The organism is Acidovorax bellezanensis (assembly GCF_025421555.1).
GTDB lineage: Bacteria > Pseudomonadota > Gammaproteobacteria > Burkholderiales > Burkholderiaceae_C > Comamonas > Comamonas bellezanensis.
The window spans coordinates 1-56,335 of sequence record NZ_JAODYH010000008.1 but is presented as its reverse complement, the minus strand read 5'-3'; the positions used below and the strand labels follow the sequence as shown (position 1 = coordinate 56,335).

Sequence of the window (56,335 nt, the reverse complement as noted above, 5' to 3'; positions counted from 1 at the left end):
TTTGGCCTCTTCTGCCGTCGCGGGTTGTGCTGCTGCTTTGTTCAGCCACTGCAGGCCTTGTGCAGAGTCCGTCGGATATCCCAAGCCGGCAGCATGCATGGTGCCTAAATCCATTTGAGCTTTGGCGTGTCCCTGTTGTGCAGCCTGGGTAAACAGAGTGCCAGCCTGGCGAAAGTCCCGGGGGACGTCGACGCCTTGGGCATAGATGCTTCCCAGGTTGTATTGGGCTGATGCATATCCGTGCGCCGCAGCTTTCTCGTACCAGGAAATGCCTTGCGTAATATTTTTTGGGAAATCCTCTCGACCCGTCGCATAAATGCTTCCGAGATTGAAGGCGGCAACAACGTCACCTGCGGCGGCCACACTCTCCAGCAAGGCAACCGCCTGCGTTGTGTCACGCGCTACACCCCGGCCTTCTTCGTAGAAAGTGGATAAATTGAACTTGGCGGCAGGAATATCTTGTTTTGCGGCTCTTGCATACCATTTTGCGGCCAACGCATCATTTCTCCTGCCCCCACGGCCCTCTGCGTACAGCCCCGCTAGATTGTTTTGCGCCTTCGCATTACCCATTACAGCCGCGACTAGATACCATCGCCGCGCAGAGTCGTAGTTGCCCTCGGCAAAAGCGTTGCGTCCAAAACTGTAGGAGTTGAGCAATCCTAGGCAAAGGAGCACGATCAGTAGTACTGCCAGCAAAAGGTGTCGGGAATTTGGCTTCGTCATGCTCTGTGGCACCTCAGATTCAGAAACCCCTCTCAGGGCCGGTGGTTGTGAACTCAGTCATGGCGGTGACCGCCAGCATCATGTTTACCATTTGTAACTGCATTTGGGTAGATCAGTCACGCGCGCCTCACCCCCGTCCTGCTCCGGATCGCCTGCAGATGAGGTCATCGTCTTCTTCGAGTTACCAAGCGATTGTTTGAAGAGGCTCCGCAGCTCACTGCTTCAGAGAGGTTTTATGACCCAGAACAGCGGCGAAACAGTGCAGGAAGCAGCCCTGCAGGCCCCGGTGACGCGAAAATGCCGGCTTTTGAATAATCGAGGCACATGTGAACCCATTGGACGCACATAGCGAACTGCTCGCGAGCTACCGCAAGGTAGCGCGCGTGATTTCGTGCTGTGCTTGCCAGCCCTTCGACAGGCTCGGGGCGAGCGGTGGGGAGGCCACGCCCAGGGCGCGCGGCAGATGGCGAAGGCACGCGCCGCGTCGCGCCCGATAAGGAAAATGTCGCCTATGCCGCGTGCGCGCGCAGCCAGGCAAGGATATCGGCAGTCACCTCATCGCGGTTGGTTTCATTCAGGATTTCGTGGCGCGCTGCCGGGTACAGCTTGACCGTCACATCGCTGATGCCGGCATCGCGGTAGCGCTTGCCCAGCAGCTGAATCAGCGCGCCACCACCGGCAAGCGGGTCGGCGTCGCCAGAAGCGATCAGGATGGGCAGGTCGCGGCGAATGCCCGCCAGCCGCGCCGGATCGGCCAGCCGGGGCGCGGGCGCGAACAGCGAAGCAATCACTTCCTCCGGCACATCCCAGCCGCACCAGGGATTGGCGACATAGGCGTCCACCTCGGTGTTGTCGCGCGAAAGCCATTCGTATCCCGTGCGGTGTTCAAAGCCCGCGTTGAAGGCTTCCAACCCTTTCGGTGCGTCCGCCGGTGCGTTGGCCATGGCGGCGACAAGCATGTCGAGCGCGGTCGACCCGGAAAGCACCACGCCCGACCATGTCGCTGCGTGATCGATGATCGCCGCCTGCGCTGCAAACGAGCCCATCGAATGCGCGAAAAGAAACAGCGGAAGGCGGCCATGCTGCGCACGCAAAACGGCACCGAACTGGGCCATATCGGCAATCAGGCCGTCAAAACCTGCCGTGCCGAAGTCACCCAGTCGCCCGTCGGCGGTGCGCCCGTGGCCGCGATGGTCGACCGCATGGACCACGAACCCGGCGGCATTGAGCGCCTTCGCAAACCGGTCATAGCGCTCCCCATGCTCGGCGAGCCCGTGCGCGATTTGCACCACGCCAACAGGTGTGCCCGCGACGTCGGCCCAGGTGTAGGTCGCGACCCGGGTGTCGTCCGCGTTGGAGAGAAAGGAGGAGGTTGAGGTGCTCATGATTTGATTCTGGCACGCTGGCGGCGCAGGCTTATCTGGGGTTGATGCCAGGGTGTGCGACTCGGACCCTGCGCTAGGCAGGAGGCGCGTTGCACAAAGCAGGCTCGGAGCCGCTGGAGCAGTTGCGCGTGCGGCCAACGGCGGTCATTGCCAAATCCGGTAGGGCCAAAACCCTTCGTCGTGCGCGATCCGATCCCAAAGCTCGGCAGGGGTGCAGCCGGTGATGCGTCGCGACGCCCTGCACAAATGCGACTGATCTGAAGTTCGAGGGAATTCCGGCTGGCAGCGAGTCGGTTTGGTTCCATCGGCCGACGGCCACGCTCATCGTCACTGACCTTGTTCAATGGATGCAAGGAGAGCTTCCATGGTCGACCAAGACCTATGCTGCTCTGACGGGCGTTCGCCGCGGGTTGGCAGTCCCGCGGACCGTGCGGGCGTTGGTGCGCGATCGCGCAGCAGCTGCGCGGAGTGCCGAGCGCGTGCTGCGCTGGCCATTCTCAAGAGTGGTGGTCGCGCATAACGCAATCATTGACGCCGATGCGCATGCCCAGATGGCCAGCGCCCTGCGAGTGTTTTGACGGTCAGCTTCGGGGCGGAGCGAAGGACTGCTGTGGGCCCGATCCCGTCGCTCACACTTCTCGCTTGAATGTCGGCTTGCCGACCCTACATGCCGTCGTCTTGAATGACCCGCTTTCCGGCACAGGCTCCCGGCCAGGAGCGGGCAGTGCTCGGGTTGCTCCGGCGTGACATGCGGGGTCAAGGCGTCTAAGCTGATGGCGCCGCCACAGGGCGCAGATCCTCCTGTCAGGAAGGCCATGTCGATTGGGCTTGCCGTCGGAGCTGTCCTCAGGCGGGTGCCCGACCGGTCAACCTAACAGGAGTGAAGACATGTCATACATCGATGGTTTCGTGATCGCGGTCCCCACCGCCAACAAGCAGAAGTTCATTGAGCACGCGCGCCAGCTCGACACGATCTTCATCGAGCTGGGCGCAATTCGTGTCATCGAAGCCTGGGGCGACGACGTCCCCGATGGCAAAGTCACCGATTTCCGCCGCGCAGTGCAGGCCAAGGCAGAGGAGACGGTGGTCTTTTCGTGGGTTGAATGGCCGGACAAGGCCACGCGCGACGCCGGCATGAAGAAGATGATGGAAGACCCGCGCATGGATCCGACCGCACCCGGCAACCCACCCATGCCTTTCGACGGCAAACGCATGATCTTCGGCGGCTTCGAACAGGTGGTCGAAGTGAAGGCTTGAGCGGCGGGGGCGATGCCGCCACTGGGCGCCCGCTCCGAGGATCAGCAAGCGCAGGGCGCCTCCCGGATCCTGCATGACTTCACACTCGCGGCCAGGAGCGGTCGTCTGGAAGGCTCGGTGCAATGAGTGCTCCAGGCTGGGTGCCGTCATCCAAGGTCGGCTGCCCATCGACCGCTGCTGCGATTACCAGTCGTTGGACGGATTCGCCGCCGAATGCCTGCTGCGCCTCCGGCACCGGCCCTTCAGAATTGGTCTTGCGTCCGCCGACCAAGGGCTGGGTGCCCTCGGGTGCAATGGCAGATCTCGCGGTTGGTCAATTGGCGGTGCTGACCTGTTGCTGTCGTTCACCTTTGACATGCCGGCGTCGGCTTTGCAGCGATTGCCGTCATTGATACAGCCAAGTCCACCGACCACCTCATGACACTCCTCGGCCGCTCGAGCCTGTGAGCATGATCTCTGCGGGGGGGGGGGCGCGCTCATACCTTGGCGAGGAAGGCCGCCGCATCACCCGCTTCACACTTCCAGTCTGCGAAGACCCCAACCAGATTGCATTCCACGCAGCGGCAAGCGATGTAGTACCAGCGCACGTCATGTGTGCCCTCGTACACGCAGACGCCGGACATCAGCTCGAACGCCTCGTTCTCGCACACGCACTCGTGCGCCTCGGGGGCGGCCTTTTCAACGTAGTCCGCGCTGTCGCCCATCAGGTGTTCCTGCCCGCAGTCGGTGCAGGTGCGGATTGCCACGCCGGCTTCTTCATCTGTCTGCAGCGCAAAAGTCCGGCACCCGCAATCGCATTTGGACGAGGCAAACCGGACGGCCTCATGGCGATTCGCAACGCTGTAGCTGCGCAGCTCGGCTTGGGTGTCGCCGGACGTCGTCCCGTACCAGAACTCGCCCTTCTTCGTCAGTGCCATTGATACTGTTCCATTCTTCAAGGTAGGCTTCCCGGCAGACCTGACGCCAGGCTTGCCCCGATCATCTGGATTTTGCCTGAAGGCACGGTGAATCGTCGTCAAGGGGCCGGGTCGGGGTGGTCGCCGCCAAGGGCTGCAGGAATCCTTGAATGCCGATTCTTGGAGATTGCAGCCAGAGACCATCAAGTTCAGCTGTTGATCGCCGCCGACATTCGATGTTGAAGCTCCTACGTCAGCTCTCAGCCTGAAACGGTCAACCGACTGGTATGTGCAACCTTCAGCTTCTGGCCGAGAACGCCAGTTCACCGCGGCGCCAGGAAGCCAACACCCGGCAAGCGCGCCATGTCTACCAAAGGTCAGTTTCCGTAGGAAACGCCGAAATCACACAATCGGTCAGAACCGGACGGATGCGTTGCAAGCCAAGAGCAGCTAGCCATGTCACGTGGATCTCTCTGGTTAGCAGGCTATAGCGATGCAGCTAACCAACGAGCAAGTGGCATTCGTTGCTGCCAAAACTAAGTTCCATGGCAAAGTCTGACCGTCACTTTTTTGGCCTTTCGTCGCTTTGATAGCCCTGATTGGGTATGCGATCGTAGGGTGGTGATTTACCTAACTCTTTAGCGCTCATTTATGCACCGACTGCGTAGCTTCATTAACTCCAGACCGTTCCTCGCGCCAGTTCTTTCGGTCCTTCTAGGGAAGGCGCTATCGTTCCTTCATGATGCTACGCAACTGGCACTGCTTCCAGTGGGTGAGTGGGCTCGTGTCAACTTTATGGAGCAATCAAACTCCCCCTTGCTGGCGGAGAATGCGGTCAATTTCTCGTTCCATGCCATCTCGTTTGGCGCGGCTTCACTACCAGTCCTGTTGGTGATGCGCGCGCTCCTGGATGTCAGAACTCTGCGCTACCCGGTCATCTCCTTTTTCACTTATTTGGCACTGACTCTATGGTGGTTCCCGCTCGGATTGGTCATCGGGTTCAAACCGGAACTACTGCCGGTCCTGCACCTCATTCCAGTTGGCGTTCTTGCGTCCGCGCTGGTCTTCTTTTCCGGCGCGTATCTGCTCGCGAGAACGCCGACCGCTGATTGAGGTTTGACTTAAACGGACCGCCGTAGGCAGATCCGGCATTACAGCGTGCGCCATAGCGACACTGTGCCGTATGCATGGACCAAGCCAATGAGGCCGCAAATACCCGAAGAGACAAGCCAGAAGGTGTTTGAGTTCTCAGGGAAAATCGGTTTGATGAGCGGAAAAGCGACCGCTCTGCCAAGGTAGACAGTGCTGATTGCAACCAAAGCGACTTTGGTAAGTGGCAGCGGCTCCACAACTCCAGCGGCGGAGAGCGCAAAAGCGGCCCAAGCAAGGAGGACACCAGTGACTGCGAGCGTGACAAGGGTCGGCCTCAGTTGCCCGGCATCGACGGCGCGAGCCATGCGCTCGCCTGCGCCCATGAATCGATAGGCTGGCGCGCCAATGACTATGCACGCCAGATGGGCCATGGCGGCCGCTGCGCTGAGAGACGCTCCAACGATCAACGCTAGTGAGCCGGTACTGAATGCGTACATTGGGGAAGCCCTTGTAGTAGGGTATCCAGCAGAACCTGCGGGATAAACTGGACAACGCAGGAGACCCTGGACACGGGTTTCTTCTGGAATTGGCTTGCAGTTGGAATTTGCGGTCGATGCACCGTGCAAATGTCCAGGCACAAAGATTCCGAGAATCCCGGCACGCTTGTTCTGGCGAGACTGCAGCTTGTGACCAATATAGCTCGTACGCGATATATGCAACTCCCGGTCCATTGATTAGTTGAGCAGAGCGCACAACCGACCGCTTCAGGTCTGTCCAGGAGCGGTCCTCAAGGGGTTGGGACGAGTAATTTCCGATCAGTTCAGCGCGGCTCAATGAACCCGCAGCACCTCAAACTGCAGTCGGATTGGCGCGACCTGTATCGATACCTCATCACCCTCGCACTTGCCCAGCATGGCCCTGCCCAAGGGGGCTTCGCTGCTGATGACCTGAACGAGTTCAGCGCCGCTGAGCAACTTCATGCTGCCCCCATCCGGGCCGAGAAAGATCTGTTGCTGCTTGTCGTCGGAGTCGACCAGGCAGACCAGCGCGCCGAGCTGTATACCTTTGCTGGCGTCGTAGGGGCGCGGGTAGAACTGGCGCCAATGGGCGATCGCCTGACGGATGGCGTCGGCGCGACGCGCTTGGCCGGTGGCCAGGTAGGCGGCTTCGAGACCCAATGTGTCGTATTTGTTTTCGGCGATGTTTTCTTCGTGAGTCGCCGCTTCATGGGCCGCCCGCGCTGCCTGCTCGACTTGCAGAAGGTCCTCGGCAAGCCGTTCCAGCACCTGCTGCTGCAGCAACAATTTATCCATAATGAAAGCCAGGCATGTCGAAAAAGTGGGGGGCTTGATTATGAAGGGCTCCACGCTTGCGCTGGCTACAGGTTCGCTTCAGTCTTGGGTCGCTGCAGGCAAGGGGCCGGTCCCGCAGGTGCAGCAGCCAGCCTGAACCAGTCCGCCGTCCCCGCATCGACAGCCCCGCGGCTCAAGCCGCCCTGGCCTGGTGCCGCGCCGCATCCAGGTCCGCGCTGTCCAGCCACTGCGCAAAGCTCTGCGCGCAGCGCACGACCTGGCCTACGACCAGCACGCTGGGGCTGCCCAGGCCTTCCTGGGCGACGACAGTCACCAGCTCGTCGAGGCGCGCGATCGCATGGCGTTGGTGGGGCAGGGAGGCGTTCTGGATCACGGCCACGGGCGTTGCTGGGGGCAGGCCTTGCAGCAGGCCGTTGGCGATGTCGGCTACGCCTTTCATTCCCATGTAGATCACCAGCGTGAGCCGGGCCGCGTGGGCCGTGGCGGCGAGTTGCTGCCAGTCGGTGGCCTGGGCGCCGGGGCGGGTGTGGCCGGTGATGAAGATGACGCCGTGGGCGTGGTCGCGGTGGGTCAAGGGGGCGCCGAGCTGGGTCATGCCGGCCAGGCCGGCGGTAATGCCGTTGACCACCTCCACTTCAATCCCCGCGGCACGCAGGTGCTCGGCTTCTTCGCCGCCACGGCCGAAGATGAAGGGGTCGCCGCCCTTGAGGCGCACCACTTGCTCGCCTTCGAGCACGTTGGTGACGATGAGCTTCTCGATGAAGGCCTGGGGCGTGCTCTGGCAGCCGCCGCGCTTGCCTACGGCAACGAGGCGCGCGCCTGGCGAGGCCAGGGCGACGATGGCCTCGCTGACCAGATCGTCGACCAGCAGCACAGTGGCGGCCTGAATGGCTTTGAGGGCCTTGAGGGTCAGCAGCTCGGGGTCGCCCGGGCCGGCGCCGACCAAGGTGCAGCGGCCCATGGGGGAGGAGGCGGAAAGTGTGGACATGGTGAGGGCCTCAGGCGTGGGTGGTGGCTGGGGTGCCGGCCGTGGCCTGCACATGGCGTTTGAGTTCGGGAATGCAGGAGCCGCACTGCGTGCCGCAGCCCAGGCGCGTTTGCAGCTGGGCCAGGCGTTCGCTGGCGCTGCCGCTGCATTCGCCCAGCGTGCGGGTGATGCTGTCGGCGTTGACGTTCATGCAGCTGCAGACCTGGGGGCTGCGCGCCTGCGCACCCGCGGGGGGCTGGGCGCCCTGGGTCAGCAGCAGGTGGGAGGGTTGGGGCGGCGGCAGCTCTTGCGTGAGCAGTTCGGCCAGCCACGTGCCGGCCGCGGTATCGCCGGTGAGCAGCAGGCCTTCGAGGCGCAGCGCGCCTTGCGCGTTGTACTGCAGGTACAGGGCCCGGCTTTGCTGCAGCTTTTTGTCTTCATAGCGTATGACTTGCTGGCCTTGCAGGCCCAGCAGTTGCTGGATTTGCTGCAGCACTTCTTCCGACGGCGGCGCGGACGCGGCGGCGCGCAGCAGCACGCCGCTGCGCGTTTGCTCGGCCGCGCTCAAGGGCACCTGGTTGCTGAAGGGCACGCAGGTGGCGAACTCAAAATGCGCCATCAGCGCGGACAGGGCGCGCCGCACGCTCAGCACTTCCTCGGCGGGCAGCCAGGCCATGCCCAGCAAGGTCCAGGGCAGCTGGGTTTTTTGCAGCTTGACGGCCGTGTGCTTGAGTTCGGGCTGTTTGGATGTGGGGCAGAAGGCCGGCTGGGTCAGGGCGTTGATGCCCAGCAGGCGCTGGCCGTCCGCGGCGCGGCCGCTGAGGAATTCGCTGCCCCAGTGCATGGCCATGAACAGCCGCGTGGGGCTGAGTTGCGCATCGGCTTGCAGGGGCACCAGCAGGGCGCCGCGCCGGCTGCTGACCTGCACCAGTTCGCCGTCCTGGAAGCCGCGGCGTTCCATGTCCTGAGGGTGCATGTGCAGGCGCGGCTCGGCGACATGGCCGAACAGCCGGCCCAGCGTGCCGGTGCGGCTCATGCCATGCCATTGGTCGCGCAGTCGGCCGGTGGTGAGGCTGAACGGGTAGCGCGCGTCTACGGGTTCGGCCAGCGGTTGGTAAGGCGTGGCGCTGAAGCGGGCCTTGCCGTCCACCGTGGGGAAGAGGCCGTCTGCGTACAGGCGCGCCTGGCCTTGCGTGGCGCCCGTGGGCATGGGCCATTGCTGGGGGCCGGAGGCATCCAGCAGTTCCCACGACAGGCCGGTGATGTCCAGATCGCGCCCGGCCGTGCTGGCGCGGTGCTCTTCCCACAGGGCCTGGGCGCCTGCGCTGGCCGGCTGCAGCGGGTAGGGGAACAGCGTGGGCAGGCCGGGGCGCAGCTGGGGCTCGAGGCGCTGGGCCAGCTGCACGGCGATCTGCCAGTCGTGGCGGGCGGCACCGGGGGCTGGGACGGCCGCGCGCACCCGGGAAATACGGCGTTCGCTGTTGGTCACGGTGCCAATTTTCTCGCCCCAGGTGGTGGCGGGCAGCAGGATGTCGGCATAGGCGCAGGTTTCGGTGTTCGCGAAAGCTTCCTGCACGACGACCAGCTCGGCGCGTTCCAGCGCGCGTTGCACCATGCGCTGGTCGGGCATGCTCTGGGCCGGGTTGGTGCAGGCGATCCACAAGGCCTTGATTTCGCCGTCGGCTGCGGCTTCGAACATTTCCACGGCGGTCTTGCCGGGCTGGGCCGGGATGTCCGCTACGCCCCACAGCGCGGCGACTTCGGCGCGGTGTTCGGCGTTGGCCAGGTCGCGGTGGGCGCTGAGAAGATTGGCCATGCCGCCGACTTCGCGCCCGCCCATGGCATTGGGCTGGCCGGTGAGCGACAGCGGTCCGGCGCCGGGCTTGCCGATCTGGCCCGTGGCCAGGTGCAGTTGAATCAGGGCCGCGTTCTTGGCCGTGCCGCTGCTGCTCTGGTTCAGGCCTTGGCAGTAGAGGCTCAGCGTGGCGGGCGACTGCGCGAACCAGCGGCTGGCCTGTAGCAGGTCCTGCTCGCGGATACCGCATTCCTGGGCCACGCGCTCGGGCGTGGCCGTGCGCACCAAGGCCTTGACGGCGTCGAAGCCCGTGGTGTGGGCGGCGATGTAGGCGGTGTCAATCCAGCCTTCCCACAGCATGATGTGCAGCATGCCGTGGAACATGAGCACATCGGTGCCGGGAGCGACCGGCAGGTAGAGGTCGGCGAGGGAGGCGGTGTCGGTGCGGCGCGGGTCGGCGACGATGATTTTCATCGTCGGGTTCGCGGCCTTGGCGGCTTCCAGTCGCCGGAACAGGATGGGGTGCGCCCAGGCGGCGTTGCTGCCGACCAGGAACACGCATTGCGCGAGTTCGAGGTCTTCATAGCAGGCCGGCGGCGCGTCGGCGCCCAGCGTGGCTTTGTAGCCAGCCACGGCGCTGCTCATGCACAGGCGCGAATTGGTGTCGAGGTTGTTGCTGCCCAGCAGGCCTTTGACCAGCTTGTTGAAGGCGTAATAGTCCTCGGTGAGCAGTTGGCCGCTGAGGTAGAAGCCCAGGGCGTTGGGGCCGTGGTCGGTGAGGATCTGGCGCAGCTGGTTGCTGGCCGTGTCGAGCGCCGCATCCCAGCTGACCGGGACGGGCGCTGCCCCGCGATGCAGGCGCTGCATGGGCTGCAGCAGCCGCGTCTGGCGCGTCACTTCGGCTGCGGCCGTGAGGTGCAGCGTGCTGCCCTTGGTGCACAGCTTGCCGAAATTGGCCGGGTGCAGCGGATCGCCGCGCACGCCCGTGATCTGGCCGGCCTGCGCTTCGATGATCACGCCACAGCCGACGCCGCAGTAAGGGCAGGTGGAACGGGTTTCAGTGACAGGGGAGGCGGGCATGGGCAACTTTCAGCTGGCGGTGCAGGCGGCCCGGTGCGAGGCGGGGCCGGCGATGGGCCGGGTCTGGGTGGTGGCGTGGGTGGCCAGCTCCTGGGCGTCGAGATAGACCTGTCCGTCCTCGACTTTCAGGCGAAAGCTGGGCGTGCAGCCTTCGTCCGGGGCCGCGGCCTGGCCGTCGCAGCCTATGGTCCAGTTGTGCAGCGGACAGGCCACGCGATTGCCCAGCACGATGCCTTGGGACAGCGGCCCGCCCTTGTGCGGGCAGCGGTCGAGCAGGGCAAACAGGCCGTCGGTCTCGTCGCGAAAAATGGCGACGTCCATGCCGCTGGCGCGGGCCACGCGGCGCGCGCCCAGCGGCGGGATGTCGTTGAGTTGGCAGATGTGGATCCAGTCGGACATGGGGGTTCCTCTCAGGCGGGCAGGGCGGTGGTGGCGGCAATCTGGGCGACGGGGCTGAACTGGCGCTCGTCGACGGCGGCTTTCTGCAGCTCGAACCAGGGATCGGGCTCGCCGTCGAGCGCGAACTGCAGGCGCTCCCAGAGCTCGGCCCGGCCCGCGTGGTCTTCGAGAATGCGTTGCTTGACGTAGTCCAGGCCCACGCGGTTGACGTAGTGCACGGTGCGCTCCAGGTACCAGCCTTCCTCGCGGTACAGCTGCATGAAGGCGCCCGTGTACTCCAGCACTTCGGCGGCGGTCTTGACCTTGGTGAAGTAGTGGGCGACTTCGGTCTTGATGCCGCCGTTGCCCGCGATGTGCAGCTCCCAGCCGCTGTCCACGCCGATCACGCCCACGTCCTTGATGCCGCTTTCGGCGCAGTTGCGCGGGCAGCCCGAGACGGCGAACTTGACCTTGTGCGGTGCGTACATGCGCCACATGGCGCGCTCCAGGTCCTTGCCCATTTGCGTGCTGTCCTGCGTGCCCATGCGGCACCATTCCGAGCCCACGCAGGTCTTGACGGTGCGCAAGGCCTTGGCGTACGCATGGCCGCTGGGCATGCCGATGTCGCGCCAGACGTTGACCAGATCTTCCTTCTTCACGCCCAGCAGATCGATGCGCTGGCCGCCCGTGACCTTGACCGTGGGGATCTGGTATTTGTCGACGGCATTGGCGATGCGGCGCAGCTCGTCGGCCGTGGTCTCTCCGCCCCACATGCGCGGGATGACGCTGTAGGTGCCGTCTTTCTGGATGTTGGCGTGGCTGCGCTCGTTGATGAAGCGGCTTTGCGGGTCGTCCTTGGCCTCCTTGGGCCAGGTGCTGATCAGGTAGTAGTTGATGGCCGGGCGGCAGCTGGCGCAGCCGTTGGGCGTGCGCCATTCCATGAAGCGGTAGACCTCGGCGATGCTCAGCAGCTTGTGGCCGCGAATGGTGTCGCGCACGGCCTGGTGGCCGTGGTCGGTGCAGCTGCACATGGCTTTCGTCTTGGGCGTGCTGGAGTAGTCGCCGCCCGCGGTGAACATGATGATCTGCTCCACCAGGCCGGTGCAGGAGCCGCAGCTGGCGCTGGCCTTGGTGTGCTTGCGCACGTCCTCCAGTGTGAACAGGCCTTGCTCCTTGATGGCCTTGCAGATGCGGCCCTTGGTGATGCCGTTGCAGCCGCAGACTTCGTCGCTGTCGGCCATGGCGGCGGCCTTGTTGTGGCCGGCGTGGCCGCTGTCGCCGATGTTGGATTCGCCGAACATCAGCCGGTCGCGTATGCCGGCGATGCTGCTGCCGTCGCGCAGCAGCTTGAAGTACCAGCTGCCGTCGACGGTGTCGCCGTAGAGGCAGGCGCCGACCAGCTTGTCGTTGGCGATCACCAGCTTCTTGTAGACGCCGCCTATGGGGTCGCTGAGCACGATTTCCTCGGTGTCGCCCGTGCCCTGGAAGTTGCCTGCCGAGAACAGGTCTATGCCCGTGACCTTGAGCTTGGTGGAGGTGACCGAGCCCAGGTAGCGGCTGATGCCCAGCTCGGCCAGGTGGTTGGCGAGCACCTTGCCCTGCTCGAACAGCGGTGCGACCAGGCCGTAGGCAATGCCGCGGTGGGCCGCGCACTCGCCCACGGCGTAGATGCGCGGGTCGGTGGTGGTCTGCATGCTGTCGTGCACCACGATGCCGCGATTGATGTACAGGCGCGCGGATTCGGCCAGCGCGGTATTGGGGCGTATGCCCACGGCCATCACCACCAGCTGCGCCGGCACTTCGCTGCCGTCCTTGAAGCGCACGGCGCGCACGCGCCCGGCGTCATCGGCCAGCAGCGCCTGCGTCTGCGCGCCCATGAGGAATTGCATGCCGCGCGCTTGCAGCGATTGGCGCAGCAGCTGGGCCGCGGCTTCGTCGAGCTGGCGTTCCATCAGCCAGTCGCCCACATGCACCACGGTGACCTGCATGCCGCGCTTCATCAGCCCGTTGGCGGCTTCCAGGCCCAGCAGGCCGCCGCCGATGACCACGGCCTGCTCATATTGCGTGGCTGCGTCGATCATGGCCTGGGTGTCGGCGATGTCGCGGTAGCCCAGCACGCCTTGCAGGTCGCTGCCGGGAATGGGCAGGATGAAGGCGTTGGAGCCCGTGGCCATGATCAGCCGGTCGTAAGGCGCGCTCACTTCCTCGCCAGCGGCATTCACGGCGTGCACGGTGCGCGTCTGGCGGTTGATGCTGGTGACCGTATAGCCCGCATGCAGCGTGATGTGGTTGTCGGTGTACCAGTCCCAGTCGTTGAGAACGATCTCTTCCAGCGTCTGCTCACCCGCGAGCACGGGCGACAGCAGGATGCGGTTGTAGTTGGGGTGCGGCTCGCTGCCGAACACCGTGATGTCGTACAGATCGGGCGCCAGCTTGAGCAGCTCTTCCAGAGCGCGCACGCCCGCCATCCCGTTGCCGACCATGACCAGTTTGGATTTCTTCATCTATGTCTTCCGTGGGCAGTTCTGAAAGCAAAAAAGGCGTCTGTCCCGGCGCAGCCAAGCTGCGGGGAAAGACGCCTTCGTCATAGGTTCAGGTCCAACGTTGCACCGAAACCCTGTGACCTTCAATGGCCACGAATGGGGTAGAGCAATTTGCGGGCCAGCTTTGCGCCGGCTCGGCTATGAATGGCTGTGGAGCGTGGGGGAGGGGCGTGCACTGAGATGGTGAGTGCAGTGCCACATTCGGGTGCGAACCGGCGGGAGCCGGGCCGTCACGGTGCGCCGGCCTAGGGCAGGACTGCGTCCCCGGCATCCAGCGCGGGCGGGCGCAGGAAGTCTTCGTCCAGGCGCATGACTTCGCTGGCGCGCTCCACGGCCGTCCAGAGGGGGGCGGGCATCTTCAGAATATCGTCGGGGGTGTCGGCTTGCGCAATCCAGGCGCCGATCTGCTGGTGTTGTTCGGTGGTGAGCAGGTCGAGATGGAGCATCTCGTCAATGGTTTTCATGGGCGGCAGCGGGGGTACTTTGAAGGCGCCCCGTCAGCGTGCGCTGCGGGGCCTGTGCCTGAATATACCGGCCCGGGGCGGGCGCTGTGCTCAAGCGGTTTTTTCCACGTGCGACTGACGGGTGTAGAGGAAGTCCATCACGGCCTTGCGGCAGCGCAGGTATTCCGGGTCTTCGGCCAGGGCCACGCGTTGGCGCGGCCGGGCGATGTCGACGGCCAGCACTTCGCCGATATGGGCCGCGGGGCCGTTGGTCATCATCACGATCTTGTCGGACAGCAGCACGGCTTCGTCCACGTCGTGGGTCACCATCACCACCGTGCTGCGCGTGCGCGCGACGATGTCCAGCAACTCGTCCTGCAGCTTGGCGCGGGTGAGGGCGTCGAGCGCGCCGAAAGGCTCGTCCATGAGCAGCACCTGGGGCTCCATCGACAGGGCGCGGGCGATGCCTACGCGCTGCTTCATGCCGCCCGAGATTTCGCCGGGGCGCTTGTCGCGCGCATGGCCCAGGCCCACCAGCGCCAGGGCCGCGTCCGTGCGCTGTTGCAACTGGGCCTTTTTCTCGGCCTTGGCAAACACCCGCTCCACGGCGAGGTAGACGTTTTCGTAGCAGGTCAGCCAGGGCAGCAGCGAGTGGTTCTGGAAGACGACGGCGCGCTCGGGGGCCGGGCCCTGGATTTCGCGGTTGGCGCACAGCAGCACGCCGCTGGTGGGCGTGGTCAGGCCGGCGATCAGGTTGAGCAGCGTGGACTTGCCGCAGCCCGAATGCCCGATCAAGGCCACGAAATCGCCTTTGGCAATGCGCAGGTCGATGTTGTCCAGCGCCAGGAACAGCCCCTTGGCCGTCTTGAAGCTCTGGGAAATGCCTTGCAGTTCGATGAATCGGTCGTTCATGATTTCACCTCTTCATATGTAAAAGCCTTGGCGACTTGCACCAGCAGCAGCTCCAGCGCCAGGCCCACCACGCCGATCACGCCGATGGCGATGATGATGTTCATGACGTTGAGGTTGTTCCATTCGTCCCAGACCCAGAAGCCTATGCCCACGCCGCCGGTCAGCATCTCGGCCGCGACGATCACCAGCCAGGCCGTGCCCACGGCCAGGCGCACGCCGGTGAGCATGTAGGGCAGCACCGAGGGCAGCAGGATCTTGGTGGCGATCTTCCATTCCGACAGGTTGAGCACGCGGGCCACGTTCATGTAGTCCTGGGGCACGCGCTGCACGCCGATGGCGGTGTTGATCACCATGGGCCAGATCGAGCAGATGAAGATGGTCCAGATGGCCGCCGGGTTCGCGCCCTTGAAGACCAGCAGGCCTATGGGCAGCCAGGCCAGGGGCGAGACCGGCTTGAGCAGGCTGATGATGGGGTTGAACATCTGGGCCAGGAATTTGAAGCGGCCGATCACAAAGCCCGCGGGAATGCCCACCAGCGCCGCCAGGCCGAAGCCTATGGCCACGCGTTCCAGCGAGGCCAGCACGTTCCAGCCCACGCCCTGGTCGTTGGGCCCGTTGCTGTAGAACGGGTCGCTGAACAGCTTGAGGGCTTGCTCCCAGGTCGCGGCCGGGCCGGGAATGCGGTGGTCGGTGGCCATGGCAATGCCGGCCCAGACCAGCACCAGCAAGGCCATGCCCAGCAAAGGCGGGACGGCGGCCTTGACCCAGCGTTGCGCCAGCAGGCGCAGGCTGCCGGGCCGCGGCGTCGCGACGGTGGGGGCGAGGGCAGGGCGGGTCGTCGGCGCAACGGTTGCTGCGTGTTCCATGGCCGCCGGGCGGGGGCCCAGGGCGGGGGGCGACAAAGTGGGCGTGTTCATCGTGCGTGCTTCCGGAGGGGTCAGGCCTTGATGGCAAAGCTGTCGGCGTATTTCTTCGGGTCGGCGCCGTTCCAGACGACGCCATCGACGAGCTTGCTGCTGCGCATGTCGCTCTTGGGTAGCGGCGTGTTCGAGGCCGCGGCCGCCTGCTTGTAGACATCGATGCGGTTGATGGACTTGGCCACGGCCAGGTAGTCGGGGTGGTCCTTGAGCAGGCCCCAGCGCTTGTGCTGGGTCAGAAACCACATGCCGTCCGAGAGGTAGGGGAAGTTCACGGCGCCGCCGTTGTAGAACTTCATGTGGTCCGGGTCGTCCCAGGTCTTGCCCATGCCGTTCTGGTAGCGGCCCAGGATGCGCTGGTTGATGGCATCGACGCTGGTGTTCACATAGGACTTGGCGGCGATGGTTTCGGCCATCTGGTTCTTGTTGGCCAGGCTGGCATCGATCCAGCGGCCCGCTTCCAGGATGGCGGCCGTCACGGCGCGCGCGGTGTTGGGGTACTTCTGCACGAACTCCGACGTGGCGCCCAGCACTTTTTCCGGGTGATCCTTCCAGATCTCCTGGGTGGTCGCGGCCGTCACGCCAATGCCGTCCATGATGGCGCGGTGGTTCCAGGGTTCGCCCACGCAGAAGCCGTCCATATTGCCCACCCGCATATTGGCCACCATTTGCGGCGGTGGCACGGTGATCACCTTGGCGTCCTTCATGGGGTTGATGCCGTGGGCCGCCAGCCAGTAATACAGCCACATGGCATGCGTGCCCGTGGGGAAGGTCTGGGCGAAGGTGTATTCGCGCTTTTCACGCCCCATCAGCTTGGCCAGTTCGGCACCGTTGACCGCGCCTTGGTCGGCCAGCTTCTTGGCCAGGGTGATGGCCTGGCCGTTGTTGTTCAGGTTCATCAGCACGGCCATGTCCTTCCTGGGCCCGCCAATGCCCAGATGCACGCCGTAGACCAGGCCGTACAGCACATGGGCGAAGTCCAGTTCGCCGTTGACCAGCTTGTCGCGCACGCCGGCCCAGCTGGCTTCCTTGGTGGGGATGATCTTGACGCCGTATTTCTTGTCTATGCCCAGCACCGAGGCCATCACGATGCTGGCGCAGTCGGTGAGCGGAATGAAGCCTATCCGGACTTCTTTTTTCTCGGGGGCATCCGAGCCCTGGGCATGCACCAGTGCGCGCATTCCCGGCGCGAGACCCACCGCACCCACGGTCGCGGCTTGCAATACGGTGCGGCGTTGGAGGCCGTTTTTCATCAGGTCGGGCATATGCAATCTCGCTGAATAGTTGGCAAATAAAAAAGGCGTCCGCATCGGTGCGCAACAGCGGGGGCTGGTGCGCAGGGATGGGGACGCCTTTGTCCGGTGACAAGCAAATCCGTCGGTGGCTGCGTGTCGGTCAGGTCTTCGTTGACCTTAGTGTGGGATAAGCAAGTTCGGTGCCAGGGTGTTGCAGTGGTGTGTGCCTTGGGGAAAGCGTCATGCGCGCCGCGCAGGCCTGCGCTTTTTGGTGCGCGGGCCCTGAATCAGCCCAGCAATTCGGCCGCATCGATCATGCGCTGGGCGATTTGCACCATCTTGATGCCTTTGTCCATGGCCAGCTTGCGCAGCTTGTCATAGGCGTCCTTTTCCGAGAGCGCCTGGCGCTGCATCAGAATGCCCTTGGCGCGGTCTATGGTCTTGCGGTCCTTGAGTTCATCGCGCGCATCCTTGAGCTCGGCGCGCAGCGACTCCTCGTGCCGAAAACGCGCCATCGCCACCTGCAGGATGGGGCGGATGCGTTGCGGGGCCAGGCCTTCCACGATATAGGCGCAGACTCCGGCCGCGACGGCATCGGGCACATGGCTGGTGTCCTGGTCGTTGGTGAACAGCACGATGGGGCGGCGCTCGTCGCGCGTGGCCACGACCACATGTTCGAGCGCATCGCGGGCTTCGCTTTCCGCGTCGACGATGATCAGGTCGGGGCGCAGCTGGGCGATGCGCTCGCTCAGAAAGACGTCAGCGGGCAGCGTGGCGACCACGTCGTACTGGGCTTGGAGCAGGCCCATGCGCAGCGAACGCGAGCGTTCCAACTGCTGTTGAACGTGCTCTTCCTGGTCATCCCCGAGCGCCATGTCGGGGATGATGACCACAATGCGCAGTGCGTGCTTCATGGTCGACATCAAGCAAGAAGCATGCCTCTTCTTGGCGTGGCCCGGCCATCCCCGTGCACCGAGATGGCGCACGGGACCTTACTTGCGCAGGAACGGCAGCGGCACGTCGGCTGGAATGGGGCACTCGTAGGGCTTGCCCTGGCGGCGCTGCAGCAGTTCGGCCTTGGCGGCCGCGATCAGCTGCGGGTTCTGTATCAGCTCCACGGCGGTGGCGGTGAGGATCTGGGCGGCGCGCACCATGCCGGTGTGGGCCAGGGCCGACTGGCCTTGGGAGACCATCTGCCAGGAATGCAGCGGCGTGCCGAACGCATAGCAGGCCACCCAGGCCTGGACCGTGGGCGTGATCCAGCTGACATCGGCCACGTCGGTCGAGCCGAACATGGTTTCCTGCGCGTCGGGGTTGTAGGGCGCGATGCCTTCGAACACCGCCGGCACCTTGCCGCGCAGCACGCTGGCCAGCGGCCGGCTGACGGAGTCCAGATCGTTCTGGTCGAGCGTGGCCTGGAAGTCGCCGGCCAGCTTTTGTTGCCGCTCGTCCAGCTGCAGCTTGCCCAGGGCCTGCATCTGCGCGTACAGCACCTGGTTGAGCGTGGTGTTCTGCAGCAGGTTGGAGCAGGCCTTGTCAAACACGATATCGACTTTGCAGTCGGTCATCAGCGCCGCGCCGCGGGCGATGTTCTTCACGCGCTCGTACAGCTCGGCGGCTTCGTGGTTGCGCGCCGCGCGGATCAGGTACAGCGACTCGGCGCGGGCCTGGACCACGTTGGGCGACATGCCGCCTGAGTCGGTCACGGCGTAGTGCACGCGCGCGTCCGAAGGCATGTGCTCGCGCAGGTAGTTCACGCCCACGTTCATCAGCTCGACGGCGTCCAGCGCGCTGCGGCCCAGATGGGGCGAATGCGCGGCATGCGAGGCCTTGCCGTGGAAGACAAACTTGGCCTGGATGTTGGCCAGCGTGTTCTGGCTGAACACGGCGGTGAAGCTGGCCGGGTGCCAGGTCAGGGCCGCGTCCACATCGTCGAACACGCCGGCGCGGGCCATGAAAGTCTTGCCCGAGCCGCCTTCTTCGGCCGGGCAGCCGTAGTAGCGTACGCGGGCTTTCTGGCCGCTGGCCTGCAGATGGGCTTGCAGCGCAATCGCCGCGAAGTGGGCTGAAGTGCCCAGCAGGTGGTGGCCGCAGCCGTGGCCGGCCAGGCCCGGGCTGTCCACCGAAGGCGTGCAGACCAGGGCGCCGCTTTGCTGGTTCAGGCCCGACAAGGCGTCGTATTCGCCCAGAAACGCCACGGCCGGGCCGGCATCGCCCCATTCGGCCATGAAGGCCGTGGGGATGCCGGCGACGTTGCGCGTGATGCGAAAGCCCGCACTGGCCAGGGCATCGATGTGCAGCTGGGCCGAGGAGGCCTCGGCGTAGCGCAGCTCGGCCAGCGACCATATCTTGTCGGCCAGCGCCGTCATGCGCGGGGTCTCGCGGGTGAAAAAGTCCTGCAATGCGTTCATCACGGTCATGGATTGGTTTCCTGTGCTGCGCTTATTCGGGCTTGATGCCGGCCTTGTCCAGCTGCGCCTTGTTGCGCTGGATGTCCGCCGCGATCTGCGCGGGGAATTTGCTCTGGTCCATGTCGGTGGGCGCGGCGCCCAGGGTTTGCAGGTGCTTTTGCACTTCGGGCAGGTGGGCGGCCTTGACGGCGGCTTCCTGCAGTTTCTTCACGATGGGCGCGGGCGTGTTCTTGGGCACGACGATGCCGAACCAGCTGATGCCCAGGGCGTTGAGGTCGTCGTAGCCCAGTTCCTTGAAGGTGGGCACATTGGGCAGCTCGGGCGAGCGGGCCGTGGCCGACAGCGCCACGGGAATCAGCTTGCCGCCCTTGATCTGCGGCAGCGCCGATGGCAGCTGATCGGTCATTACCTGCACCATGCCGGCCAGCGCGTCATTGAGCGCCGGGCCGTTGCCGCGGTAGGGCACGATCTGCACGTCGGTCTTCATGGTTTCGTTGAACGACGCCATCATCAGATGGCCCAGCGTGCCCACGCCGGGGACGCCCGCGCTGTAGACCTTGGGCTGGGCCTTGATCTTGGCCAGGAAGTCGGCGAAGTTGTTCACGCCCATCTTGGGGTGGGCCATCCAGACCGAAGGCATGGTCACCAGGTTGGCCACGGGGATGAGCTTGCTGCCCAGGGCCTGCCCGCGGGTGTAGAGCAGGGGGTTGATGGTCATGGTGCTGACGGTGGCCATGCCCACGGTGTAGCCGTCGGCCGGGGCCTGGGCCACGGCTTCGGTGCCGATCAGCCCGCCCGCGCCACCACGGTTGTCGACCACGATGGGCTGGCCCAGCGTGGTGCGCATGCCTTCGGCCAGCACCCGGGCGACGATGTCGGTGGAGCCGCCGGCCGCGAACGGAACGATCAGCTTGATGGGCTTGCTGGGGTAGTTGTCCGCCGCCTGGGCGCCCAGGGACAGGCCCAGGCCGGTGACGGCAGTGAGGGCCGCAGCGGTCAGTGACGGCAGGCGGCGGGAAGGGCGGCGGGAGGCGGACATGGAAACTTCCTTAGGACAGCAAAAGCAGGGTGCATGCGTATCTCGTCATCAAGTCATGCATGCGATGCATATGCGCACTATAGGAAAAATGGCTGCTCCAGGCCTCACCAAAGAAAGGGGGAGCCATAAGCATTGCCGATAGCTGCTGTGGCCTTTTGGCGTCCATTGGGCTGGATGCGGCCTGGGATTTCGTTGAAAATTGCGACTTCCCCCCACCTCTGCGTTCGACCGCGGACCCCGCTGTGCAACAAACCGATCACTGCCCCGAAGGCAAAGTGCTGTTCTCACGGCTGACCCGCCATGTGCGCCTGCGCCAGCTGCAGCTGTTGCTGGCCTTGCAGCAGTGCGGCTCCATCGTGCAGGCCGCGGCGCATGTGCACATGAGCCAGTCGGCGGCCACGCAGGCGCTGGCTGAACTCGAGCGCGTGCTGGACATGCGGCTGTTCGAGCGCCATGCGCGCGGCATGCGTCCCACGCTGGCCGGCCAGACCCTGACCGACACCGTGCGCGGCGTGATGACCGAGCTGGAAGAGGCCGCGCAAACGCTGGCCGCCATCCGCATGGGCGCCTCGGCGGCCTTGCGGCTGGGCACGATACCGTCGGCCGCGCAGGCCATCCTGGCGCAGCTGTTGACGCAGTTCTATTGCCAGCATCCACAGGTGCATATCGATGTGCAGGAAGGCTCGTCCACGCGGCTGCTGCCGCAATTGATCAGTGGCGGCCTGGACGCCGTGTTTTGCCGCCAGCCCAGCCTGCTGCCCGAGGACTTTGTGTTCGAGGCGCTTTTCGAGGATCAGGCCGTGGTGGTGGCCTCCCATACCCACCCGCTGGTCGGTCAACGCCAGGTGCGCCTGGCGCAATTGAGCGGCGCGCGCTGGGTCCTGCCTTCGGCCAATATCGCGGTGCGCGATATTTTCGAGCGCGACATCCTGAGCCGCCTGCCGGATGCGCAATGGTTTCCGGTGTCCACCATGTCGCTGTCGGTGCTCGAAGGCCTGCTGAGCCAGCCGCAGGCCGTGGCCTTGCTGCCGCGCAGCATCGTGGCCGACCGGGATCCGGCGTCGACCAACGCCCGTTGTGTGGTGCTGGATTTGCAGGCCGACAGTTTCCAGTGCGCGCTGCCGCCGTTGGGCGTGGTGTGCCGCCGGGAAGCCGCGCCCCAGCTATTGAAAGAGATGCTCAAGCTGTGGCGTACCGCCGGGCCCTGATTTTTCCGTCTGCATGCCCTGGGGCGTGCAGCTCTCATCCCCCTGAACCTGACTTTAGCCATGCAACTGCCTTCCATCTTCCATTTCGCTTTCAACGTGACCGACCTGGACGAGGCGCGCCGCTTCTACGGCAGCGTGCTGGGCTGCCGTGAAGGCCGCAGCACCGACACCTGGGTGGACTTCGACTTCTTCGGTCACCAGATTTCCATGCACCTGGGCACGCCTTTCGCCACGGCCGCCACCGGCAAGGTGGGCGCGCACATGGTGCCCATGCCGCACTTCGGCATCATCTTGCTGCTGCCCGAATGGAAAGCCATGGCACAGCGGCTGGAGCAGGCCGGCACGGACTTCGTGCTCGCTCCCCAGGTGCGCTTCGAAGGCGAGCCCGGCGAGCAATGGACCATGTTCTTTCGCGACCCCTTCGGCAACCCGATCGAAGTCAAAGGCTTTGTCACGGAAGAGGCGATCTACGCGGCTTGAGGACGGCGGCCCGCTGAACGCGGATGTGGAGCGATGTACATGGAACAGCAAGCGTCGGTGATCGCCGAGATCGTGCAGGCCATCCTCAGGGCTCAAAACACGGGGGTGACGCGCGTGGGCATCGACGGGGTCGATGGCGCGGGGAAAACCCGGTTCGCCGATGGGCTGGCGCAGGCGCTGGAGCTACAGGGCGTGAAAGCGATCCGAGCGAGCGTCGATGGGTTTCACCATCCCAGGGCCGTGCGCTATCAGCGCGGCCGCTTTTCATCCGAAGGCTTTTACCGAGACTCTTATGACTACGCTTGCCTGAAGAGGGTCTTGCTCGATCCGCTGAGCCCTGGCGGCTCGGGTGACTATCGCTGCGCAGCGTTCGATCACCAGACCGATGCACCGGTCGACGCGCAGCTGCAGACCGCCAAGGCCGGGGAAATTCTGGTTTTTGACGGTATTTTTCTTCATCGCCCTGAGCTGCGCGCGTATTGGGATCTGTCGGTTTTTCTCGCGGTGGGGTTCGAGCAATCCATTCCCCGGCTTGGAGCACGCGATGGCGGGTCAATGGACCCACTCGCACAGGCCAACAGACGCTACGTGGACGGCCAGCTGCGCTACCTGCAGGACTGTGCGCCTGCGCAGGCGGCGACCGTGGTCGTTGACAACAATGATTGGTCCCGGCCGCAGGTTCTTCGCTGGAATGCGGGCGGAATGGTGTATCCGCCCGCACCCCCCGCGCGTCCGGGCGCCCCCTGAAACGATTGACGTGCGCCGATCGCGCGCATGTAATGCGCAGCAGGCGGGTTCGCTCCGCCGCTTCGTCAACGTTTTCTGGAAAACCTGATGCCCCACCAGCCTGCCGCCTCTGCCCCTCTTCATTCAGCGTTCGCCCCACTGTGGCGGTCATTGGGCTTGCCTGAGGACGCCTTGTCGCGCCTCGCGCTGCCAGGGCAGGCGCGGGGCTTTGCCAGCAGTTTTGCGGTGGTGCCGGCGGCGCAGCTCAGCGCCGCAGCGGCCGCCTTGGCGGCCACGGAAATCGAGCAGCTGCGCCGGCCCGATCTGCCGGCGCAAAGCGTGGCGGTCGATGCCCAGCACGCGGCGTTTGAAGCCAGCGGGTATTTCACGCTGGGTGGCGAACAGCCCGACATGTGGGCGCCCATCTCCGGGCTCTACGCCTGCGGCCAGGCTGTCGGCGCGCCGGGCTGGGTGCGCATCCATGCCAATTTTGACCACCACCGCGATGGCGCGCTGGCGCTGCTGGGCCTGCCCACGGGGCCGGACACCGAGCGGGCGGCCGTGGAGCAGGCCTTGCAGCATTGGCGCGCCGACGACCTGGAAACGCAGGCCGTGGCCAAAGGCCTGCCCATTGCCGCTGCGCGCAGCACCGCGCAATGGCAGGCCCTGGGGCATGAGCAGGTGCTCGCATTGCAGGAGCTGGTGGCCATCACGCGCATAGGCGACGCGCCGCCCCTGGCCTGGCCCAGCTTGGGCGATGGACAGCGGCCGCTGGCCGGGCTGCGGGTGCTGGATCTCTCGCGCATCATTGCCGGGCCGGTGGCGGGGCGCACGCTGGCGGCCCATGGCGCGGATGTGATGCTGGTCAACGGCCCGCATCTGCCCAATATCGAAGCCATTGCCGATACCAGCCGGGGCAAGCGCTCGGCGCAGGTGGACTTGCGCATGGCCGGCGGCAAGAAGGTTTTGCGGGACCTGGCGGCGCAGTCGCATGTGTTCCTGCAGGCCTACCGGCCGGGCGCCTTGGCGGCCAAGGGCTTTGCGGCCCAGGATGTGGCGCAGATGCGGCCCGGCGTGGTGGTGGCCGAATTGTCCGCCTATGGCTGGCAAGGCCCCTGGGCCGGGCGGCGCGGCTTTGATTCGCTGGTGCAGACCGCGACCGGCATCCAGGAAGACGAAGCCCGGGCACGCGGACAGAACAAGCCGCGCCCCTTGCCGGTGCAGGTGCTGGATTACAGCGCGGGATTCCTGCTGGCCTGCGGCATCCAGGCGGCCTTGCTGCGCCAGGCCCGCGAAGGCGGCAGCTGGCAGGTGAGGGTGACGCTGGCCGGTGTGGCCCGCTGGCTGCGCAGCCTGGGGCCGGTGGCGGTGCAGGCGCAGGAATGGGATCAGCCACGGCCCGACATCACGCCCTATCTGGAGACCGTGGACAGCGGCTTCGGCCGCATGCGTGCGGTGCGCCATTGCGCCGTGCTGGCGCGCACCGCGCCGGGCTGGGAGCGTGCGGCGATGCCGCCGGGCACCGACGCGCCCCATTGGTGAGCCATAGGGCATGGCAAAGACGGGACAGGCAAAGCGGTCGGAAACTTTTTGTTGACTATTTGCGCTTTTTCATTTTTGACGGTTTTTAGTGATGCTAGAATTTCGTTCATTGAAGGGGAGTCGCCAAGTTGGTTAAGGCACTGGATTTTGATTCCAGCATGCGAAGGTTCGAGTCCTTCTTCCCCTGCCAAGACTCTAAAACCCCGATTGCACATGCAGTCGGGGTTTTTTTACGTCCGCGGACAGCCCATCTAGCGCCTCGCGGCGACCGCAGCCGGCCGCGGCCTGGTTCGAAGGCGGGGCGGGCGGCAGGAAGCGGATGCCGGTGCGGCGCACCAGCTCGTCGTAGCTGATGGGCGGCAGCGGCCGGGTCGTCGCGGCATTGGCCAGCCAGTGCGCCCAGCTTTTTCCGCTGCAGGGGTCGTAGACCAGCTTGAACAAGTGGCTGGGCACCTGCACCTTGCCCGGGCCTATGGTGGGCGCGTCGGCGGCGAACACCGGGCCGGTGAATACATAGACGTCGGCCTGGGCGCGCAGCACGTACTGGCGGGTGCTGTGCTCGATTTCCGACCAGGCACCGGCGTTGAACGGCTGGTTTTGCGGCACCATGTTCGCCAGGCTGAAGCTCTGGGCCATGGCCGTGGGCGTGCTCATGTCGCCGGCCGGGGCCATATGGCCGCGTGAATAGCCCGAGCCCCGGTAGTCGGCCAGCTCGGAGCGCTCGGCGGCAGGCAGGCGGGCGTCGGCAAAGAAATGCTCGCTGCGCTTTTGTCCGTGGGCGCGTTCGATCATGGCCCGGTCCAGGTGCTCGGCGACAAACACCGGCGTCTTGGTCTGCCCGCTGTGCAGGATGGCAAACGCGCTGTAGCACAGCTCGCGCAGCTGGGGCGCATCGGGCACCAAGGGCGGTTTGCCCTCGGGGAAGAACTGTGGGCATTCGGCAAACGCGGCGTCGACGCGGGCCAGCGGCGGCGGCGCGGGCAGCAGCGTACAGCCTGCCAGGGCCAGCGCGACGAGGCTGGCGCTCAGATGAAGACGCATCACCGGGCCCTTCCTTTCTGCGCTGAGTGCGCCAAGCGACTGCGGGATGTGCGCCGCATGAAGCGGGCTGGGCTCGGGGCGTGCAAGCCAAGACGCTGGTGTCCGACGTGAAAAATCCCCTGAATTTTTATGATAGGAGCAGGCCAAGCTCTGCGAAGGAATAGACCATGAACCGCACTCTGTGGGCCTTGACGGCCTGTGTTTTGACGGGCTGCACCGCGCAGCCGCCCGTGCGTGCCGGCCTGGTCAATCCGGCCTCGGCCTATTGCCATGCGCAGGGCGGCAGGACGCTGATGGGCTATACGGCCGAGGGCCAGGAAGGCCTGTGCTATCTGCCCGGCGGCGCCCTGGTCGACGAGTGGCAGCTGTACCGCCGCGATCACCCCTGCCAGTAGTGCCCAGCCTGCGGCGATGACCCTGGCGCACACAGGCCGGTCATCCCCAGGCAAAATTTGGCACTACGGTGGCCGAAAAAGCCTGCCGCGCTTTTTGGCTGAGTGATCGATGATGAATACCAAGACTTTGTACACCGCTGCCGCAGCTTTCGAAGCTGCGCGGCAAATGGATGGGCTCGCGCCCGGGCACCGTGCGGGCCGCATGCATGGCCACGGCTTCGTGGCGCGCGTGCGTTGCGCCTTTCCCGGCGGCGAAGTGGAGCAGCTGCAGCAGCGCCTGTCCGCGGCCGTGGACCAGCTGGATTACCGCTGCCTCAATGATCAACTGGCCCAGCCCAGCGACGAAAACCTGGCCCGCTGGCTGGGCCAGCGCCTGGCCGAGCCCCAACTGGAGTGGGCGCAGATCGGCGTGCAAAGCACGCCCCACCAGGGCGCCGTGATCGGCGCCGACGGCCAGGCCCATGTCTGGCGGCGCTATGTCTTCCAGTCGGCGCACCAGTTGCCCAACGTGCCCGCGGGCCACAAGTGCGGGCGCATGCACGGCCATGGTTTTGAAGTCATCGTGCAGGCGGGGACCGACGGCCAGTCCGTCGATTACGACCGCCTGGACGCGCTGTGGGCGCCCTTGCACCAGGCCTTGCACTACGCCTGCCTCAACGAGTTGGCCGGACTGGAAAACCCGACCAGCGAAATGATGTCCAGCTGGATCTGGGCCCGGCTGCAATCGCAGCTGCCTTCGTTGTCGCGGGTGACGGTCTACGAGACGGCGTCCTGTGGCGCGAGCTTTGACGGCCAGCAGTACCGCATCTGGAAAGACTTGACGCTGGACAGCGCGCGCAAGCTGCGCCGCGCGCCCGAGGGCAGCGCGCACCGGGGCCTGCACGGCCACACCTATACGCTGCGCCTGCATCTGAGCGCGCCGCTGGACCAGGTCATGGGCTGGACGGTGGACTTCGGCGACGTCAAGCAGCTGTTCAACCCGCTGTTCCTGGCGCTGGACCACCGGCCGCTGCACGAAATCGCCGACCTTGAAGACTGCGACACGGCCAGCCTCGCGCAGTGGATTCTGGCCAAGGCGCGGCCCGATCTGCCGCAACTCGACCGCGTTGATCTGTTTGAAACGCAGGGCTGCGGCGTTCTGGTGTCGGCGGCGGATGCCGCGAAAGGCATGGCCGTATGACCTATTCCGTCAAGGAAATCTTCTACACGCTGCAAGGCGAGGGCGGCCAGGCCGGGCGCGCGGCGGTGTTTTGCCGCTTTGCCGGCTGCAATCTCTGGACCGGTCGGGAAAAAGACCGCGCCAAGGCCATCTGCCAGTTCTGCGATACGGATTTTGTCGGCACGGACGGCGAGGGCGGCGGCAAGTTCGCCTCGGCCCAGGCCTTGGCCGAGAAAGTGCGCTCGCTGTGGCCCGACTCCCCGTCAGGCAAGCCGCTGGTGGTGTGCACGGGCGGCGAGCCGCTGATGCAGCTGGACCAGGCACTGGTTGATGCCTTGCATGCCTGCGGTTTCGAGATTGCCGTGGAAACCAACGGCACCCAGGCCGCGCCCCAAGGCCTGGACTGGATTTGCGTCAGCCCCAAGGCCGGCGCGCCGCTGGTGCTGACCGAAGGCACGGAACTGAAGCTGGTCTTTCCCCAGCCCGGCGCCATGCCGGAGCAGTTCGCGCATCTGCGCTTCACGCATTATTTTCTGCAGCCCATGGATGGACTGGAGCAAAAGCGCAACACCCGGCTGGCGGTCGAATACTGCATGGCGAACCCGCAGTGGCGCCTTTCCGTGCAGACCCATAAAGTCGTCGGCATCGCCTAGACAGGCCCTGCGCTGTTCTGCTGTGCAGAATCAGAATGGCGCCATTTCTGTAGACATCCGGGCGTTGTCCGCCACAATGATTTTTGCGCAAGTGCACTGGCTTTCGGTCATGCGCTGCGCGGAATTGGTGGCTTGACCTGGGGAGATGTCTGTGAAAAAAGCGATTCTTGTGATTGGCGCCGGCGACTCGACCGGTGGCGCCATCGCCAAACGGTTTGCCAAGGAGGGCTACATCGCCTGCGTGACCCGGCGCACGGCCGACAAGCTCGTGCCCTTGGTCGAGGAGATCAAGGCCGCGGGCGGACAGGCCTACGGTTTTGGCAGCGATGCGCGCAAGGAAGAGGACATGGTCTCCCTGGTGGAGCACATCGAGAAGGATATTGCGCCCATCGAAGTGGCGGTGTTCAACATCGGCGCCAATGTGCGTTTCGGCATCACCGAAACCACGGCCCGCGTGTACTTCAAGGTCTGGGAAATGGCCTGCTTTGGCGGCTTTCTGATGGGCCGCGAAGTCGCCAAGAAAATGCTGCCGCGCGAGCGGGGCACCATCCTCTTCACCGGCGCCACCGCCAGCCTGCGCGGGCGCGAGGGTTTTGCCGCCTTCGCCGGGGCCAAGCACGGCTTGCGCGCCCTGGCGCAAAGCATGGCCCGCGAGCTGGGGCCCAAGGGCATCCATGTGGCGCACCCCATCGTGGATGGCGCGATCGACACCGAGTTCATTCGCAGCAACTTCCCCGAGCGCTACGCCACCAGGGACCAGGGCGGCATCGTCTCGCCCGACAGCATTGCCCAGATCTACTGGCAATTGCACCAACAGCCCCGCGACGCCTGGACGCATGAGCTGGACATCCGCCCCTGGCAGGAAAACTGGTAATTCCGAGAACCCAAGGAGTCCCGCGATATGCACACCCCCAGCGTAGAGTTTCTGTTCGACTTTGGCAGCCCCAATGCCTACTTTTGCCATAAAGTCATCCCCGGCATCGAAGCCCGCACCGGCGTCAAGTTCCGCTATGTGCCCGTCTTGCTGGGCGGGCTGTTCAAGCTGGCCAACAACCGTTCGCCCGCCGAAGCGTTTGCCGACATCCCGAAAAAGCGCGCCTACGACCAGATGGAGATCGAGCGCTTCATCCGCCAGCACGGCCTCACGGCCTACCGGCGCAATAGCTTTTTCCCGGTGAACACGCTGGCCATCATGCGCGGTGCGGTGGCTGCGCAGCGCCTGGGCTGTTTTAAGCGCTACGTGGACGTGGTGTACGCCGGCATGTGGGAAAAAAGCCTGAACCTGTCGGACGTCGCCATCATCACCCGTGAGTTGACCGACGCCGGCCTGGATGCGCCCGCCATTTTGCAGGGGATGCAGGAGCAGAGCGTCAAGGACGAGTTGCTGGCCAATACCCAGCAAGCCTACGAACGCGGCGCCTTCGGCTCGCCCTTTTTCCTTGTCGGCGCGGAAATGTTCTTCGGCAAGGACCGCTTGGGCGAAGTGGAAGACGAAATAGTGCGCCAGAGCGCTGGCGGTTGATCGGCCTGCCCATGTCGCCCAGAACTGCGCGCCATCCCGCTCAGACCGAGGAAGCGACCGTGCCCGAGGACAGCCGGCACTTCGTCACGGCCCTGGCGCGGGGCCTGCAGGTGCTGCAGTGCTTCAAGTCCGGTGAGGAGAAGCTGGGCAACCAGGAACTGGCGGCGCGCTGCAAGCTGCCCAAGTCCACGGTGTCGCGCCTGACGTTCACGCTGACCACGCTGGGCTATCTGTACCACGACGCCGGCACCGCCCGGTATCGCCTGGGCATGGCCGCGCTCAAGCTGGGTGGCACGACGCTGTCGCGGCTGGACGCCATCGAAGTCAGCCGTCCGTTCATGCAGGCCCTGGCCGACAGGACGGATTCGGTGATTGCGCTGGGCATGCGCGACGGCATGTCCATGCTCTACATCGAGACCTGCCGTTCGGCTTCGCTGATCACCGTGCGGCTGAACATAGGCTCCAGAATCCCGATCGCCAGGACGTCGATGGGGCGCACCTATCTCGCGGCCGCCAAGCCCACGGCCCGCAAGAGCATTGAAGAGCGCTTGCGCAATCTGGATCCCACCGCCTGGCCCGCGCTGGAAGCGGACATAGGCCGGGCCGTGACCGAATTGGGCGAATACGGCTGCTGCAGCTCGTTTGGCGACTGGCAACGTGAAATCAATTCCATCGCCGCGCCTTTGCATCTGGACAAGCGCCTGCCCATGATGATTCTGAGCTCGGCAGGGCCTTCGGCACTGATGTCCTCAGCGCTGTATATGGATGAGATCCGGCCGGCCTTGCTGGACACGGCGCGCGAGATCGAAGCGGAGTTTCACCGGCGCGCCTAGCGCTCAGACGACCCTGTGCAGAGGCTGCCCGGTGGCCAGGAAAGACTGCACGTTGTGCAGCAGCGTCTCCACCAGCATCTGCGTGGCATGCTGCGTGGCGCCGCCGATATGGGGTGTCAGCACCGCATTCGGGAACCGCAGCAAGGGCGCGGGAATCTGGGGCTCCTGCTCGAAAACGTCGCTCGCAAAGCCGCCCAGTTGCTGCTGCTCCAGGGCTGCGCACAGGGCCGCCTCGTCCACCACGGATCCGCGCGCCACATTGACCAGGCAGCCCTGGGGCCCCAGGGCCTGCAGCACCTGGGCATTCACCGCATGCTGGGTCGATGCATCCGCGCGCACCGCCAGCACCAGCACATCCGACCACTCGGCAAGCGCCTGCAGCTGCGCGAAGTAGCGCACGCCGGGCAGGGCTGGGTCGCGCCGGTTGCAGCAACCCAGTTCCATGTCGAAGGCGCGCGCCCGGTCCAGAATCTTGCGCCCGACTTCGCCGGCGCCAAAAATGCCGATGCGCGCGCCGGTCAAGCCACGGGCGGGAGGCAGCCGTTGGCCCGCCGTGCTCCAGCCGCCCGAGGCGATATGGGCCTGGGCCTCGGGGATGCGACGCAGCAGGGCGATGACCATGCCCATGGCCAGGTCCGCCACGCTGGCCGAGTTCCCGCCAGGCGCATGGCAGACCGTGATGCCGCGCCGCGCGGCGGCTTGCAGGTCAATGCCGTCGTAGCCGCTGCCCCAGCAGCACAGCAGGGCCAGGTGCGGAAGACACGCCAGCTCCTCCTCGCCGGTTGGCAAGGAGCCGCGCGTGATGGCGATGCTGGCCTGCGTCCAGCGCGGGTCCGAGGGCTGCAGCACGCAATGGCCGGCAGCTTCCAGCGCGCGGACCAGCAGCTCGGGCATGGGCACCAGCAAGGCGATGGTGGCGCTCATTTCTTGCTCCCCTCCATCTTGGCCATGAACTCGCGCCGTGAAGCCACTTCCGTTTCCACATGCTGCTGCATCTGCGCGCTGCTCAAGCCCATGGGGACTTGCATATTGGCCGTCATGAAGCTCTTCCATTCGGGCGAAGCCTCCACCTTGTCCAGCGCGGCGTTCAGCCGGTCGACGATTTCCGGCGGCGTGCCGCGCTTGAGCAGCAGGCCGCGCCATATCTGCTCCACGACATCAAATCCCTGCTCCTTGTAGGTGGGGACATCCGGGAAGTTCTTGTCCCGCGTCGGTGCGCTGATGCCCAGCAGGCGGATTTCGCCTTTCTTGATCTGGCCCAGCGCCGAGCTGGGGGTGATGCCCACAGCATCCACATGCCCGCCCAGAACCGCCAGAACGGCCTGGTTGCCACCATTGAAGGGAACCCAGACGGCATCGAAGCCGGCATTCTGCTGCAGCCGGTACAGCACATACTGGTGAAAGCCCGCAGCGGCAAAGCCGCCAATCGAGACTTTGCTGGAGTCCGTCTTCAACGCGGCCACCAGATCCTTCAAGGTCTTGAAAGGGCTGCTGGCGAGTACGGCCATGCTCGAGGGCTCGGCCTGCAGGCCGCGGAAGAACAGGAAGTCCGAGGCCTTGATGGCGGACTTGGATTCGGCCAGCAGGAAAGAGGTGGAACCTGTTCCCGTGACCAGGGTGTAGCCATCGGCGGGCAGGGAGGCCGCCAAGGCCATGCCCACCGTCCCTGTGCCGCCCACCCGGTTTTCCACGATGACCGGGGTTTTCAGCTCATCCGTCAACAGCTTGCCCACCATGCGGGCCATGGCATCCAGAGGAGAGCCCGCCGAGGCCGTGCAGATGATGCGGATGGGACGGGAGGGGAAAGTCGCCGCGCTGGCCGCAGTACAGGCCAGGGCGATCACGGCCGCGATCACGAAGCGAATGAAATTCATGACGTGTCTCCTGAAGAAGAAAGAGGCCCGGCCTACTCGACACCCGCCATGACGGCATCTTCGCTGGTCCGGAAGCTGCGCGGGGCGTAGGACTTGCCGGGGTGGGAGCGCACCGCATCCTCGTCGATGTCCAGGCCCAGGCCCGGTCCGGTGGGCAGATCGATGTAGCCGTTCTTGGGCACCAGCGGGTTGCGCGCGACCACCGAGCCGAATGACTCGTAAGGCAGGAAGTATTCGGTGATGATGAAATTGGGCATGCAGGCGGCGGCATGTACGGTGGCCGACAGCGAGAGCGTGGTGGAGTTGTAGTTGTGGGGCGAGACCGCGACCAGCTCGGCTTCGGCGGCGGCGGCAATGTGGCTCAGCTCCAGGATGCCGCCGCAATTCGAGACGTCGGGGTTGATGATGTCGACGCAGCGCGCGCCCAGCAGTCGGCGAAAATCGGCGCGCCCGTAGAGCGCCTCGCCGCTCACCACGGGAATCTCGGTGGCCCGGCGCACTTCGCCCAGTGCCTCCAGGTTTTCGCTGGGGCAGGGCTCTTCGAACCAGTAGATGTCGTGTTCCTGCACGGCCTTGGACAGTTCTATGGCGGCCGTGGGGGACAGGCGGCGGTGGATGTCGAGCAGCAGATCGACTTTGGGGCCTACGGCCTCGCGCACGGCCTTGACCACGGCGACGGCATGGCGGATGTGCTCGCGCGGCACATGGGTGCGCCAAGGCCGGGGCAGGGGATCGAACTTCAGCGCATCGAAGCCCAGCTTGACCACTTTTTCGGCCGCCGCGGCAAAGTCCGCGGGCGAGGACAGTTTGTAGCTCCAGCCGTTGGCGTAGACCCGGATGCGCTGGCGGCAGGTTCCGCCCAGCAGATTGTAGACCGGTTGCTGCGCGACCTTGCCGGCAATGTCCCACAGCGCCTGCTCCAGACCGGATACCGCGCACCAGAACTCCAAGGAGGAGCGGCGCTGGGCATAGTCGTCATAGGCAACCTGCAGGAAATGGCGGATGTTCCAGGCCTCGCGGCCGACCAGGTACTGGCCCAGCGACTCGACCTGGGCCGCAATCGCGCCATCGCGGTCGTACTGGCTGTAGGCCTCGCCCCAGCCGACGACGCCGTCACTGGTTTCGATGCGCACGAACACCAGGTTCTTGCGCCATCCAGGATGCACGGGCAAACATTCCACTTTGACGATCTTCATGCGGCTATCTCCATCGTTTCATGCGTGCCGGGCCGGCAGCGCTGAGCCCACTCTAGCGATGCTGGCAGATAAGGTAAATAATAGATTTATTGGATTGAGTAATAAGCAGAGGTTATCCCCATGCGTTTTCAGCGCCGCCATATGGAAGTCCTGGTCACCATCGCCGACAGCGGCTCCATCCACAAAGCCGCATTGCAGCTGGGCATCAGCCAACCGGCGGTATCCAAGGTGCTGGCCGACATAGAACAGGGTTTCGGCGCCCGCTTGTTCGAGCGCACCGCCAGCGGCAGCGCGCTGACGGACAAGGGCCAGGCCCTGGTGGCACAGGCGCGGTTTCTGGTGCGCAGCATCGAGCGCCTGGACCTGGCCGCGCAGTCCGAGGCCGCCGTGGTGCGTTTCGGCTGCATTCCCCGCGCCATGCGCACGCTGATGCCGCACATCGTCAACCGGATGGCGGAGGCCGCGCACAGCGCTGCGTCCTATCAGCTCAAAGTGGTTGAAGAGGCCTCGGCCGCCTTGCTCGCGGGGATTCAAAGCGCGAGCCTGGACTTTGCGGTGATGCGCCATGTGGGGGGCGAGGAAGCCATAGGCCGGCAACTGGTGGTGGAGCGGCTCTACGACGAGCGGCCGCTGATCGTGGCCTCGGCGCGGCATCCGCTGGCAAAGCGCCGGCAGATCGCGTTGCACAGCTTGCTGCAGCATCGCTGGGTTCTTCCCGCCGTGGCTACCACTTCCAGGACCGTGCTGGATCGCTTCTGCCAGGAGCAAGGCCTGCCCCTCATCCAGCCGGTGATGGAGACCCGCAGCCTCGACAGCAGCGTGGCCCTGGTGGCGGGCACGGACTTGCTGTCCCTGCTGCCGGAGTCGCTGGCGCGGTGGTATGAAAAAACGGGCTTGGTGAGCGTGCTGCGCGTGGCCCCCGCCTTGCCGAGCACGGCGGTGTTGCTGGTGTCCGACCCGCAGGCCCAGAGCGATCCCACGCTGGCCGCTTTCCGGGCGTTGGTGCTGGAGGCGGCCGCCAGCGCCCGTTCGCCCTAGAACACGCCCAGCGCCATCCCTGCGCCCATGGCTTCGCCCAGCGCATAGCACTGCAGCAGCTCTGGCTCGGCGATCTCCTTGGGCGCGAGAATGGCTTCGGGCGTTTGCGCATGGGTGCAGACGATCAGCGGATCGGCCACGGCCTTGAGGCGCCAGCCGGTGGCGATGCGCGCGATCTGCTTGGCGGCGTTCTCGCCGTCGCTGCCTGCGCAGATCAGGCTGGCGTAGGGCCGGCCGTTGATGCGGTCGAGCGCGCCGTAGTAGCTGCGGTCGAAAAAGTCCTTGAGCTGGCCGCTGATGGCCGCGAGGTTTTCCGGCGTGGCGAAGATATAGCCGTCGGCCGCCAGCACATCGGCAGGCCCGGCTTCGCTGGCGTGCAGCAGGCGGACTTCGATGCCGCTTTCTCCGGCGGCTCCGTCGCGCGCGGCCTGGGCCATCTGGCGCGTGCCGTCGGTCATGGAGTGGTAGACGATGAGCAGGGTTTTGCTGGACATATGCCAAGCATAGTGCCTGCGCTCAGGTGGTGCAGGCCAGGGGCGTGCGTTGGGTTTCGGACATTGCCGGCGCCGCGGCCTTGTGCAGGCATTGCAAGGTCTGCAGCTTTTCGCCCGCAAGGGTCAGCCAGCTGCGCAGGTCGGTGTCTGGCGCGGTTTCGGGCGCATGCAGCAGCGAACACGAAGGCGCGATCCACAGCGGCCCGCGGTGCTTGGCGCTGGCCTGCTGGAGCAGCCGCAGGGCGGCGTCCAGGTCGCTGCGGCCGTCGACCAGGCCCAGCGACAGCAGCTTGTAGGCCGGCAGCCAGTCGAGCACGCCCGTCAGATCCTGTGGTGCACGCACCAGATCGATGTGCAGGCCCGCGACGGGCAACTGGCAAGCCAGGCGCAGCTTGTCGCCCAGCGAAGCGAAATGGGTGGCGAGCAGGATTTGCGCGCCCGAGCGCGACAGCTGCCAGTACGCGCCTTCATAGGCATGGCGCCAGGCGTCGGGCAGGTCCAGCCCCAGGATGGGCTCGTCCACCTGCACCCATTGCACGCCTGCGCCCTTGAGCTGGGCCAGCAAATGGGTGTAGACGGGCAGCAGTTGATCGAGCAGCGTGAGCCGGTCCACGCCGTCCTGCGATTGGCCCAGCCACAGAAAGCTCAGCGGACCCAGCAGCGTGGCCTTAACCGGGTGGCCCAATGCCTGGGCCTGGCGCACTTCGGCCAGCAGCCGCTCGGCATGCAGGCTGAAGCGGGTGTCGCGATGGAATTCGGGCACAAGGTATTGGCAGTCGGTATCAAACCACTGGGCGGACTTCAATGCGGGCGGCGATCCGTTGGGCGGCAATCCGTCGGGCGGCGCTCCGTTGGGCGCGCAGCCCAGCAGCTGCATATGGTCCAGCATGGGATCGAACAGCGCGCAGTCGCCGACGCTGACATGGTCCAGGCCTGCGTCGCGTTGCAGCTGCCAGTGGCGGGCACGCAGCGCGGCGGTCTGGTCTTCGCGCTGCTGTCCCCTGCGGGGCAGGGCCAGGATATGTGTGGGTATCGTCATGGCAGCAATGGTCATCGCAGCGCGCTTATTATTCAAACGAAAAATTTACCGTCTCAACTTGAATAAAACTAATAGTGCTCAGCTCCATTCTCGAAATCCGCCACCTGCGCACGCTGGTCGCGCTGCGTGACACCGGCAGCCTGGTGCGCGCGGCGCAGCTGCTCAACCTGACCCAGTCGGCCCTGTCCCATCAGGTCAAGCTGCTCGAAGAACGCTTTGGCGGCCCGCTGTTCGAGCGCAAGTCCGTGCCGCCGCAGTTCACGGCCATCGGTCTGCGGCTGCTGGCGCTGGCCGATGGCGTGCTGCCCCAGGTGGAAAGCGCCGAGCGCGATTTGGCCCGGCTGGCCACGGGCGGCGCGGGCCAGTTGCGCATTGCCGTCGAATGCCATACCTGTTTCGACTGGCTGATGCCGGCCATGGACGCTTTTCGCCAGCGCTGGCCCGAAGTGGAAATGGACATTGTTTCGGGCTTTCACCCCGACCCGGTGGCGCTGGTGCTGCAGCGCAAGGCCGATGTGGCCATCCTGGCCGAGCCCGAAGACAGCGACGCCGTGCACAGTTTTGCGCTGTTCGGCTTCGAAATCGTGGCCCTGGTGGCCAACGAACACGCGCTGGCCGCGAAGCCGTCGCTCTCGGCCCAGGATTTTGCCGACCAGGTGCTGATCTCCTACCCCGTGCCCGACGAAATGCTGGACGTGATGCGCCAGGTGCTGGTGCCCGCGGGCATAGCGCCAGCCGGCCGGCGCACCACCGAGCTCACGGTGGCCATGCTGCAACTGGTGGCCAGCGGCCGCGGCATCGCCACCTTGCCGCGCTGGGCCGCGCAAAGCTATCTGAACCGCGCCTACGTGACGGCCAAATCCATAGGCCCCCAGGGCCTGCAAGGCCAGCTGTTCATGGCTGCGCGCACGGCCGACGCAGCCCAGCCCTGGCTGCAGGAGTTTGTGCAGGTGACGCGCGAAAGCTCATTCAAGAGCCTGCCGGGGATTGCCTTGCTGTGAGGGCAGGGGGGCAGCCGCGCCCGACCAAGGGCATGGCGCTGGCCATGACGGTCATGCGCAGCACGCCGTGCGCCATCAGGGCTGTGCCGCAGCTTCCACAAATGCCTGCTCCACGGCGTCGAGCCGGCGCATGCCCGCATCCGCCATCCGCCGCACCAGGCAGATCTGTCGCACGGGCGCGGCGCGGCCCAGCGGGATCTCGCGCACGCCGTAGGCATCGCGCAACTGGTAGCGGATCTTGGGCAGCACCGACACGCCTATGCCCGCGGCGACCATGGCCACGATGGCGTCCATGCCCGGCACGTCGAGCAGCGGCTGGCGCTGCGGCACCAGCTGGTTGACGAAGCGCGCCGCCATCTGCCCCGCGACCACGGAGCGGTCCAGCCGTATCCAGGGGGAATGGGTCAGGATCTGCTTGACGGTGCCTGGTGCCATCTGCGCCGGCACGACCAGCACGAACTGCTCGCGCAGCAGCGGCGTCCACAGCAGCCGGCTCGATCCGCCTGAAACAGGCCGCACGACCACGGCGGCATCGACGCGGCCGGCCTTGAGGCTTTGCAGCAGGTCGGGCGTGGTGCCGCGATCGATTTGCAGCGCAATCCTGGGCGCCTGGCGCTGCAGCGCCGCGAAGGCCTGGGGCAGCAAGGTGGTCAGCGCCGACTCGGTGATGCCCAGCCGCACATTGCCCGCGGGCGGGGCGTGCGTGGTGTGGCGCAGGGACTCGAGCTCGGCCAGGCTGCGGTCGACCACGGCCGCGAGTTGCAGCGCGAACGGCGTGGGCCGCGCATTGCGCGCCGAGCGGTCGAACAGCGGCTGGCCGAAGTACTGCTCCAGCTGTTTCATCTGCAGGCTCACGGCGCTGGGTGTCAGGTTCACCTGCTCGGCGGCCTGGGCAAAGCTGCCCTGCCGCACGACCGCTGACAAGGTGGCAAGCAACTGCATTTTCATGAGTTTTTCTCGTGTTTCGAACGACGAATGATCAAGCAACAACGCGGCATTGTCTTCTAGCATGCGGGCTTGTTCAATCGATTTCGCCAGGCCATGACCTCCACTTTCCGTCTCGAAGACTTCGCCGCGCCGAACTCTGCATCCCCCGCCAGCGCCGGCGCCCCCGCGTTGCCGCGCCGTCTGCGCAAGATGCTGTCACTGGACGATTTCGAGGACGCGGCCCGCGACTTCCTGCCTGGTCCGATCTTTGCTTATGTGTCCGGCGGCTGCGAGACCAACCGCTCGCTGCAGGGCAACCGCAGCGCCTTCGCCGACTACGGCTGGCAGACGCGCATCCTGAAGAACACGTCGGCGCGCACGCTGGCGACGAGGCTGCTGGGCGAGGAGTACGCCGCGCCGTTCGGCATCGCGCCCATGGGCATCAGCGCGCTGTCGGCCTATCGCGGCGATCTGGTTCAGGCGCAGGCCGCGGGCGCGGCCAATATCCCCATGATCCTGAGCGGCACGTCGCTGATCCCCATGGAAGAGGTGGCCCGCGCCAACCCCCGTGCCTGGTTCCAGGCCTACGTGCCGGGCGAGCCCGAGCGCATCGCGCTGCTGCTGGACCGCGTCGAGCGCGCGGGCTTTGGCACGCTGGTGGTGACCGCCGACACGCCGGTCTCGGGCAACCGCGAGAACAATCTGCGCGCGGGTTTTTCCACGCCGCTGCGCCCCAGCCTGCGCCTGGCCTGGGAAGGTATCACGCACCCGGGCTGGCTCTGGGGCACGGCGCTGCGCACGCTGTTGTGCAACGGCATGCCGCACTTCGAGAACTCCCAGGCGCAGCGCGGCGCGCCCATTCTGTCGTCCACCGTGACGCGCGATTTCGGTGCGCGCGACCATTTGAACTGGGAGCACTTCGATCTGATACGCCGGCGCTGGAAAGGCAAGCTGGTGCTCAAGGGCATCTTGCACCGGGACGACGCGGTCCAGGCCCGCGACCATGGTGCCGACGGCATCATTCTGTCGAACCACGGTGGGCGCCAGCTCGACGGCGCGGTGTCGCCGTTGCAGGTGCTGCCGGGCGTGGTGCAGGCGCTGGGAAGCGATTACCCGGTGATGATGGACAGCGGTTTTCGGCGCGGCAACGACGTGTTGCTGGCGCTCGCGCTGGGCGCAAAGTTCGTCTTTGTCGGCCGGCCTTTCAACTACGCGGGCGCCGTGGCGGGCGAGGCCGGCGTGCGCCATGCGATCGGCATCCTGGCCTCGGAAATCATGCGCAATATGGCGCTGATCGGCGTGACCAGCCCCGCGGATCTGGGCCGCGAGCACCTGTTTTCCAGGCTTTCGTAGCCACAACGCAAAACACGCCGGCATCCATGGGATACCGGCGTGTGCGGCTTGAGACCCCGGGCCTTACTCGAGCTTGATATTCGCCTCGCGAATCAGATTGCCCCATTTCGTGTGCTCGGCCTTGATGAAGGCCGCGAACTGCTGGGGTGTGCCGGTCACGGGAATGCTGCCTTCGAAGGCCAGCTTGTCCTGCACCTCCTTGCGGCCCAGCATGGCGACCACTTCCTTGTTGACGCGGGCCACGGCATCGGCCGGCATGCCGACCGGGCCGACGAGGCCCAGCCAGGTGGTCGCGTCGAACTGGGGAAAGCCTTGCTCGGCCACCGTGGGCACATGGCCGATCACGGGCAGGCGCTGGGCGGAACTCACGGCCAGTGCGCGCACCTTGCCGGCCGTCATCTGCGACATCACGGATACGCTGTTGCCGAAGTACAGCTGGATCTGGCCGCCGAGCAGCTCGTTCATCGCCGGGCCCGCGCCCTTGTAAGGCACTTGCAGCACCTTGATGTCAGCGCGGCGCGCGAGCATCTCACCCGCGAGGTGGCCCACGGTGCCGTTGCCCGCCTGGCCTATGCTGAACTCGCCGGGCTTGGCCTTGGCGGCCTTGATGAAATCGGCGAGCGTGCGAAACGGCGAATCGGCGCGCACCACGAGCACCACGGGCTGGACCGCGATCTCGACGATGGGCGTGAAATCCTTCAAGGGATCGAAAGGCATCTTGGCGTAGAGCGCCGGATTGATCGACAGATTGGAGGCCTGGCCCATGCCTATGGTGTAGCCGTCGGGCTGGGCCTTGGCCACGGCGTCAAGGCCGATGTTGCCGGCCGCGCCCGGGCGGTTCTCGACGATCACCGTCCACTGATTGAGCACCGTGAACTTCTCGGCGATCAGGCGCGATGTCGCATCGGTGCCGCCGCCCGGAGGGAAGGGCACGATCAGCTTGATGGGCTTGGCTGGCCAGCTGCTTTGGGCAAAGGCACCGGTCGCTGTGGCCGTCAGCGCCAGTGCGCCGGTGTGAAGAAAAGTACGTCGTTGCATGGTTGTCTCCTTTTGTTGTTTCTTGGTCGTGTGCGCTGGCCGCTCTAGATCGGCAGGCCTTTTTCCCGCAGCACGGCGTCGAAGCGCTCGGGATCGGCCGTGCCGGTACGGTTGGTCTCGCGGATCTTGGCCTCCTTGGCCAGGTGGGCACGGGTCCTGGCGAGCACGCTGGCGGCTTCCGCGGCCGGCACGGCGATCACGCCGTCGGCGTCGCCGATGATCAGATCTCCCGGCATCACCACCATGCCCGCGCAGGAGACCGGCACATTGACTTCGCCCGGGCCGTCCTTGCTCGGGCCGCGGTGCGTGTGCGCCTTGGCGAAGATGGGCATGCCGTCCTCGGCCCATTCGCACAGATCGCGCACCGCGCCGTCGATGACCAGGCCGCCCAGCTGCTTGGCGATGCAGGTCGTGCGCATCAGGCCGCCGACCAGCGCCTGGGACACATCGCCGCTGCCGTCGATGACCAGCACATCGCCAGGCTCCACCATCATCAGCGCCTTGTGGATCATCAGGTTGTCGCCCGGCCGCACGCGCACCGTGACGGCCGGGCCGCACAGCACGGTATCGAGCCGCTGGTGGTACTGGCGCAGGCCTACGGTGCCGACGTTGCGGCTCATGGAATCGCCGATGGCCGCGACCGGCATGGTGCGAAAGGCCGCCACGGTCTCGGCGTCGGGGCCGGCGGCACGGGGATGGATGCGGTAGCCGGCGGGCCAGGATGTGTTGTCGCTCATGAAGGGCTCTTGTCGTTGGAGGAGAAAACCTGTGGGTTCACGCAGGCGGAGGGATCAGGGGCCTGGCCGGTCAGAAAGCCCAGCACGTTGTGGGCTGCGCCCGTGGCCATGCCTTCGAGCGCGGCGGCGGTCGAGCCGCCGACATGGGGCGTGAGCACGACGTTGGGCAGGGCGGCGAGCGGGCTGTCGGCCGGCAAGGGCTCCACAGCCATGGTGTCCAGCCCCGCGGCGAACAGCGCGCCCGAGCGCAGCGCTGCGATCAAGGCGGGCTCGTCGATGACTTCGCCGCGCGCGGTGTTGATCAGGATGGCGCCGCGCGGCAGCAGCGCGAGGCGGGCGGCGTCGATGAGATTGCGCGTGTGCGGGTTCAGCGGAATGTGCAGGCTCAGCACGTCGGTGCGTGGCAGCAGCGCTTCGAGCGCGTCGTGCAGAACGACGCCTGCGACGGGGGAGGGCCCGCGCAGGCCGGGATCGAAGGCTTCGACTTCCATGCCCAGCGCCAGTGCCACTTTCGCCACGCGCTGGCCGATCTGGCCGAAGCCGACCAGGCCCAGGCGCCGGCCGGCCAGCTGCACGCCGTCCTGGGCACGCGTCCAGCGACCGGCCCGGAGTTCGCCGTCGAGCAGCGCGATCTTGCGCGCCGCCGCCAGCATCAGGCCCAGCGTCAGTTCCGCGACCGACTGCGCGTTGGCGCCGGCCGTCACATACACCGGGATGGATCGCGCCGTGGCGGCGGCGACGTCGATGTTGGGCACGCCCACGCCGTGTTTGGAGATGACTTTCAGCGTGGGGCAGGAATGGATCGCGGCGGCGGACAGCTCGACCGTGCGCGAGATCACGGCGTCTACCGGTTCGCTGGCCAGGGTCTGCTCCACTTCGGCCGTGCTGCTGCCGTCGCGCATGAGGATGGTGCGGCAGCCGGCCGCTTCCAGGATGCGCAAGCCCGCCGGGGCCAGTTGGGGCGCGGTGACAAAAATCGTGAATGCCATGGGGGTCTCGTTCTTGGATGTCAGGCAGGTCCTGATGAAGACGCATTCTGCGCAGCCGCATTCATTCGGTCTATTCGATAATGTTGATGAACTCATTTCTTTTGGTAATGGAATAAGGCCTCCCATGGACTTGCATCTGCGCGACTTGCGCTACTTCGAGACGGCGGCCGAGTTGGGCCACTTCGGCCAGGCGGCGGAGCAGCTCGCGCGCAGCCAGCCCGCGCTCACCAAGTGCATACAGCGGCTGGAAGAGGCGTTCGGCAGCCCGCTGTTCGAGCGCGAAGGCCGCGGCGTGCGGCTCACGCCCGTGGGGGAAATGCTGCTGGGGCGCGCGCGCATGCTGCGCAACACGGCCCAAGAGGTGGTGCGACAGGTGCAGGAGTTCGCGGAGGGCCACGCAGGCCATGTGCGCATAGGCAGCGGCCCCGTGGCGGCCGATCACCTGTTGCCCGAGGTCTGCAGCCTGGCGCTGGAAGGCGGCTACAAGACGACGATCAGCATCGTCGTGGGTCCCAGCTGGGAGCTGCGCGAACAGCTGCGGGAAGGCAAGATCGACCTGCTGATCGGTCTGACCATAGACGGCGATCCGACGACCGTCTCCTATCCCATTCTGGAAGACGTGGTGGTCGTCGCCGCCAGCGGCACGCACCCGGTGTTCCAGCAGCCGCACATCACGATGGAATCGCTTCTAGCCTACCCCTGGGCCTTGCCGGCGCGCAATATTCCCAGCCGCCAGTGGCTGGACATGGTGTTCTCCAGCCAAGGCCTGGCCACGCCCAGCGTGCAGATTGAAGCCAGCTCCATCGCGCTGCTGCCGCGCATGATCGCGCGCACCCATTTGCTGAGCTTTGTCTCGCGCAATACCCTGGATCTGCTGGAAGGCGATCACCTGCAGGAGGTGCGGCTCGAGGCCACGACGTTGCGGCGCAAGCTCGGCGTCACCGTGCGGCGCACGGGCGAGCTGTCGCCCGCGGCGCAGCGCATCGTCGCACTGCTGCGGGCCAGGGGCGCGGCCATGGTGCATGCGCCCCAAGGGCGAGCCGCCGCGCGGGAATGATCAGGCTTCGGCGCGCTTGGGTCTGAAGATGGCGAAGTTGCCGTTGGCGTGCGCCACGAGGACCTGGTCCACGTAAAGCCGTGACTCCAGATTGGCAAGGGTCTTGCCGCGGTTGATCAGTTCGGATTTGCACACCAGCTGGCCTTCAAACACCGGTTTGAAATAGTTGATCTTGATTTCCACCGTGGCGCAGATCTCTCCCGCTGCCAGCGTGGGGTAGAGCGCCGATCCCATGCCGGTGTCGGCCATGGCGTAGAGCACGGCCCCGTGCACCACGTGGTGCGGGTTCAGGTGGTGGGGCGCGACCACCAGGGTCTGCGTGTTGCTGCCGGCCTGGCTGGCTTCGGAGCGCAAGTCGATCAGCTCGGCGAAAGGATGTTTCATGGTGTGCATGGAATGTCTTGAGTCGTCTTGGGCGCTAGGCAATGGCGCGCGCCTGCCCCTGCCAATAGGGCTCGCGCAGGATGCGCTTGAGGATCTTGCCGCTGGGGTTGCGCGGCAGCGCGTCGAGAAAATCCACGCTCTTGGGGCATTTGTAGTGGGCAAGATTGGCGCGCATGAACGCGATGATGTCGGGCTCGCTGCTTTGCGCGCCCGGGCGCAGCACAACGCAGGCTTTGACGGCTTCGCCCCAGACGGAATTCGGCACCCCGATCACGGCGCCGTCCGCGATGTCCGGGTGTCGCATCAACACGTTCTCGACTTCGGCGGGGTAGATGTTTTCGCCGCCGGACAGCACCATGTCCTTGATGCGGTCGGTGATGTAGAGATAGCCGTTTTTCAGATAGCCGCCGTCGCCGGAGCGAAACCACCCGCCATTGGCGTTGCGGCCTTCGGGAAAGGCCGCCGCCGTGGCCTCGGGATTGCGCCAGTATTCCTTCAGATTGCGGATGGACTCTATCCAAATCTCACCGACTTCGCCTTCGGGCAAATCCTTCAGGTTCGTGGGATCGACGATGCGCAGACGGGCACCGCCCACCGGGCGTCCGGCCGAGCGCAACAAGCCGGGTACGCCGGCCTGGTGGTCCGCCCAGGACAGAAAGGTCGCCACGCCAGACACTTCGGTGAGTCCATAGGCCTGTACGAGCTTGCATTGGAAAACTTCAGCGGCCTGCTGCAGCACCACTTCGCTGATGGGCGAGCCGGCATAGGCCATCAGGCGGAGGTTCCGGTAATCGGCGGTTCGCGCTGCGGGGTGTTGCAGCATGAACTGGATCATGGCGGGCACCAGCAAGGTGTGGGTGATGCCCTGGGCCGCGAAGCTTTGCAGGTAGGCCGCGGGGTCGAAACTCGAATAGGCTTCGGTGCGTGCGCCGGTATAAAGCGTTGCCACCAGCACGCAGATGCCGGCCACATGGAACACCGGCAAGGGATTGCCCATCACATGGCGGTGGTCGAACTCCCAGTCGGTTTCTATGGCCTGGGCCACGGCCAGCAGGCCTTGGTGCGACAGCACGACGCCTTTGGGCAATCCTGTCGTTCCCGAGGAGTACAGCTGCAGCGCCGCATCGGAAGTGTCGGCCTGCACGGGCGTGAAATCCGTGCCGAAGCGGCTGTACCAGTCCTCGAAACCGGGCAGTCCTTCGCCGGCCTGCTCGGTGCAGACCAGTTGCTTGAGCCGGGGCAGGCGGGCCTGGAGCGCGCTCCCCGCGAGATCCGCGTCGACCAGCAGAAAAGACGCTTGCCCGTTGTCCACGATGTATTCGAGCTCGGCCACCGTCAGCCGCCAATTCACCGGCATGCACACGGCGCCGAGCTTGCAGGTGGCCAACAGCAGTAGCATGCAGTCGAGGTGGTGCCGGGTCAGCGCCGCCACCCGGTCGCCCTGGACCACGCCCATGGCGGTCAGCGCGTTGGCGATCTGGTTGCTCGCGCGCTCGACGTCCTGGAACGTCAGGCGTCTGTCGCCTTGGGCGTAGGCCATGGCGTCGGGGCGGCTGGCCACCTGCCGCCTCAGGGTCTCCATCAGGGTTTGATCGTGCACAGCTGTCTCCTTGGGTGTGATGGGCGGGTCAGCCTTCGAGGGCGGCGAGCTGTTCGCTCAGTTGTGCATGAAAGCGTGGCGCGCTGAACTCGAAAGTGCCGAACGTCAGCGCCGCATTGGCGCCGGAGGGCAGGCCGGTCTGGATGGACTCGGACAGTTCGTAGTCTTCGGTCAGGGTGCGGCGATAGAGATCGACGTTGGCATTCCAGTAGCCCAGCGCCTTGGGACTGTCCGGCGCGGCGGGCAGCAAGGTGATTTCATGGATCTTCGTGACGCCCGGTGCCTGCAGCTCGACGGTGCTCATCTGGGCATGGTCGGGCTGGACCAGAATGGTGGTGCTGGGAAAGAAGAAATACAGCAGGTTGCCGTGCTTGCGGGGCTCGAAGCTTTCCACCGCGGGAGGGTTGTCGCGTTCGAAATTCGACTTGACGAGGTACAGGCGGCGGTGGAGGCCGAACTCGTCGACGATTTGCGTATTGGCGGCGAACATGTGGGCGATCGTCTGGCGGTGCGCGATCTTGAAATGGTAGGCCTCGAAGAAACCGTCCACCAGCAGCTTCCAGTTGGCCTTCACTTCGTAGGACCGGGGCGCAAAGGCTGCCGGCGCGCGCAAATCCAGCGTTTCCAGCTCGTCCATCAGCGGCCCCAGGCAGGCATCGACATCGGTGTCCGCCAGATCGGGGTCGGCGATGACCCAGATCAGGCCTGCACGCTCGCTTGCGGCCAGCCGGCGCAGTCCGGAATCGCTCTTGTTCAGACAGGGAAAGCCAAAGGCCTCGGGCACGCCGCGCAGCGCGCCGTCCGCTTGATAGGTCCAGGCGTGATAAGGGCAGACGAAGGCCTTGGCTTGCTCGCCGCTGCCCACAGGCACAACGCGCGCGCCCCGATGACGGCAGACATTGAGGAAGGCGTGGACCGCGCCATCGGCTTGGCGCACGAGCAGCAAAGGGGTGCCGGCGCGGTCCAGCGCGCGCCAGGCGCCGGGGGCGGGCAGCTCGGAACTGGCGGCGACCGGCTGCGGGAAGCGTTTGAAAAGCCGGGCCTCCTGGGCGAGACGGTCGGGGCTCAGGTAGGGCTCGACTGCCACGGTGCCACCGCCGTTCTCAGGCTCCGGCCTCTCCCCACGCACCGCGGCGAGCGTGCGCTGGTGCAAATCGCGAACAACTTCTGGTTTCATGGATGGCTCCGAATCAAGGTCTGAAAAAGTGTTTCCGTGATCTTCTCTATCCAGGGCCCGTCCTGCGACAGCAAGGGCTCGTCGAGTTGCATGCGGTGGAACGTGGGCCGCACCACCAGCGCATAGGCCAGGGTGCCCAGCACCTGGGTCAGAAATGCCAGGGGCGGGCCGGGCGGCAGCAGCCCTGCGTTTTGCGCCGCCGAGAATTCCCGGGCCAGGGTGCTCACCAGAGGGGTCAGCGGCAGCGTCTGCGCAGCGTCCACGCGCCCCATGTTGTCTATGAGCTCTCTGAGGATCAGCCGCACGGCCGGCGGGCGCTCGATCGTCCAGGTCGCCAGCGCCGCCATCAAGGCGCGCAAGCGCTCCCTGGGGCCGGTCACGTCCGCCAAGGCGGTCGCCACGCGCTCGCAGATCTCGCCGCCGACCTGATCGAGCAAGGCCAGATACAAAGCGGCCTTGGTCGGGTAGTGGTGGATCAGGCCGGGGTTGCTCAAACCCGCCGTGCGGGCCATGGAGCTCAAGGACGCGCCATGAAAGCCCTGGGCCGCGAACGCCTCTTCGGCGGCGGCCAGCGCGCGCCGCCGCGAGTCGGCCGAGAGATCGTGTTTTTTAACGCTGGAGAAGGAATCGGTCATTGACTTGACAATACCGACCGATCAGTCGGTATGTCAATATCGTATGCCCGCAGCCGTCGCCTGGGCGAGGCGCTCAGCCCGCGTCCGGGTCCTTGAAAGCAATCCAGGCACTCCAGAACAGACTGGAGAAGAACCGCGCGGGTTGGGTGAAGCCCGCCGCGAGCAGCATGGACTCCACTTCGGCTTCGGAGCTCGGAGGAACGGCCCCCTGGCGGATTTTTCCCAGCTTCGCTGCGACTTCGGCGTCGCTGGCGCCCGACATGCGCCAACGCTGCGCCCAGGCCGCGAGAAACAAGGGCTGCGACTCATAGGCACAGCGGTTGCAGGCCAGAATGAACGGCGCACCAGGCGTCAGCCGCTCCGCCATGGCGCGCAGCATGGCGTCCTTTTCCTGCTGCAAGGGCAGGTGGTGCAGCACGCCGATCAAGGTGGCGGCATCAAAGAGCCTGCCGCGCGGCAGTGCATCCACCGTGCCCACGATCGGCTCCACACGGTCGGCAAAGCCTGCCTGCGCGATCCGTTCCAGGGCGGGCTCCAGCATGGCCAGGGAGGGATCCACCGCCACGAATTTCCAGTGCGGCTGCAGAGGTGCGGCGGCGATGATTTCCTGGCCCGTGCCGCCCGCACCGCCGACCAGAATGCTCCAGTCCCCATCGCCCAGATGGGCCGACAGCAAGCAGGCCGACAGTTCATGGCAGGCGTCATACCCGGCCAAGGCGATCCGGCTTTGGGTGGCGTACTCCTGGGCACGGGAGTGATCGAACTTGGTGATGGCTTCAGGGGCGTGCATGCGAATCATCCTAGCGCTCGACCTCCCGCCACAAAAGCCGTGGTGCGCGACCGGGGCCATCGCGGTTTGCTGGCACGGCGCGGCCCATGCCGCGCTGCGCCGCGAAAACCGCCAGCTAGAATCGGCGCGGTACGCCGGCCCTTAGGGGTCTGCCCCTTCGGGCGTGAAATGAATCCATGGGTCCTTCGTCGTGAGAGGGGCGGGTGTGCGATTCATCTCTGCGCCACCCAAACCCGTCCACCACGCACCGGCATGGTGGGCTTCTAAGCTCCATTTTTTGCCATGAATCCTCCATTGAGCCCCTCCGTCTGTTTTCGAACCTTGGCCATGCTCAGCGTCTGCGCGGGCGGGCTGGGCTGGCCGTTGGCGGGGCTCGCCAAGGATCAGGACGACAGCCTTTTCGGACTGCGCCCCACGACCACGACCTGGCGGGTGACCTCGGAAACCTGGAAGCTGCCCAACAACGAAAAAATGGGCATGGTCGGTGGCAATCTGCTGTTCGATGTGGCCGACAACGTCAAGCTGGGCCTGGCGTCTTATGGCGCCGTGCGTGGCGAGCGCGGCGGTTTCATCACCCTGGGCATGACGGGCGAAGTGCAGCAGCGGCTCAGTCCTTCCTTGCTGGGCCACGTCGGCCTGTTTGTGGGGGCAGGCAGCGGGCGCAGCAGCCTGGCGCTGGCGGGCGGCGGCCTGATGGTGCGCAGCGATGTCGGTCTGATCTATGAAGCCGGGCGCTATGGCAAGCTGGGTTTCGGCGTGAGCCACGTCAGATTCCCATCGGGATCGATCAGCACGACCCAGCCCTATCTGCTGTATGAATACTCCTTCAACAGCCTGCTGGGCAATGGCTGGGACCGAGGGGCGTCGGGCGGCAGCGCATCGGCTGCGCCATTCGGCATGGCATCCAACGCACAGGAATTCTCCCTGGTCGCGCGCAGCTACAGAATCCCGTCCTCCGTCGTGCAAGACGGCGGTCAGCCCCAGCACCACAGCATGCAGCTGCTGGGCGTGGAGTGGCTGTCTTATCTGGACGACCGCTGGTTCCTGAAGCTGGAAGCCGAAGGCGCCGTGGGCGGCAAGAGCAATGGCTACATGCAAATCCTGGCAGGCGGCGGTTACCGCCTGCCGCTGACCAGCAGCACGGCCATCAAGCTCCATGCCGCGGCCGGTCCGGCCGGTGGCGGCAATGTGGACACTGGCGGTGGTCTGCTGCTGGATGCCGGCATCTCCCTGCAACAAAAGCTGACGCAGCGCACTGCGCTGGAATTGTCCGTGGGTGAACTGCGCGCACCGTCCAAGAGCTTCAAGGCGCAGAGCGTGGCGCTCAAGCTGAACTACCAGTTCGGCCTGCCCGCCGCGACGTCGGCGACCGTTCCCTGGTCTGCACTGGATGGCTTTGACAGCGTGCCGCTGCGCCTGCGCACGGTGACCCAGAATTACCTCAAGAACAGCCCCAACTGGCGCAGCAGCAATGTGGACCAGTCGGTCGGCAACCTCGGAATGCAGGTGGACTACTTTGTCTCGCCCAACTGGTTCCTGACCGGTCAGGCCCTGGCGGCGTATTCGGGCAAAGCCGGCGGCTACATGACCGGCCTGGTCGGTGCCGGCGGGCAGTTGCCAGTCTCCGATCGCTGGTTTGTGGAAGGTGAAGCGCTGCTGGGCGCTGCCGGCGGCGGTGGTCTGGCGATGGGCGGCGGCCTGGTGGGCCAAGCCAATGCGAGCCTGGGTTACCGCTTGTCCAAATCACTGTCGGTGATGGCCACCGCAGGGCATATGTCGGCGCTGCGCGGCGACTTCAAGGCCAAGGTGGTGGGCGTTTCGCTGGCTTACCAGTTCACGGGCCTGGCCGAAAAGTAAGCGGCAGGCCCGCTCGAGAGCCCGTCGTAGGGGGTGACAAGGGGCGGGTGCTGGCGTCGATTTCCTGATGTGGCTGAGGCTGAGCGTGCAGTTTTCCTGCACGCAAGGCGAGGCTGCGGCTGGAAATCCTGAATCCGGTGTGCGGGAAGGCCGCGCATGTAATGGTTTCCTGTGATTTATTTTTTCATGGGATGGGTCGATCGTCGCGGCCAAACCACAGCCTGGGATTAACCAGGGGTTACATTTGCGTACGATTTCACACTTTTCCCGATGTCCTACTTGCGCAATTTCAGGCTTCTGACCTGTTCTCTTGTCGGTCTGTCCAGCCAGGCTGTTCTTTCCCAACAATTGCCTGACGCGGGCACCCAGTTGCGGCAGATTGCACCTGTGCCGCAGCCTGTGCGACCCGCGCCCGAGTTGCGTATCCAGTCGCCGGAGACCCCGGTCCAGGCTGGTGTGGAGGGCGGCGTGAAAATCGTGGTCTCGTCCGTGCAGATCGAGGGGGCGACGGCCTTCGCGGCCAGCGAATTGCTGGCGCAGTCAGGTTTCCAGCCCGGCAGCGAGCTCGACTTGTCGCAACTGCGAGCGCTCGCGGTACGGATTACCGACTTCTACCGGCGTGAGGGATTCTTCGTGGCACGTGCCTACCTGCCGGCACAGGATGTGCGCGACGGTCAGGTCACTATCACGGTGGTCGAAGGCACTTACGGCAAGGTTGAGCCGCGCAACCAGTCCCGGCTTTCCTCGTCGGTGGTCAACGGCCTGATGGGCGATGTGGCCCCGGGCCAGCCGGTGCGCAGCGCGCCGCTGGAAAGCAGCTTGCTGCTGCTGTCCGACCTGCCCGGCGTGGCCATCCGCTCCACCCTGGCGCCGGGCGTGGCCGTAGGCACTTCCGACCTTTTTGTCGACATCGTTCCGGGAGCGGCCGTCAGTGGCAGCGTCGATGCCGACAACCAGGGCAACCGCTATACCGGCCGCGAGCGGCTGGGTGCGGTCCTGAACCTGAACAACCCGGCCGGCCTGGGCGATGTCGCCAGCCTGCGGTTGCTGACCGCGGGTGACGGCCTCAAGTACGCGCGCGCTTCCTACCAGGTCCAGGCCGGTCGCGGCAAGCTGGGCCTGGCCTACGCCCACCTGGACTACCGCCTGGGCAAGGAGTTTTCCAGCCTGCAGGCACACGGTACGGCCAAGGTGGCGAGCGTGTTCGGCAGCTACCCGCTGCTGCGCAGCCGCAATGCCAACCGATTCCTGCAGGTGAGCTTCGACGACAAGCGTTTTGACGACCGCGTGGATTCGACCGGCGGTCAGACCGAGAAGAAAAGCCGGCTGCTGACCTTCAACCTCAACGGCGACCAGCGCGACCTCTTCGGCAGCGAATCCCTGAGCACCTACCAGCTGGCCGCGAGCTTCGGCCAATTCGATCCGCAAAGCGCCGCGCTGCGCGCCGCCGATGCCGCCAGCTCGCATGCCGCAGGCCACTTCAGCAAGCTGGGTTTCAGCCTGGGCCATCTCCAGGCCGTCGCGCGCAACACCTATGTCTCCGTGGCACTGGGAGGGCAGTTGGCGTCCAAGAACCTCGATGCCTCCGAGAAGATGGCCCTGGGCGGCGCCGCCGCCGTGCGCGCCTATCCCGAAGGCGAGACCCAGGCCGATGAGGCCTACGTGCTCTCGGTCGAGGCGCGCTACAACCTGAGCCAGCTCACGGCCTACCTCCCGGGTCAGCTCCAGCTCGTCGGTTTTGTCGATACGGGCACGGCCCGGATCAGCCGCAAGCCTTGGACCACGGCGGACAACCGCCGCACGCTCAGCGGCGGCGGCGTAGGCGTGAACTGGGTCGTGGGCAGCAATTTCGTGGTCAAGGCGTTCTACGCCCACACCATAGGCAGCGCCCAGGCCACGTCCGCACCGCCAGCCAGCAGCCGCTTCTGGCTGCAAGGCGTCAAGTACTTCTGATCCCCAGTCCGAATCGCATCGCATCGAGCTTCCCGCCGCCACGCCGGCCGCACATTTTTCACTGATCGCCAGTCATGAACCACATCTACCGCTCACTCTGGAGCGATAAGCTCGGCACCTACGTCGCTGTCGCGGAAACCGCGGTCAGCGGGGGCAAGAAAGTATCTTCGAGCAGCAGCGGACCGGGCCATTTCGCGGTGACGGCATTGGCCGCCGCGCTGTGCCTGGGCTGGGGTGGCGCGGCGCTGGCCAATCCGACCGGCGGTGTGGTCACCGCCGGCTCGGCCAGCATTTCCTCGGCGGCGGGCAATACCACCATCGTGCAGGGCAGCCAGAATGCGGCGATCAACTGGCAGAGCTTCAACATCGGCGCCGGCGAGGCCGTGCGCTTCGTGCAGCCCAATGCCAATGCGGTGGCACTCAACCGGGTCGTAGGCGGGGACCCGTCTAGCATCCTGGGCAGCCTGTCGGCCAACGGCAAGGTGTTCCTGGTCAACCCCAACGGCATCATGTTCGGCCCCGGCGCATCGGTGAACGTCGGCGGCCTGGTCGCCTCGACGCTGAATCTGACGGACAGCGACTTCATGGCCGGGCGCTACCAGTTCTCGGGCCACAGCACGGCTGGCGTGAGCAACCAGGGCCGCATCAACGCGCCCGGTGGCTATGTCGCGCTGCTGGGCGCCAATGTCAGCAATACCGGGGTGATCGCCGCGCGCATGGGCACGGTGGCCTTGGCCGCGGGCCAGGCGGTGACGCTGGACGTGGCCGGCGACGGCCTGCTCAACCTGAGCGTGAACCAGGGCGCGGTGAATGCGCTGGTCCACAACGGCGGCCTGATTCAGGCCGATGGCGGCCAGGTGCTGATGACGGCGCAGGCGGCCGGCGATCTGCTCCATACGTTGGTCAACAACACCGGCGTGGTGCAGGCGCAGACCATAGACAACCGCAGCGGCACCATCAAGCTGCTCGGCGACATGCAGTCGGGCACGGTGGGCGTGGGTGGCACGCTGGACGCGAGCGCGCCCGGTGGTGGCAACGGTGGCTTCATCGAGACCTCGGCGGCCAACGTGAAGTACAACGCTGCGCAGATCACCACGGCCGCGCCGCAGGGCATCACCGGCAGCTGGTTGATCGACCCGACGAACTACACCATCGCGGCGTCGGGCGGCAACATGACCGGCACCGAGCTGAGCAACAGCCTCAAGACCACCGATGTCATCATTGCCACGGCGGCTGGTGGCACGGACGTCGGCAATATCGCCGTCAACGACAATGTCTCCTGGTCGGCCAACAAGCTCACGCTGAAGGCGCACAACGACATCGCCATCAACCAGGCCATGCGCGGCACGGGCACTGCCAGTCTGGCCCTGCAGTACGGCCAGTCCAGCGCGGCCGGCACCGGTAGCGGCTACCAGGTCAACGCAGAAGTCGACCTGCCCAGCGGCATGAATTTCAGCACCCAGCAAGGCAGCAGCGGCCCGGTCATCAACTACCGGGTCATCAACGCAATGGGTGCCGAGGGCAGCACCAGCGGCACCGACCTGCAGGGCATCAATGGCAACCTGTCGGGCAATTTCGTGCTGGGCAGCAATCTCGACGCGAGCTCTTCGGCCAGCTGGAATAACGGCGTGGGCTGGAAGTCCATAGGCTCGGATGCCTCGCCATTTACCGGTCGCTTTGATGGACTCGGCCACCAAATCCATGGGCTGACGATGAATGTCGCCACTGGCGGCACCTATGGGAATGTCGCCGCGGCCGCGGGCCTGTTCGGCAACATCGGAGTGACGGGCCAGGTGCGAAATCTGGGCCTGGTGAACACCCGTCTCACGCTCGACGTCAGCGGTTTCGGCTATGACGGCGCGGGCGGCATTGCCGGTGTCAATTCGGGTCTGATCGACAACGTCGAGGTCAGTGGCACTTTCTCGGCCAAGGGCTGGGCCCGCTTGGGCGGTCTGGTGGGCTACAACCTGGGCACCATCAACAACAGCCGCAGTAGCGGCACCCTCACCGGCACCGCGAGTGCGTCGGGCGAAAATTACAACTACGGCGGCGGTATTGCCGCCTTCAATGGTGCGCAGCTCTATGGACAACCGGCGATGACCGGAACCGTCAGCAACAGCTCCAGCAGCATGTCGGTTCAGGCATCGCAAAGCGCTGGCGGCCTGGTCGGGGTCAATCACGGCGCCATCAGCGACAGTTTCGCCACGGGTGCGGTGCAAAGCGACGCCCACAGCTCCAGCGCTGGCGGCTTGGCCGGGGTCAGCTCAGGCTCGATCAGCGGCAGTTACGCCACCGGCACGGTAACGAATACCAGCCTGACGGCAGGCGACCTGGCGGCGGGCGGTCTGGCCGGGCGCGTCTACGGCACGGTAGAGAACAGTTACGCCACCGGCGATGTTTTCGGCAAGAACATGGCCGGCGGCCTGATCGGCTACGCGGGCGGCGCTACCGTCCGCAACAGCTACGCGACCGGTAACGTCAGCGGCGCGGGCGCGCTCGGCGGTGTCGTGGGCCAGGCCGATTCAGGCACCATCGACGCGGTGTATTCGAGCGGAGCCGTCTCGCGCAGCGCCGGATCGAGCACGTGGGTTGGCGGAATCCTCGGCTACTCCAATTCCGTCAGCGTCTCGAACGCCTACTACAACACCACGCTCAATCCTGGCCTCGCCGGCGTCGGCTTCTACTACTCGATGTACGGTAACGGCACGGGCTACGGCGGCACGACCGGCCTGACCACGGCCGACATGAAGAAGGCATCGAGCTTCACCGGTTTCAACTTCACCAGCAGCGCCGGTATCGGCGGAAACAATTGGGTGATGGTGAACGCCGACGGCACGCTGGCTGCGAATGGCAGCACCACGGCCGCCGGCACCATGCCCATGCTGGCCTCGGAGTATTCCAAGACCATCAACTCCGCCCACCAGTTGCAGCTGATGGCGATGGACCTTGACGCCAGCTATACCCTGGGCTCGAGCTTCAGCGCCGCGGGCACCGCCAGCGGCGCCAAGGATGTCTGGGGCAGTACCGGCTTCATTCCGGTAGGTAGCCCCGCCTCGGGCGCGGGCTTCACTGGCTCGCTCGACGGCCAGGGCCACATCGTCTCCGATCTGAACATCTACAAGTCGGGCGTCGATGGGGTGGGCCTGATCGGGGTACTCGGTACGGGCGGCACTATCTCCAACCTGGGCCTTGATGGCGGCAGCATCACCGGTGGCGATAGCACTGGCGCCTTGGCCGGCGTGAGCTGGGGCGCGATCTCCAACAGCTTCAGCACCGCGGCGGTCAACGGCCAGGATCTTGTCGGCGGTCTGGTCGGCGTGCTGAGGGGCCAGGCTTCGATTTCGAACAGCTATTCGACCGGCAACGTCAACGCCAATGGCAACGGCGGTGGCTTGGTCGGCCTCAGCTATGGCTTGATCGCGAACTCCTATGCCGCTGGCGCTGTTTCAGGCAACGGCAGTGGTGCCCTGGGTGGACTCGTGGGCTGGAACTATGGCGGCACGGTCCGCAACAGCTTCTGGAATGCCGCCACCACCGGCGTGAATGTGGGCGTCGGCACCGGTTACGGTTCCGAAATGGGCGGTGGCAGCCTGACCACGGCCGGCATGCAGACGCAAGCCAACTTCGACAGCAACGGTGCGAACTGGGACCTGGCCAAGACCTGGGTGGTCTACGACGGCCAGAGCGCGCCCATGCTGCGCGCGTTCATGAAGCAGCTGGTGGTCACGGTGGGTTCGGGCACCAAGGTCTACGACGGCACCAGCGCGGGCGGCAGCAACAGCGTCACCTATTCCAATGTGATCAACGGCGACGTGGCAGGCTCGTTGAACTACTCCGCCAGCGGCGTCAATGTCGGCACCTACACGGCATCGGCCAGCGGCCTGTATTCGCTGGGAGGACAGACCGGTTACGCGATCAGCTATGTGGATGGCAGCATGACGGTCACGCAGCGTGCGGTCAGCGTGGACGTCAGCAAAGTCTATGACGGCACGACGACGGCCAGCCTCAGCGGCGCCACCCTGAGCGGTCTGGTGAGTGGCGAGACGCTGAGCTTCTCCGGCGGCACGGCCGGTAACTACAGCGACCAGAACGTGGGCACGGGCAAGGCCGTCTCCGTGACCGGTGTCGCGCTGGCCGACGGCACGGGCCTGGCCAGCAACTACGTGCTCAGCGGCGGCACGGGCACCATCACCGCCAAGGAGTTGACGGTCACCGGCGTCACCGCGGGCAACAAGACCTACGACGGCACGACCGGTGCCACGCTTTCGGGCGGCACGCTCAATGGCCTGGTGGGGAACGAAACCCTGGTGTTGTCCGGCCAGTCGGGCGCTTTCAGCGACCAGAACGCAGGTGCCGGCAAGACTGTCATCGTCACGGGTGCGACGCTGGGCAACGGCACGGGCCTGGCGAGCAACTACACGGTCAGCAACGCCACGGGCGTGACGGCCGACATCACGGCCAAGGCCTTGACGGTCATCGGCGTGACTGCCGGCAACAAGACCTATGACGGCACGACCGATGCCACGCTGTCGGGCGGCATGCTCAACGGCCTGGTGGGGAACGAGACCCTGGTGTTGTCCGGCCAGTCGGGCGCCTTCAGCAACCAGAACGCAGGTGCCGGCAAGACCGTCATCGTGACCGGCACGACGCTGCTCAATGGCACGGGCCTGGCCAGCAACTACACGGTCAGCAACGCCACGGGCGTGACGGCCGACATCACGGCCAAGGCCTTGACGGTCATCGGCGTGACCGCCGGCAACAAGACCTATGACGGCACGACCGATGCCACGCTTTCGGGCGGCACGCTCAATGGCCTGGTAGGGAACGAAACCCTGGTGTTGTCCGGCCAGTCGGGTACCTTCAGCAACCAGAACGCAGGTGCCGGCAAGACCGTCACGGTGACCGGCGCCACGCTGGCCGACGGCACGGGCCTGGCCAGCAACTACACGGTCAGCAACGCCACGGGCGTGACGGCCGATATCACGGCCAAGGCCTTGACGGTCAGCGGCGTGACGGCCGACAGCAAGACCTATGACGGTACGACGGCAGCCCACCTGAGCGGCGGCATCTTGAACGGCCTGGTGGGGAACGAAACCCTGGTGCTGTCCGGTCAGTCGGGCGTCTTCAGCGACCAGAACGCCGCGGCCGGCAAGACCGTCACGGTGACTGGCGCCACGCTGGCCGACGGCACGGGCCTGGCCAGCAACTACACGGTCAGCAACGCCACGGGCGTGACGGCCGACATCACGGC

At 65.6% G+C, this 56,335-nt stretch carries 50 protein-coding genes and 1 tRNA gene (1 of these 51 cut by a window edge); 20 read left to right on the top strand and 31 right to left on the bottom strand.

Translation table 11 applies throughout. From position 1 onward, the window contains the following. On the bottom strand, positions 1–723 hold the 5' portion of the coding sequence (locus N0K08_RS17030; RefSeq protein ID WP_261501596.1) for a tetratricopeptide repeat protein. Its footprint begins 63 nt before the window's first position; only the first 723 of its 786 coding nucleotides appear in the window; the start codon lies at positions 721–723; its stop codon lies beyond the left edge, outside the window. A gap of 509 nt (positions 724–1,232) precedes the next feature. After that, positions 1,233–2,108 (bottom strand): alpha/beta fold hydrolase, encoded by an 876-nt coding sequence (locus N0K08_RS17025; protein WP_261501595.1) that lies wholly within the window; start codon positions 2,106–2,108, stop codon positions 1,233–1,235. Between the two features lie 888 nt (positions 2,109–2,996). Here N0K08_RS17025 and N0K08_RS17020 point away from each other — a divergent pair. Continuing rightward, positions 2,997–3,365, top strand: coding sequence for a DUF1428 domain-containing protein (locus tag N0K08_RS17020; RefSeq protein WP_261501594.1), 369 nt, complete (start codon positions 2,997–2,999; stop codon positions 3,363–3,365). Positions 3,366–3,841: 476 nt separating this feature from the next. Here N0K08_RS17020 and N0K08_RS17015 read toward each other — a convergent pair whose 3' ends face one another. Next, complete coding sequence (locus N0K08_RS17015; RefSeq protein ID WP_261501593.1) at positions 3,842–4,282, bottom strand: hypothetical protein; 441 nt, start codon at positions 4,280–4,282, stop codon at positions 3,842–3,844. Between the two features lie 630 nt (positions 4,283–4,912). Between N0K08_RS17015 and N0K08_RS17010 the strand changes: the two genes are divergently transcribed. Further along, positions 4,913–5,374, top strand: coding sequence for a hypothetical protein (locus tag N0K08_RS17010; RefSeq protein WP_261501592.1), 462 nt, complete (start codon positions 4,913–4,915; stop codon positions 5,372–5,374). 38 nt (positions 5,375–5,412) lie between these two features. On the opposite strand, the gene N0K08_RS17005 is transcribed toward N0K08_RS17010, so the two are convergent. The 13 genes from N0K08_RS17005 to N0K08_RS16945 all read right to left on the bottom strand — a co-directional run bounded on the left by N0K08_RS17005 (position 5,413) and on the right by N0K08_RS16945 (position 20,386). Continuing rightward, the gene (locus N0K08_RS17005) at positions 5,413–5,850 is read right to left on the bottom strand and encodes a hypothetical protein (RefSeq protein WP_261501591.1); all 438 of its coding nucleotides are present in this window, start codon (positions 5,848–5,850) and stop codon (positions 5,413–5,415) included. A 333-nt stretch (positions 5,851–6,183) separates the two neighbouring features. Then, positions 6,184–6,666: a GreA/GreB family elongation factor gene (locus N0K08_RS17000; protein WP_261501590.1), complete on the bottom strand. Its 483-nt coding sequence runs from the start codon at positions 6,664–6,666 to the stop codon at positions 6,184–6,186. A 172-nt stretch (positions 6,667–6,838) separates the two neighbouring features. Continuing rightward, on the bottom strand, positions 6,839–7,654 hold the full coding sequence (gene cobA / locus N0K08_RS16995) for a uroporphyrinogen-III C-methyltransferase (RefSeq protein ID WP_261501589.1): 816 nt from the start codon (positions 7,652–7,654) through the stop codon (positions 6,839–6,841). Between the two features lie 10 nt (positions 7,655–7,664). Continuing rightward, the gene (locus tag N0K08_RS16990) at positions 7,665–10,508 is read right to left on the bottom strand and encodes a nitrate reductase (RefSeq protein WP_261501588.1); all 2,844 of its coding nucleotides are present in this window, start codon (positions 10,506–10,508) and stop codon (positions 7,665–7,667) included. A gap of 9 nt (positions 10,509–10,517) precedes the next feature. Then, a complete protein-coding gene (gene nirD / locus N0K08_RS16985) occupies positions 10,518–10,907 on the bottom strand; it encodes a nitrite reductase small subunit NirD (RefSeq protein ID WP_261501587.1) in 390 nt (129 codons plus the stop codon). Positions 10,908–10,918: 11 nt separating this feature from the next. Continuing rightward, positions 10,919–13,390, bottom strand: a complete 2,472-nt coding sequence (gene nirB, locus N0K08_RS16980) for a nitrite reductase large subunit NirB (RefSeq protein WP_261501586.1) — start codon at positions 13,388–13,390, stop codon at positions 10,919–10,921. Positions 13,391–13,674: 284 nt separating this feature from the next. Then, a complete protein-coding gene (locus N0K08_RS16975) occupies positions 13,675–13,893 on the bottom strand; it encodes a hypothetical protein (RefSeq protein ID WP_261501585.1) in 219 nt (72 codons plus the stop codon). Positions 13,894–13,983: 90 nt separating this feature from the next. Further along, the gene (locus N0K08_RS16970; protein ID WP_261501584.1) at positions 13,984–14,784 is read right to left on the bottom strand and encodes an ABC transporter ATP-binding protein; all 801 of its coding nucleotides are present in this window, start codon (positions 14,782–14,784) and stop codon (positions 13,984–13,986) included. Beyond that, entirely contained in the window at positions 14,781–15,701 is a 921-nt protein-coding gene (ntrB, locus tag N0K08_RS16965; RefSeq protein WP_408642970.1) for a nitrate ABC transporter permease, read from the bottom strand. Before ntrB ends, N0K08_RS16970 begins: the two co-directional genes overlap by 4 nt. Before the next feature lie 20 nt (positions 15,702–15,721). Next, a complete protein-coding gene (locus N0K08_RS16960; protein ID WP_261501583.1) occupies positions 15,722–16,966 on the bottom strand; it encodes a CmpA/NrtA family ABC transporter substrate-binding protein in 1,245 nt (414 codons plus the stop codon). A 257-nt stretch (positions 16,967–17,223) separates the two neighbouring features. Then, entirely contained in the window at positions 17,224–17,850 is a 627-nt protein-coding gene (locus tag N0K08_RS16955; protein ID WP_261501582.1) for an ANTAR domain-containing response regulator, read from the bottom strand. Between the two features lie 78 nt (positions 17,851–17,928). Next, positions 17,929–19,356, bottom strand: a complete 1,428-nt coding sequence (locus N0K08_RS16950; RefSeq protein WP_261501581.1) for a M20 family metallopeptidase — start codon at positions 19,354–19,356, stop codon at positions 17,929–17,931. 22 nt (positions 19,357–19,378) lie between these two features. After that, positions 19,379–20,386 (bottom strand): tripartite tricarboxylate transporter substrate binding protein BugE, encoded by a 1,008-nt coding sequence (locus N0K08_RS16945; RefSeq protein ID WP_261501580.1) that lies wholly within the window; start codon positions 20,384–20,386, stop codon positions 19,379–19,381. A 242-nt stretch (positions 20,387–20,628) separates the two neighbouring features. Between N0K08_RS16945 and N0K08_RS16940 the strand changes: the two genes are divergently transcribed. The 5 genes from N0K08_RS16940 to N0K08_RS16920 all read left to right on the top strand — a co-directional run bounded on the left by N0K08_RS16940 (position 20,629) and on the right by N0K08_RS16920 (position 24,532). After that, complete coding sequence (locus tag N0K08_RS16940) at positions 20,629–21,594, top strand: LysR family transcriptional regulator (protein ID WP_261501579.1); 966 nt, start codon at positions 20,629–20,631, stop codon at positions 21,592–21,594. A 66-nt stretch (positions 21,595–21,660) separates the two neighbouring features. Next, complete coding sequence (locus tag N0K08_RS16935; RefSeq protein WP_261501766.1) at positions 21,661–22,074, top strand: VOC family protein; 414 nt, start codon at positions 21,661–21,663, stop codon at positions 22,072–22,074. Positions 22,075–22,113: 39 nt separating this feature from the next. Then, complete coding sequence (locus N0K08_RS16930; protein ID WP_261501578.1) at positions 22,114–22,821, top strand: nucleoside/nucleotide kinase family protein; 708 nt, start codon at positions 22,114–22,116, stop codon at positions 22,819–22,821. Positions 22,822–22,908: 87 nt separating this feature from the next. Next, complete coding sequence (locus N0K08_RS16925; protein ID WP_408642969.1) at positions 22,909–24,342, top strand: CoA transferase; 1,434 nt, start codon at positions 22,909–22,911, stop codon at positions 24,340–24,342. A 113-nt stretch (positions 24,343–24,455) separates the two neighbouring features. After that, positions 24,456–24,532, top strand: a tRNA-Gln gene (locus N0K08_RS16920). A 5-nt stretch (positions 24,533–24,537) separates the two neighbouring features. Here N0K08_RS16920 and N0K08_RS16915 read toward each other — a convergent pair. Further along, positions 24,538–25,383 carry a DNA/RNA non-specific endonuclease gene (locus N0K08_RS16915; RefSeq protein WP_261501576.1) on the bottom strand — a complete coding sequence of 282 codons (846 nt, stop codon included), beginning with the start codon at positions 25,381–25,383 and terminating at the stop codon, positions 24,538–24,540. Between the two features lie 167 nt (positions 25,384–25,550). Here N0K08_RS16915 and N0K08_RS16910 point away from each other — a divergent pair, with 167 nt between their 5' ends. The 6 genes from N0K08_RS16910 (at position 25,551) to N0K08_RS16885 (ending at position 29,945) form a co-directional block, all read left to right on the top strand. Then, positions 25,551–25,778, top strand: coding sequence for a putative hemolysin (locus N0K08_RS16910; RefSeq protein ID WP_261501575.1), 228 nt, complete (start codon positions 25,551–25,553; stop codon positions 25,776–25,778). 112 nt (positions 25,779–25,890) lie between these two features. Then, on the top strand, positions 25,891–26,958 hold the full coding sequence (locus tag N0K08_RS16905; RefSeq protein WP_261501574.1) for a 6-pyruvoyl trahydropterin synthase family protein: 1,068 nt from the start codon (positions 25,891–25,893) through the stop codon (positions 26,956–26,958). After that, on the top strand, positions 26,955–27,590 hold the full coding sequence (queE, locus tag N0K08_RS16900; RefSeq protein WP_261501573.1) for a 7-carboxy-7-deazaguanine synthase: 636 nt from the start codon (positions 26,955–26,957) through the stop codon (positions 27,588–27,590). The genes N0K08_RS16905 and queE overlap by 4 nt, the downstream gene beginning before the upstream one ends. A gap of 145 nt (positions 27,591–27,735) precedes the next feature. Further along, positions 27,736–28,464: an SDR family oxidoreductase gene (locus N0K08_RS16895; RefSeq protein ID WP_261501572.1), complete on the top strand. Its 729-nt coding sequence runs from the start codon at positions 27,736–27,738 to the stop codon at positions 28,462–28,464. A 27-nt stretch (positions 28,465–28,491) separates the two neighbouring features. Continuing rightward, entirely contained in the window at positions 28,492–29,112 is a 621-nt protein-coding gene (locus tag N0K08_RS16890) for a 2-hydroxychromene-2-carboxylate isomerase (RefSeq protein WP_261501571.1), read from the top strand. Positions 29,113–29,123: 11 nt separating this feature from the next. Then, positions 29,124–29,945 (top strand): IclR family transcriptional regulator, encoded by an 822-nt coding sequence (locus N0K08_RS16885; RefSeq protein ID WP_261501570.1) that lies wholly within the window; start codon positions 29,124–29,126, stop codon positions 29,943–29,945. Between the two features lie 3 nt (positions 29,946–29,948). Here N0K08_RS16885 and N0K08_RS16880 read toward each other — a convergent pair whose 3' ends face one another. The 3 genes from N0K08_RS16880 to N0K08_RS16870 are packed head-to-tail and all read right to left on the bottom strand — an operon-like array spanning position 29,949 to position 33,015. Next, positions 29,949–30,869 carry an NAD(P)-dependent oxidoreductase gene (locus N0K08_RS16880; RefSeq protein WP_261501569.1) on the bottom strand — a complete coding sequence of 307 codons (921 nt, stop codon included), beginning with the start codon at positions 30,867–30,869 and terminating at the stop codon, positions 29,949–29,951. Further along, positions 30,866–31,819, bottom strand: coding sequence for a tripartite tricarboxylate transporter substrate binding protein (locus tag N0K08_RS16875; protein WP_261501568.1), 954 nt, complete (start codon positions 31,817–31,819; stop codon positions 30,866–30,868). The genes N0K08_RS16880 and N0K08_RS16875 overlap by 4 nt, the downstream gene beginning before the upstream one ends. Before the next feature lie 32 nt (positions 31,820–31,851). Next, on the bottom strand, positions 31,852–33,015 hold the full coding sequence (locus N0K08_RS16870) for a mandelate racemase/muconate lactonizing enzyme family protein (protein WP_261501567.1): 1,164 nt from the start codon (positions 33,013–33,015) through the stop codon (positions 31,852–31,854). Between the two features lie 120 nt (positions 33,016–33,135). On the opposite strand from N0K08_RS16870, the gene N0K08_RS16865 reads away from it, so the two are divergent. Beyond that, positions 33,136–34,053 (top strand): LysR family transcriptional regulator, encoded by a 918-nt coding sequence (locus N0K08_RS16865; RefSeq protein WP_261501566.1) that lies wholly within the window; start codon positions 33,136–33,138, stop codon positions 34,051–34,053. Here the strand turns inward: N0K08_RS16865 and N0K08_RS16860 are convergent. Next, positions 34,050–34,547: a flavodoxin family protein gene (locus N0K08_RS16860; RefSeq protein ID WP_261501565.1), complete on the bottom strand. Its 498-nt coding sequence runs from the start codon at positions 34,545–34,547 to the stop codon at positions 34,050–34,052. The two genes, N0K08_RS16865 and N0K08_RS16860, sit on opposite strands and share 4 nt — an antisense overlap. 22 nt (positions 34,548–34,569) lie before the next feature. Further along, the gene (locus tag N0K08_RS16855; protein WP_315968014.1) at positions 34,570–35,586 is read right to left on the bottom strand and encodes a hypothetical protein; all 1,017 of its coding nucleotides are present in this window, start codon (positions 35,584–35,586) and stop codon (positions 34,570–34,572) included. 74 nt (positions 35,587–35,660) lie between these two features. Here N0K08_RS16855 and N0K08_RS16850 point away from each other — a divergent pair, with 74 nt between their 5' ends. Then, the gene (locus N0K08_RS16850; RefSeq protein WP_261501564.1) at positions 35,661–36,587 is read left to right on the top strand and encodes a LysR family transcriptional regulator; all 927 of its coding nucleotides are present in this window, start codon (positions 35,661–35,663) and stop codon (positions 36,585–36,587) included. A 75-nt stretch (positions 36,588–36,662) separates the two neighbouring features. On the opposite strand, the gene N0K08_RS16845 is transcribed toward N0K08_RS16850, so the two are convergent. Beyond that, positions 36,663–37,535, bottom strand: a complete 873-nt coding sequence (locus N0K08_RS16845; RefSeq protein ID WP_261501563.1) for a LysR family transcriptional regulator — start codon at positions 37,533–37,535, stop codon at positions 36,663–36,665. 93 nt (positions 37,536–37,628) lie between these two features. On the opposite strand from N0K08_RS16845, the gene N0K08_RS16840 reads away from it, so the two are divergent. Next, complete coding sequence (locus N0K08_RS16840; protein ID WP_261501562.1) at positions 37,629–38,867, top strand: alpha-hydroxy acid oxidase; 1,239 nt, start codon at positions 37,629–37,631, stop codon at positions 38,865–38,867. Positions 38,868–38,930: 63 nt separating this feature from the next. Here the strand turns inward: N0K08_RS16840 and N0K08_RS16835 are convergent, their stop codons facing one another. From N0K08_RS16835 to N0K08_RS16825, 3 genes are read right to left on the bottom strand one after another with little or no spacing between them, the layout of a single operon-like run. Next, a complete protein-coding gene (locus tag N0K08_RS16835; protein ID WP_261501561.1) occupies positions 38,931–39,905 on the bottom strand; it encodes a Bug family tripartite tricarboxylate transporter substrate binding protein in 975 nt (324 codons plus the stop codon). Between the two features lie 44 nt (positions 39,906–39,949). Further along, positions 39,950–40,642, bottom strand: a complete 693-nt coding sequence (locus N0K08_RS16830) for an RraA family protein (protein WP_261501560.1) — start codon at positions 40,640–40,642, stop codon at positions 39,950–39,952. Further along, positions 40,639–41,631 carry a hydroxyacid dehydrogenase gene (locus N0K08_RS16825; RefSeq protein ID WP_261501559.1) on the bottom strand — a complete coding sequence of 331 codons (993 nt, stop codon included), beginning with the start codon at positions 41,629–41,631 and terminating at the stop codon, positions 40,639–40,641. Before N0K08_RS16825 ends, N0K08_RS16830 begins: the two co-directional genes overlap by 4 nt. Positions 41,632–41,755: 124 nt before the next feature. Between N0K08_RS16825 and N0K08_RS16820 the strand changes: the two genes are divergently transcribed. Further along, a complete protein-coding gene (locus N0K08_RS16820; RefSeq protein ID WP_261501558.1) occupies positions 41,756–42,688 on the top strand; it encodes a LysR family transcriptional regulator in 933 nt (310 codons plus the stop codon). Here the strand turns inward: N0K08_RS16820 and N0K08_RS16815 are convergent, their stop codons facing one another. The 5 genes from N0K08_RS16815 to N0K08_RS16795 form a co-directional block, all read right to left on the bottom strand. Continuing rightward, positions 42,689–43,072, bottom strand: a complete 384-nt coding sequence (locus N0K08_RS16815) for a PaaI family thioesterase (protein ID WP_261501557.1) — start codon at positions 43,070–43,072, stop codon at positions 42,689–42,691. Between the two features lie 34 nt (positions 43,073–43,106). Next, the gene (locus tag N0K08_RS16810) at positions 43,107–44,672 is read right to left on the bottom strand and encodes a long-chain-fatty-acid--CoA ligase (RefSeq protein ID WP_261501556.1); all 1,566 of its coding nucleotides are present in this window, start codon (positions 44,670–44,672) and stop codon (positions 43,107–43,109) included. Positions 44,673–44,700: 28 nt separating this feature from the next. Further along, positions 44,701–45,849: an aromatic ring-hydroxylating oxygenase subunit alpha gene (locus N0K08_RS16805; protein WP_261501555.1), complete on the bottom strand. Its 1,149-nt coding sequence runs from the start codon at positions 45,847–45,849 to the stop codon at positions 44,701–44,703. Next, positions 45,846–46,484 (bottom strand): TetR/AcrR family transcriptional regulator, encoded by a 639-nt coding sequence (locus N0K08_RS16800; protein ID WP_261501554.1) that lies wholly within the window; start codon positions 46,482–46,484, stop codon positions 45,846–45,848. The genes N0K08_RS16805 and N0K08_RS16800 overlap by 4 nt, the downstream gene beginning before the upstream one ends. 73 nt (positions 46,485–46,557) lie before the next feature. Next, positions 46,558–47,274: a class I SAM-dependent methyltransferase gene (locus N0K08_RS16795; RefSeq protein ID WP_261501553.1), complete on the bottom strand. Its 717-nt coding sequence runs from the start codon at positions 47,272–47,274 to the stop codon at positions 46,558–46,560. A gap of 327 nt (positions 47,275–47,601) precedes the next feature. Between N0K08_RS16795 and N0K08_RS16790 the strand changes: the two genes are divergently transcribed. From N0K08_RS16790 to N0K08_RS16780, 3 genes are all read left to right on the top strand, one after another. After that, positions 47,602–49,131 carry a hypothetical protein gene (locus N0K08_RS16790; protein ID WP_261501552.1) on the top strand — a complete coding sequence of 510 codons (1,530 nt, stop codon included), beginning with the start codon at positions 47,602–47,604 and terminating at the stop codon, positions 49,129–49,131. A gap of 270 nt (positions 49,132–49,401) precedes the next feature. Next, the gene (locus tag N0K08_RS16785) at positions 49,402–51,084 is read left to right on the top strand and encodes a ShlB/FhaC/HecB family hemolysin secretion/activation protein (RefSeq protein WP_261501551.1); all 1,683 of its coding nucleotides are present in this window, start codon (positions 49,402–49,404) and stop codon (positions 51,082–51,084) included. Between the two features lie 74 nt (positions 51,085–51,158). After that, on the top strand, positions 51,159–56,335 hold a 5,177-nt coding region (locus N0K08_RS16780), incomplete at its 3' end, for a YDG domain-containing protein (protein ID WP_261501550.1).

Coding starts and splice junctions, on each gene's coding strand:
- N0K08_RS17025 (WP_261501595.1), bottom strand. CDS start 2,108: ATGAGCACCTCAACCTCCTCCTTTCTCTCCAACGCGGACGACACCCGG.
- N0K08_RS17020 (WP_261501594.1), top strand. CDS start 2,997: ATGTCATACATCGATGGTTTCGTGATCGCGGTCCCCACCGCCAACAAG.
- N0K08_RS17015 (WP_261501593.1), bottom strand. CDS start 4,282: ATGGCACTGACGAAGAAGGGCGAGTTCTGGTACGGGACGACGTCCGGC.
- N0K08_RS17010 (WP_261501592.1), top strand. CDS start 4,913: ATGCACCGACTGCGTAGCTTCATTAACTCCAGACCGTTCCTCGCGCCA.
- N0K08_RS17005 (WP_261501591.1), bottom strand. CDS start 5,850: ATGTACGCATTCAGTACCGGCTCACTAGCGTTGATCGTTGGAGCGTCT.
- N0K08_RS17000 (WP_261501590.1), bottom strand. CDS start 6,666: ATGGATAAATTGTTGCTGCAGCAGCAGGTGCTGGAACGGCTTGCCGAG.
- cobA (WP_261501589.1), bottom strand. CDS start 7,654: ATGTCCACACTTTCCGCCTCCTCCCCCATGGGCCGCTGCACCTTGGTC.
- N0K08_RS16990 (WP_261501588.1), bottom strand. CDS start 10,508: ATGCCCGCCTCCCCTGTCACTGAAACCCGTTCCACCTGCCCTTACTGC.
- nirD (WP_261501587.1), bottom strand. CDS start 10,907: ATGTCCGACTGGATCCACATCTGCCAACTCAACGACATCCCGCCGCTG.
- nirB (WP_261501586.1), bottom strand. CDS start 13,390: ATGAAGAAATCCAAACTGGTCATGGTCGGCAACGGGATGGCGGGCGTG.
- N0K08_RS16975 (WP_261501585.1), bottom strand. CDS start 13,893: ATGAAAACCATTGACGAGATGCTCCATCTCGACCTGCTCACCACCGAA.
- N0K08_RS16970 (WP_261501584.1), bottom strand. CDS start 14,784: ATGAACGACCGATTCATCGAACTGCAAGGCATTTCCCAGAGCTTCAAG.
- ntrB (WP_408642970.1), bottom strand. CDS start 15,701: ATGAACACGCCCACTTTGTCGCCCCCCGCCCTGGGCCCCCGCCCGGCG.
- N0K08_RS16960 (WP_261501583.1), bottom strand. CDS start 16,966: ATGCCCGACCTGATGAAAAACGGCCTCCAACGCCGCACCGTATTGCAA.
- N0K08_RS16955 (WP_261501582.1), bottom strand. CDS start 17,850: ATGAAGCACGCACTGCGCATTGTGGTCATCATCCCCGACATGGCGCTC.
- N0K08_RS16950 (WP_261501581.1), bottom strand. CDS start 19,356: ATGACCGTGATGAACGCATTGCAGGACTTTTTCACCCGCGAGACCCCG.
- N0K08_RS16945 (WP_261501580.1), bottom strand. CDS start 20,386: ATGTCCGCCTCCCGCCGCCCTTCCCGCCGCCTGCCGTCACTGACCGCT.
- N0K08_RS16930 (WP_261501578.1), top strand. CDS start 22,114: ATGGAACAGCAAGCGTCGGTGATCGCCGAGATCGTGCAGGCCATCCTC.
- N0K08_RS16925 (WP_408642969.1), top strand. CDS start 22,909: ATGCCCCACCAGCCTGCCGCCTCTGCCCCTCTTCATTCAGCGTTCGCC.
- N0K08_RS16915 (WP_261501576.1), bottom strand. CDS start 25,383: ATGCGTCTTCATCTGAGCGCCAGCCTCGTCGCGCTGGCCCTGGCAGGC.
- N0K08_RS16910 (WP_261501575.1), top strand. CDS start 25,551: ATGAACCGCACTCTGTGGGCCTTGACGGCCTGTGTTTTGACGGGCTGC.
- N0K08_RS16905 (WP_261501574.1), top strand. CDS start 25,891: ATGAATACCAAGACTTTGTACACCGCTGCCGCAGCTTTCGAAGCTGCG.
- queE (WP_261501573.1), top strand. CDS start 26,955: ATGACCTATTCCGTCAAGGAAATCTTCTACACGCTGCAAGGCGAGGGC.
- N0K08_RS16895 (WP_261501572.1), top strand. CDS start 27,736: ATGTCTGTGAAAAAAGCGATTCTTGTGATTGGCGCCGGCGACTCGACC.
- N0K08_RS16890 (WP_261501571.1), top strand. CDS start 28,492: ATGCACACCCCCAGCGTAGAGTTTCTGTTCGACTTTGGCAGCCCCAAT.
- N0K08_RS16885 (WP_261501570.1), top strand. CDS start 29,124: ATGTCGCCCAGAACTGCGCGCCATCCCGCTCAGACCGAGGAAGCGACC.
- N0K08_RS16880 (WP_261501569.1), bottom strand. CDS start 30,869: ATGAGCGCCACCATCGCCTTGCTGGTGCCCATGCCCGAGCTGCTGGTC.
- N0K08_RS16875 (WP_261501568.1), bottom strand. CDS start 31,819: ATGAATTTCATTCGCTTCGTGATCGCGGCCGTGATCGCCCTGGCCTGT.
- N0K08_RS16870 (WP_261501567.1), bottom strand. CDS start 33,015: ATGAAGATCGTCAAAGTGGAATGTTTGCCCGTGCATCCTGGATGGCGC.
- N0K08_RS16865 (WP_261501566.1), top strand. CDS start 33,136: ATGCGTTTTCAGCGCCGCCATATGGAAGTCCTGGTCACCATCGCCGAC.
- N0K08_RS16860 (WP_261501565.1), bottom strand. CDS start 34,547: ATGTCCAGCAAAACCCTGCTCATCGTCTACCACTCCATGACCGACGGC.
- N0K08_RS16855 (WP_315968014.1), bottom strand. CDS start 35,586: ATGACGATACCCACACATATCCTGGCCCTGCCCCGCAGGGGACAGCAG.
- N0K08_RS16845 (WP_261501563.1), bottom strand. CDS start 37,535: ATGAAAATGCAGTTGCTTGCCACCTTGTCAGCGGTCGTGCGGCAGGGC.
- N0K08_RS16840 (WP_261501562.1), top strand. CDS start 37,629: ATGACCTCCACTTTCCGTCTCGAAGACTTCGCCGCGCCGAACTCTGCA.
- N0K08_RS16835 (WP_261501561.1), bottom strand. CDS start 39,905: ATGCAACGACGTACTTTTCTTCACACCGGCGCACTGGCGCTGACGGCC.
- N0K08_RS16830 (WP_261501560.1), bottom strand. CDS start 40,642: ATGAGCGACAACACATCCTGGCCCGCCGGCTACCGCATCCATCCCCGT.
- N0K08_RS16825 (WP_261501559.1), bottom strand. CDS start 41,631: ATGGCATTCACGATTTTTGTCACCGCGCCCCAACTGGCCCCGGCGGGC.
- N0K08_RS16820 (WP_261501558.1), top strand. CDS start 41,756: ATGGACTTGCATCTGCGCGACTTGCGCTACTTCGAGACGGCGGCCGAG.
- N0K08_RS16815 (WP_261501557.1), bottom strand. CDS start 43,072: ATGAAACATCCTTTCGCCGAGCTGATCGACTTGCGCTCCGAAGCCAGC.
- N0K08_RS16805 (WP_261501555.1), bottom strand. CDS start 45,849: ATGAAACCAGAAGTTGTTCGCGATTTGCACCAGCGCACGCTCGCCGCG.
- N0K08_RS16800 (WP_261501554.1), bottom strand. CDS start 46,484: ATGACCGATTCCTTCTCCAGCGTTAAAAAACACGATCTCTCGGCCGAC.
- N0K08_RS16795 (WP_261501553.1), bottom strand. CDS start 47,274: ATGCACGCCCCTGAAGCCATCACCAAGTTCGATCACTCCCGTGCCCAG.
- N0K08_RS16790 (WP_261501552.1), top strand. CDS start 47,602: ATGCTCAGCGTCTGCGCGGGCGGGCTGGGCTGGCCGTTGGCGGGGCTC.
- N0K08_RS16785 (WP_261501551.1), top strand. CDS start 49,402: ATGTCCTACTTGCGCAATTTCAGGCTTCTGACCTGTTCTCTTGTCGGT.